Source organism: Janthinobacterium kumbetense (genome assembly GCF_023703445.1).
GTDB classification, from domain to species: domain Bacteria; phylum Pseudomonadota; class Gammaproteobacteria; order Burkholderiales; family Burkholderiaceae_D; genus Janthinobacterium; species Janthinobacterium kumbetense.
Map to the genome: position 1 here is coordinate 1 of NZ_JAMQGR010000011.1, position 56,299 is coordinate 56,299.

Genomic DNA, 56,299 nt, shown 5'->3' on the forward strand with positions numbered 1-56,299 from the left:
TTCGAGTCCAGGTCGGGGAGCCAGAACACGCAGTAGCAGAAAGCCCAGCCTTCACCGGTTGGGCTTTTTGCATTTCAGGGCCGGCGCAGACGCCCGTGTCGCCTGCTCTTGATCCACCGCATGGACCACCAGGCATCTGGCGCTATGCTGGAGGAGACAAGGCGTTGGCGGCTCTGTCATCGCTTGCAATTTCCGGGAGGGGCTGACATGGATGACATCGCACGCGCCGGACCGGCGACGATCGTGCTCGTGCATGGTGGTTTTGTCGACGGGTCCGGCTGGGAAGGTGTTTACCGGGTACTGCGTGACGAAGGCTGTCACGTTGCCATTGTGCAAAACCCAACGCTATCGCTGGCGGACGACGTGGCCGCGACGGGCCGGGTCATCGCCGCAGTGCCGGGTCCCGTGGTCCTGGTCGGTCATTCGTACGGGGGCGCCGTGGTCACGCAAGCGGGGAACGATCCCAGGGTCAAGGCATTGGTCTACATCGCGGCGTTTGTGCCGGATCAAGGGGAGTCTGTCGATTCCTTGCTGAAGAATGCCCCGCCCGGCGCGCCGGTGCCGCCGATCTTGCCGCCGCACGATGGCTTCCTGTTGCTCGACCAGAAAAAGTTTGCGGCCGCCTTCGCCGCCGATGTCCCCAGGCACAAGGCCAACTTCATGGCGGCATCGCAAGTGCCCTGGGGGATGGCTGCCTTGACGGGCGTGGTCAGCGCGCCAGCGTGGAGGAGCAAGCCCAGCTGGTACCTGGTCGCGACCGGGGACCAGATGATTGCACCGGCGATGCAGCGCCAGATGGCGGAACGGGCGGGCTCGACGGTGGTCGAAGTTGCCGGCAGCCATGCCATTTACATTTCGCAAGCCCAGGCGGTGGCGTCGCTGATCCGCAAGGCTGCGGCGAGCATTGCCGGCGACTAGGCCGGCAGTGTGCCGGCCAGCCTGTCGGCCCCCGAAAAGGGCGTCATGTCATGGGGCGTCGGATCAGGGCTTGGCAGTCGCATCCAAGGTCTTGATGATGGCTTCTTGAAATTGCACCGGTTCATCCTGGTGTATCTGATGGCCGGAATGCTCGAAGAAGAACAAGCCCTTCCTTGGCGCCTTCAAGGTGTCGAAATACGCTTGCGTGATCCTGGTCGAGGTCTGGATATCGTTTTTGCCGACGAAGAAATACACGGGGCAGTCGACGCTCTTCAAGGTCTTGGGCAAATCAATGTTCATGACCTCGTTCCAGACGGGCGACCAGGTCTTTGACCATTGCAGAAAGCCCGTCTTGAAACCTTCGCTCGTCGCAAATGCCTTGCCATCCTTGTAAAAAAGCCATTTCCTTAGATAGAACATGCTTTCGTCACTTGCAAACGGAAAACTGATGCTGTTCAGCTCCTGGCTGGCGACGGCATTGTCCTTGAAATGCACTTTCAAGGCTTGCAGCAATTCTTTCTCGCTTTCCAGCTGGCTCACGACAGGATTCGACGCGAAATAGGCATGCAGCAATTCCGGGTGACGCTTGACGATATCAAAGCCCAGGACGTTGCCCCAGGAACTGCCCAGCAAGTATATTTTGTCCTGCTTTAACTCCTTGCGCAGAAATTGGATGACTTGATACGTGTCCTGCTCCATCTGCCCGACGGACGGCTGCGTGGGGGAGGGATTCAGTTTCAAGGTTTTTCCGGCATCCCGCTGGTCCCATTGCACAATCGTAAATCTGCTTTTCAGGAGATTCGTAAAGGCATCCGCCCCCTTGATCATGGAGCTTCCCGGGCCGCCGGATAAAAACAGCAGCACGGGCTTGTTTGCGTCGTCCGTCTTGATTTCCACCACTTGCTTGATGCCGCCAATATCGGGTGTCAGGGTGGTGGTGACTTCCGCGGAAGCGGGTGTCGCTGCCGCCGTGGTTTGCGCCTTGCATGCGTAGAAGGGAATCAGGGCGGTCAAGAGCACTGCCAATGTCATTTTTTTTATCATGGTGTCAGGGTCGGTTTCAGGTTGCTTGCACCGGCGCATTCTGCGCCGCAGTTGAACAGCTAATTTATCGCATGGTTTCCAGCGGGTACGTCGACATGTCTCCTCGTTAAAAAGTTGTTTTTATAAAAATTATTAACTTTGCCCGGCATGCAGCCGCAACGCTTCCAGCGCCAGATAAGCGGCTTGCAATTGCGCGGCGATGGCGGCCAGGCCGCTTGCCGCGGGCGCGGGCGGATCGCCGTGGTAAGCCGTGCCGTACTTCGCATGCACGCCGCCTTGCGCGCGCATCGCTTGCAACTGCGCCGCTGTGGCGGCGATGCCGAAGCGGGGCAATACATCGCTGAAGAGGATGTCGGGCAATTGCTTATAGTTAATTAACTGCAGCTGGCCTGCCGCCGCATGGGACCGGGCGGCGTCGAACAGGCTGGCCAGCACGAGGCCCGTATAGCCATCGAGATCGCCCGGCGCCAGCTGGTGCGGGGGCAGCGGCAGCTGTGCCGGGTGCAGCATGCCGGGCACCATCTGCGGGCCGCGCTGGCGCTGGTGCGAGGCCAGCACGGCCAGCGGTTCGCGGTAGACGAACAGGCAGGGCGTGCCGGGAAACGCTTGCCGCAGCAAGTCCAGGCTGTGGATGTGCCAGCAGTCGAACTTGATGAAGAAGTGCGTCTGTGCGCCGGAACGGCGCTGGCCCAGGGCCAGGATGGCCTGGCGCAGCAGGGCCACGCTGGCCGCCGGGTCGGCGCTGTCGTGATGCAGGCGCAGCAGCGAGTCGATGACGGGCGGCTCGGACATCACTATGCATTGCGGCAAGGATGCCAACAGCTGGCTCAGCAGGGTCGAGCCGCAGCGCGAGACGTGGAAGATGAAGGCGTCGGGCGCCAGGCCATCGCCGAGCGTCGCCAGCGCCGCCAGCGCCGCCAGCGGCGTGCGGCAGACGCGGCGCTCCCCGTGCGGCTGGCGCGCCAGGGTATTGACAAAGAAGGCGTCGCTGAAGGGTGTTTTTCCCAGCTCGCGCCAGCACATGGCGGCGTCCGCCCATGTTTCGCCCCGCTCCACGTACAGCGGATACCAGCCGCGCAGGTCCATGCCCTCGTGCCACGGCACCGTCTCGCCCTTGGCCAGCAAGCGTTCCTGCTGGGCCAGGCCCGGCGCGGCGCTCACGGCGCGTTACCGTCGGCCAGGGCAGCCAGCGCGCTGGCCAGCGCCAGGCTGGCGGGCGAGGGCGATAGCCGCAACTGGGCGATGACGGCCCGCACATTGCCATCGTTGATGCTGGGGTCGCCATACCTGTGGGGCGCTTTCGGCACGAAGCCGGCCGAGGCGAACAGCGCTTCGAGCCAGGCATTGCTGATGCAGTCGAGCACGAGGTGGATGCGCGGCGTCGTGCCCCGGTTGTGCACTGCGTGCAGGCAGCTGGCATCCATGTACCAGGCGTGCCCGGCCGTGAAGTGGACGGTTGCGCCATCGATGGTGAACAGCACCTGCGGCGAGGTGTGGATGGGGATATGGATGCGGACGAGGCCATCGGCCAGCGACATGCCGGCGTCGCGGTGCTCGCGGATGAGGGTGCCCGGCGCCAGCGCCATCAGGCGCGCGGCGTGAAGCTCGCATGCGAAGCTGGCAAGCACCTCGCGCAGGCAGGGGCAGCACGCCAGTTGCGGCGTGGCGGCATAGGCGGGGCCGTTGACGGGCATGATGTGCTCGGACTGGCCGCCAGGCGAGCGCAGCGGTATGCAGCTCCAGCCCGTGTCGTAGGCGCCCGTGTTGAAATGGCTGATCCATTCGCCGGCGGCGAACTGGTCGCTGTCGCTCTGCATGCGCGCCACGTCGAAGCGCAGCGGCAGTTGCAGCCAGGTGCTGGGGGTATGTTGCGCCGGCACTATGGCGCGCTCCATTCCAGTTGCTCCTGCACCTCGTTTTCCCCGCGCAGGCGAAAGCCCAGCCGCTGGTACAGTGCGCGCGCGGCGGCGTTGCCCTTGTTGACGGCAAGGTGGATCCGGCATTGCTCCGCAGCAGCTTGCGCCTGCAGGCCGCGCAGCACGGCGCTGCCGGCACCCTGGCCTTGCGCGGCGGGCAGGATGGCGATGTCGACCAGGTGCAGCACCTGATTCCGGCGCTCCAGGATCAGGCGGCCGATGGGCGTGTCGCCGTGCTGCAGCACCAGGTACACGGCGTGCGGATACGTCTGGCGATAGCCGTGGCTTTGCATGCGCTGCTGCATGGCGATCAGCTGTTCGATGACGGCGGGCGCGGCCGGCATCTGGCGCAAGTCGTCGCGCGTGGAGCCGTACAGCGCGGCGGCAAAGCCTTCGTCGTCGTCGCGCTGGACGCGCAACTGGTAGGGGGCGGGCAGGCTGGCGAGGGCGGAAAGCGGCAAGGCGTGCATCGGTGCTCCGGTAGGTGGTTGCGATGGCGGCAAATGAGCAGGCATGTATTTATTTGCTATGCTGCCAATTTTTCCGCGTACTTGCAATCATTTCAAGGAGGTCGCCTTGCATTCTGTCTTTATCCCGCCTTGCCCGTGGAGTCGCGCGTGAATCCGGCGCGCGCGGAACTGGCCGCCATTGCGGCCGCGCTGTGCGATCCGCAGCGCTCCCTGGCCAGCCTGGTCGGTGAAACGGTGCAGCTGCGCCAGCTCGTCGAGCGCCATTCGCGCCTGGCCATGGACCGGCAGGACGGCTTGCGCGATGGCGAAAGTTTTCTGCCCAGCGGCTGGGCCATCTCGCCCGTGCAGGCGGGACTGTGCGCGCGCGAGCCATACCGCAGTGCCGCCTTCATCCAGGGCCTGGCGCAGGCCGTGCGCGAGCGCCTGGACGTGAGCGGCGGGCGGCCCGTGCGGGTGCTGTATGCGGGTTGCGGCCCGTTCGCCCTGCTGGCCTTGCCGGTGATGGCCGTGCTGGATGCGCAGTTGGTGCAGTTTTCCATCCTCGACGTGCATGCCGAGACCCTGGCGTATGCGCGCGACCTGATCGCAGTCCTGGGCCTGGACAGCCACGTCGCCGAGTACCTTTGCGCCGACGCGGCCGCCTGCCGCATTCCTGCCGGCGCCATGCCGGACGTGATCGTCAGCGAAACCATGAATACGGCGCTGGGCAAGGAGCCGCAGGTGGCCATCCTGCGCAATCTGCACGCGCAAGCGCCTGCGGCGACGCTGCTGCCGGCGGCCGTCACCGTGCACCTGGGCCTGGACCGGCGCGCGCCGGATGCGCCGTGTACCGACTGGGGCCGCGTGTTTACCCTCGATGCGGACGCCTTGCGCGCCTGGCAGGACGAAGGGGGCGACAGCTTGCCGGCCGCCACCATCCGCCTGCCCGACGTGCTGGAGCAGGCGCCGCGATTGCTGACGCGCATCCGCGTGCATGGCGATATCGTCCTGGGCGACCATGAGTGCAGCCTGAACCTGCCCCTGGCCTTGCCCGGCAAGCCCAGCCTGGCCGGCGGCAGCGTGCTCGACTTCCATTACCGCCTGGGCAACCAGCCGGGACTGGCGTTTTGCCTGCGCAGAATGCCTGAATCCATACCGGAATTGCCCAGGGCCGTGTCTCAGTAGTAGTACTACATTGGCAGACTATTTACTTCTGTAGGATAATATGGAACCGGTTCCATCTATGCGCAAATGCAATGTAGCGCAATCATCGAAGTCAATAAAATAACAAGTCTTGCGGGAGTCTCATGAACCATCCAGGCACTGAACCATCTGCAACATCCGTTTCATCCCTTCCTCGCATCAGCCGCCGCCATGCCCTGATCGGCCTGGCTGCCCTGCTGGCGCAGGCCGGTTTCTGGAGCAATCCCCTGTCCGCGGCCATGTCGGCGCCGGCCAGCGCTCCGGCCACCGGCCTGGCGCCCGCCACCATGCTGTTCTACACCTTGTCGCAAACGATCACGGGCCACCGCGACCTGTCCGCCGAGACGGCGGCGCGCATCGAGCAAGCCATGCGCACCAACGTGCCGGGCTTCGCCGACCGCTTGCCGCAGCTGGGTGCGCTGCTCGTCACGGGCCAGGAAGCCAAGGCCCTGCTGGCGGCCGCCAGCGCCGCCGATGCGGGTCTGCGCGAGCTGGCCCTGGCCATCGTTGCCGCCTGGTACACGGGCACCGTCGCCGGAAATGCGGCGCAGGGCACGAAGTCCATCGTCGTCGCGTATGCGGAAGCGTTGATGTACCGCACGGTGGCCGATGGCCAGGTCGTGCCGACTTACTGCAATTACGGCCCCCTGTGGTGGCTGAAGGCGCCGCCCGCCGTGGGCGTGTCCGCGCCCGTGGCGCCAAAACCCGTACCGGCCCCGGCCACCACCGGCACTCCCGAAACCAAAGGCAAGCAAGCAAAATGAAATCACCCCAATTCAAGAGTAATGGCGACGTCGTCGCCGATGTCGTCATCGTCGGAACCGGCGTCGTCGGCGCCATGATGGCCGACCAGCTGGCCGCCCAAGGCCATTCCGTGATCATGCTGGAAGCGGGCTTGCGCATCGAGCGGGGACAAGCCGTGGAAAACTGGCGCAACATGCCGTTCGAGAACCGCGTCGGTTCCGATTTCCAGGGCCTGTATCCGCAGGCGGACAACGCGCCCGCGCCGCTGTATTTTCCAAAAAACAACTATGTGGAATTGTCTGGTCCCAGCGGCAGCAGTTTCCAGCAGGGTTATCTGCGCACGGTGGGCGGCACGACCTGGCACTGGGCCGCGTCGTGCTGGCGCCATTTGCCGTCCGACATGCGCATGAAAAGCGATTACGGGGTAGGGCGCGACTGGGCCATCTCCTACGATGAGCTGGAACCGTACTATTGCCGCGCCGAGCAGGAAATGGGCGTGGCCGGCCCCAACGATCCCGCGCTGCAGTCGCCCAGCGAGCGCAGCGCGCCGTATCCGATGGACATGGTGCCCTGGGGCTATGGCGACAAGCGCTTCGCCGAAGTGGTCAACCCGCACGGCTACCGTTCCGTGCCGATTCCGCAAGGCCGCTCGACGCGCCCATGGCAGGGACGCCCGACTTGTTGCGGCAATAACAATTGCCAGCCGATCTGCCCCATCGGCGCCATGTACAACGGCATCCACCACGTGGAGCGGGCCGAGCTGAAGGGCGCGGGCGTGCTGGCCGAGGCCGTCGTTTACCGCATCGACACGGACCAGAACAACCGCGTGACGGCCGTGCACTGGTATGACGCGAAGAAACAGTCGCACATGGCGACCGGCAAGGCCTTCGTGATTGCCTGCAATGGCATTGAAACGCCCCGTTTGCTGCTGCTGGCGGCGAACCAGAACAATCCGAACGGCATCGCCAACAGTTCCGACCAGGTGGGCCGCAACATGATGGACCACTCGGGTTTCCACTGTACCTTCCTCGCCAATGAACCGATCTGGACGGGCCGCGGCCCGGCGCAGAGCAGCTGCCTGGTGGGGCCGCGCGACGGCGCCTTCCGCGCGCAGTATTCGGCCAACAAGATGATCTTGAACAATATCACCCGCGTTGGACCTGCTACCCAGCAATCCTTGAAGCTGGGCCTGGTGGGCAAGGACCTCGACGATGAAATCCGCCGCCGCGCCGCGTTCGGCGTGGACCTGTCGATCAGTCTGGAACCCTTGCCGGAAGCGCATAACCGCTTGACTTTGAGCAAGACGCGCAAGGACCCGCTGGGCCTGGCCTGCCCCGACATCTACTATGACGTGGGCGACTATGTGCGCGATGGCGCGAAGGCCGCGCATGCGCAGCTGGAGCACATCGGCAAGCTGTTCGGCGCCGTGGAATTCCATATCACCGACAGCCTGAACGCGAATAACCACATCATGGGCGGCGTCATCATGGGTTCCAATCGCGCCGATTCCGTGGTCGACGGCAATTGCCGCGCCCACGATCACGCCAACCTGTGGCTGCCGGGCGGCGGCGCCATGCCGTCGGCCAGCGTCGTCAACACCACCCTCAGCATGGCCGCGCTCGGTTTGCGCGCGGCGGACGACATCACCCGCACCCTGGCAAGGGAGGCAGCATGATGCGCCGCCTGTCCTTCGCTCTCGGCCTGGCCTTGCTGGCCGGCGGCGCCATCGCTGCCGTGCCTGCCTCGGCGCCGCCCGTCACCCTGACGCCGGACCGTCCCGCCGCGCCGGCGGCCGCCAAGCCCGATGCGCGCCTCGAGCGGGGCCGCTACCTGGCCATCGCCTCCGACTGCATGGCTTGCCATACGGCAGCGGGCGGCAAGCCGTACGCGGGCGGCTACGCCATCGATTCGCCCCTGGGCACGATTTACGCGACGAATATCACGCCTTCGAAACAAGGCGGCATCGGCCGCTACACGGAAGCCGACTTTGCGCGCGCGCTGCGCGAAGGCATGCGCGCCGACGGCAGCCATCTGTATCCGGCCATGCCCTACACCAGCTATGCGCAGCTGACGGATGCGGACGTGGGCGACCTGTATTACTACTTCATGCAGGCCGTTCAACCCGTCGACGCGCCGGCGCGCCAGACGGCCTTGCCATTCCCGTTCAATGTGCGCTTGTCGATGCTGGGATGGAATACTTTGTTCCTGGACAATAAACGCTTCGTGCCGGACCCCACGAAAAGCGCGCAGATCAACCGCGGCGCCTACCTGGCCGAAGGCCTGGCGCACTGCAGCGCCTGCCATACGCCGCGCAACGCGCTGATGGCGGAAATCGGCAGCCAGACCCTGGCGGGCGCGTCGCTCGGTTCCTGGCATGCGCCGAATATCACGTCCGACAAGGTCAGCGGCATCGGCGCGTGGACGGATGCGGAACTCACGGCTTACCTGAAGACGGGCCACGTGGAAGGCAAGGGGCAGGCGGCGGGCGGCATGGCCGAAGCCATCCAGAACAGCCTGCAGTTTTTGCGCGACGACGACGTGGCCGCCATCGTGGCCTGGCTGCGCACGGTGCCGCCCGTGCGCGCGCCGGGGCAGACGCAAGCTGCCTTCAGCCATGGCAGCGCCGCCAGCGAAGAGCCGCTGCTGCGCGGCATGGCCAGTTCCACCGAGCGCCATTCGCTCAACAGCGGCGCGATCCTGTTTTCCGGCTACTGCGCCAGCTGCCATTCGGCCAGCGGTGCCGGCAGCACGGGCCAGGCGTATCCCGCCCTGTTCAACAACACGGCGACGGGCGGCAGCACGCCGGCCAACCTGGTCTCGGCCATCTTGTTTGGCGTCGAGCGCAAGATCGAAGGGGAAGAGCATGAAGCGTTCATGCCCCGTTTCGACCAGCGTTCGTATGTGCAACCCTTGACGGACGAGCAGATCGCCGCTATCGCCAATTACGTGCTGAAGCAGTATGGCAACCCGGATGTGTCCGTTACGCCCGCGTATGTGGCGCAGGCGCGCAGCGGCGGCGAGAAACCCGTGCTGGCGCGCGCACAACCGTTCATGCTGCCGGGCGGCATCGTGGGAATCTTGCTGTTGATCGCATTGTTTGTGTGGCTGCGCAGGCGCCGCCAGCGCAAGGAATAAGTGTCGAAACGGCGGCGAATATGAACGTTGGGCGCAACTTGCAGTAAAATGCAGGCTGAAAAATGGTTACGAGCAATCGTAGCCATTTTTTATTCTGGCCCGATCCCGGCAATTGTTTTCGTCTTATTTGAAAATTGACAATGTCCCATTCCCTGCATCACCAATTTTTGCGTTTCGCCGCCGTCGGCGCTTCCGGCACGGCCGTGCAATACAGCGTGCTATGGGGTGGCGTGGAATGGGCCGGCATCAGCGCCGCCGCCGCGTCCGGCATCGGCTACATCCTCGGTTCCGTCGTCAACTACCTCCTCAATTACTTTTTCACGTTCAAGAGCGACAAGGGCCATGGCGAGGCGGCCAGCAAGTATTTCACCCTGCTGGGCATCGGCTGGTGCATCAATACGGGCCTGATGTGGCTGCTGGTACACCAGCTGGGCTGGTATTACTGGCTGGCGCAGGTGCTGGCGACGGGAATCGGGCTGGTCTGGAATTTCGCGGGCAGCCGCTGGTGGGCCTTCAAGCCGGCCGGCGCAGCGGGAAAGTAGTCATTTCGTCATAAAAAGAGGCGCACTGGCCACACGCAGGCGCCCGGTTTTACCAAAACAAGGGGTTAATCATGCAGTTCCTGGAACGCTATTTCAAACTGAAGGACAACGGCACCAATGTGCGCACGGAGCTGCTGGCCGGCCTGACCACGTTCCTGACGATGGCCTACATCATCTTCGTCAACCCGTCCATCCTCGGCGACGCGGGCATGCCGAAAGACTCCGTTTTTGTTGCCACCTGCCTGGCGGCCGCCATCGGCACCCTGATCATGGGTCTGTACGCGAACTATCCGATCGCGCTGGCGCCGGGCATGGGCTTGAATGCGTATTTCTCGTACACGGTGGTCAAGGGCATGGGCATGAGCTGGGAAGTGGCGCTGGGCGCCGTCTTCATTTCCGGCTGCCTGTTCATCCTGGTCAGCCTGTTCAAGGTGCGCGAGATGATCATCAACAGCATTCCGCCCGCGCTGCGCACGGCCATCACCGTCGGTATCGGCTTGTTCCTGGCGATTATTTCCCTGAAAAGCGCCGGCGTGGTGGTATCGAACCCGGCCACCATCATCGCGCTGGGCGACTTGCACCAGGCGGCGCCCATCCTGGCCATCCTCGGCTTTTTCATCATCGTCGCGCTGGATCGCCTGGAAGTGCCGGGCGCGATCCTGATCGGCATCCTCACCATCACCGTCGCCAGCTTCTTCTTTGGCGGCAACCAGTTCAACGGCATCGTTTCGACGCCGCCCGCCATCGAGCCGACCTTGTTCAAGCTCGACATCATGGGCGCGTTGTCGATCGGCATCGTTAACGTGGTGCTGGTATTTTTCCTGGTGGAATTATTCGATGCGACGGGCACCCTGATGGGCGTGGCCAACCGTGCCGGCTTGTTAAAAGACGGCAAGATGGAACGCATGAACAAGGCCTTGCTGGCCGACAGCACGGCGATTGCCGCCGGCGCCTGCCTGGGGACGTCGAGCACCACGGCCTTCGTGGAAAGCGCTGCCGGCGTGCAAGCGGGCGGCCGCACGGGCTTGACGGCCGTGGCCGTTGCATTGTTGTTCCTGGGCAGCCTGTTCTTCGCCCCGCTGGCGCACACGGTGCCGCCGTATGCGACGGCGCCCGCGCTGCTGTACGTGGCGTGCCTGATGCTGCGCGAACTGACTTTCATCGACTGGGATGACAGCACGGAAAGCATTCCTGCCGCCATCACGGCCTTGATGATGCCATTTACGTATTCCGTGGCCAGCGGCGTCGCCTTCGGCTTCATCACCTATGCGGTATTGAAACTGCTGACGGGCAAGGGCAAGCAAGTGTCCGTGGTGGCTTACATCATCGCCGCCATCTTCCTGTTCAAGTTCATCTACCTGGGCGAATAGCGGGGAGGGCAGGGCCGGAGCCGCGCGTTAGGTACTGCTATCGAAAAAGCGGCAATCGCAAAAAGGCCGCCCGTGCATCCGCAGGGGCGGCCTTTTTTGATGACGGGGCCTACATCAGCAGCGCGGCCACCAGGTCTTTCCTGTCGTCGCTGGCGCTGCCGTCGAAGCGCAAGGCCGCTTCCACGTGCGACAGGTGCTCGACCATCAGGCGCGCCGCCAGGTCCGCGTCGCCGTTGCGCGCCGCCTCGAGAAAGCGGCCGTGTTCGTCGTACGAGCAGGCGGCGGCATGGCCGGACTGGTACAGCATGGTGATGAGCGAGCTGCGGCCCACCAGTTCGCGCACGATGTCGCGCAGGACGGCGTTGCCGGCGATATCGGCCAGCAAGACGTGGAAGTCGCCCAGCAGTTGCGAACGCAGCGGCGTCGCTTGCGCCAGCGCCAGGCGTTCCGCCTTCAGGTGGCGCTCCAGCATCCGGTAGTCGGCAGGCTTGGCCCGCGCGACGAATTCGCGCGCCAGGGCCGCTTCGATGACGCGTCGCGCGGCAAAGATGTCGCGCGCCTCCGCCTCGGTCGGCTGGCTGACGAAGGCGCCCTTGTCGGGCACCATGCGGATCAATTTATCTTTTGAAAGAATGAGCAGGGCGGCGCGGATCTTGGTGCGGCTGACGCCATACAGCCGGCACAGCGCTTCTTCGCGCAGCCGGGTACCGGGCGGCAATTGGCGCGCCACGATGGCGGCCGCCATATGCTCGGCAATTTCCGCCGAGCTGTCGCCGCTGCCGGGTTTGTCCACCAGGGTTGCGCTTGATTCTGTCATGTCGGGTGAGAGCAGTAAGCCAGGGGCAAGGTGAGCTTGCAAGCGCATGTCCGCGCGGCGGCGTGGTTGACGCCCCGTTGCCGGCATGCCGTTGTGCGCCTTCCATATCGGCAAGGCCTGGCTATTCTACTATCTTGCGTGGCACCGCGCAGACGGGCGCAGCCATCCGGCGAGGCTGGCTCGCCGGCGGCCTGTTTTGCTGCTCATGCAGCAACCATGTCGTAACGACTGGACATGGGAAATTTTGACGTATATAATTCGGCCTCCTTTCCCTGATAGCTCAGTTGGTAGAGCGACGGACTGTTAATCCGCAGGTCCCTGGTTCGAGTCCAGGTCGGGGAGCCAGAACAAGCAGTAGCAAAGGGCCACGTGGCAACACGTGGCCCTTTTGTCATGCGCGCACGGTTTTCCGTTCACGCTGGCCATGCCGTGTTAGCGGCGTGCGCGACGCCGGCCCGCTGATGGCAGGGGGCGCGCAGCGTTTCCCGGATCAGGGATCGACAAACACGTCGAAACGCACCTTGAGCGGGCTGCCCCACGAGATTTCCACCCAGGCCCGGAAGCCGCCATTGTATGGCGCAATGTTGTACACGGCCATGCGGGCGGCGCCAATGAAACGGTCCTGGGCAGTGGCGCCGTATTCGCTGATGTTGAGGAAGACGCGCGAATTGGCTTTCACGTTGGCATTGGCGAAGTTGACCGAAGGATGCACGCCGTTGGCCGTCCACGTGTAGTAGGTGGTGAAGGCGGCGGGGCTCAGGTTCAAGTCCTGCGCGGCCGCGCCTTTGGCGCTTTGGCCTTCCTGTTCCATCGGCAGCTCGGTTTCTTCCAGTGCCAGGTTGCTGCCGGTGCGATGTTCTACTTTCATTTCCATGATGTACTCCTGATCGATAGTTTGGACGCCGCGCCTGTCGTCGTGCGGCAAGACGCCCTATCTGTTGCCGTGACGGCCAGTGTCACGTCCTGGCTGATAAGGTAGCCGCCTGCTCCATGCTGTGGGAGTAAGCTATTCTAGGCAAACGCGCGGGCAAAAAGGGGGTGGCGCCACCGGAAAAACGGCGCTCGCTTGTGCTGGCGCAAACACCTTGCAGGCAGGCGGCAAGATCTTTTCCCGTAGGCTATTTTTACGGGGCGCCACGCATGTCGCGCAGGACAATGGCACAATAGGCTCAGCCGACCTGCCGATGCGGAAACCGTTGCGAGCCTAGCCCATGCCGATACTGAACCTGAGTGCCGAAACCGATATCTATTACGAATTGATCGACGGCGACCCCGCCAAGCCCTGCCTGGTGTTTCTGCACGAGGGACTCGGTTGCTGTGCGATGTGGAAAGATTTTCCCGCGCAGCTATGTCAGGCGACGGGGTGCCGCGGCTTGCTGTACGACCGCCACGGCTATGGCCAGTCGTCGCCGCTGGCGGCGCGCCGGCAGCTCCATTATTTGCACGATTACGCACTGTGCGAGCTGCCGCAAGTGCTGGCGGCACTGCTGCCGGGACAGGATCATTTTCTCGTCGGCCACTCCGATGGCGGCAGCATCGCCCTGATCTATGCGGCGCAGCAGCCGCCCCGCTTGCGCGGCATCATCACCGAAGCGGCGCACGTGTTTGTCGAGGGCATCACGCTCGAGGGCATCCGCGTGGCGGACGCGGCGTTTGGCGCGGGCAAGCTGCGTGCGCTGGCGAAATACCATGGCGACAAGACGGAGACCATCTTCAAGGCCTGGTCGGATACTTGGCTCAGCTATGGTTTCCAGTTCTGGAACATCGAGTACCTGCTGCCTTCCGTCGAATGCCCGGCGCTGGTGGTGCAGGGCAGCGAGGACCAGTACGGCAGCGCGGCCCAGGTCGACACGATCGTGGCGCAGGCGCTCAACGCCGTGCCCGCCATGGTCGAGCAGTGCGGCCATACGCCGCACCAGGAGCAGCCGCAGGCATTGCTGGCGCTGATGGAAGGCTTTTTGCAAGGCCGCATGGACGCGGCCACGCATCCGAGACACACATGAGTTCCTCAATGGCAGGCGGGATCGCTGTCCCAGCGGCCCGAGCAGATGCGCGAGCGGCACAGCATGCCTTCGATCAAGCCCAGCTGCTTGCAGCGCCGTAACAGTTCCGCCGTTTCCTGTTCCTGTTCCTGCTCCTGTTCCTGCCTGCGCAGCACCACGTCGCGCACGGGCGCCGCCGTGCCTTCTTGCCGGTGCGCGTGGGCCACCATCGCCGTCAGCAAGGCGACGTCGCTGTCGCCGGGCGCGCCAGCCGGCCGCGTCCCCTGTGGCCGCGCGGCCGCCTGGCGCACGGGCGGCGGCGTCTTGCGCGGCGCGCTCGCGGCCGCCGCCTCGGGCAAGGGCGATGCCGCCATATTGACGATGGTGGCCGCCTGCGCCGCCTGTGGCGGCACCGTTGGCGCCGGCACTGCGGGTGCCGCCATGGCCGTGGCGGGCGCTGCCGGCCGGGGCCGGGGCAAGACCTCCGTGTCGTAGGCGAACACGGCCGTGATCAGCACCGCCAGGCACAGCGCGCCTGCGGCCCCGTGCCGCCAGCCGGGGCGCCAGCGCAGGGCCGGCATGGCAGCGGGCGCGGCGACGCCGTGTTCGAGCTGCGACAGGATGCCCTTGCCTTCGATGCGCGCGCCAGCCGCGCCGGCCTTGCCCAGCAGGTCGGGACCGCGCGCCTGGCCATCCCCGGTTTTCAGTAAAGACAAAATATCACCTCCGCAGTGGATCAAATTCGACTGACCTTGATGTAAACCGCGCTCATGCGGGCCGCGGACGCCTACGATCTAGCGATACCGCCGAGCACGCTGCCCGGCCCCGGCTATTCCCCTTACGGAGCGCCCCATGTTCGTCGCCCTCGTCCTGATGTATTTCTTGCTCGCCTGTTTTGCCTGCTGGCTGCTGCTGTTTCCCGGCGGCCGCGCCATCGTGCTGCACACGCTCGTCAACCTGGGCTGGCGCATGCAGCGGCGCGCGCAGCACTTGAAGGGCGGCAGCGGCGCGCAGTGGCAGCGCGTGCAACGCTACACGGGCTCGGGCATGGCGCGCGCCTGGCAACTGCTGTGGCGGCACCGCTGGCTGAGCCTGGCGGGCAGCGTGCTGGTCATCGTGCCGCCGCTGCTGGCCTGGCTGTCCAGCGACCGCATCGCCCTGCGCGGCTATGCCGACCAGCAACACGTCATCAATGACCAGGTCAGCGACTTGCTGAAAGGCGAGCAGCTGGTGCCGCCGCCGGCCTTGCCGCCGCTGCTGTTTTCCACGGCGGAAGTGACGCAGCTGCGCCCGCTGCTGGGCGGCGCCAGCCGCAACTGGCAATTGCTCGACCACGATTACGCGCAGCGTTTGCTGCTGGTCTTCAAGATCATGAAGGACGTGCATGGTTACGACATGGTCTTGCTGGAAGGCTATCGCAGTCCCGCGCGCCAGGATCAGCTGGCGGCGGCCGGCCCGAACGTGACGAACGCGAGGGCGTTTCAAAGCTATCACCAGTATGGCCTGGCGGCCGATTGCGCATTCATGCATGAAGGAAAGCTCATCATTTCTGAAAAAAATGCCTGGGCCATGCGCGGCTACCGTTTATATGGCGTGACGGCCGAATCGGTGGGTCTGCGCTGGGGCGGGCGCTGGACCATGATGGACTTCGGCCACACGGAATTGCCGCAACCGCGCGTGCTGGGCAAGTAAGCCGCGCCAGCCATTCTAGCGCCGGGCGGCGGTCGGATTTTCACAGCTGCAAACTTGCTTGCGCAGCGTCAAGAGCACAGCGGCGCCTGCCGCGCGCTGGCGCCTGGTACTTGTCATATGTCAACAAAGGCGCGCCGCATTGCTGTCAGCATGGGCCGACTCCGCCTCGCTGCGCGGCGGCGTTCCTCCTGCTTTGCGACCTCACCCTGGGCTCATCATGCTGCGACGAATCTGGCATTTCCTCACCGACAGCCGCAATCTGACCATCCTTGGCTTCGTGGCGCTGGCCGTGTTCCTGTACCTGGGCGCCGAAGTGCTGGAAGTGGCGCTGATCTGGGCGCTGGCCTTGCTGTTGCTGGCTTTTGTCATCTGGCTGGGCCTGTGGCTGTGGCGCCGGCGCCGCGCGCGTCGCGATGCGCAGGCGCTGGGCCAGGCCATCCTCAACGAGGCCGAGATCGCCGCCGCGCAGGCGGCCTCGGCGTCGACGGCCAGCAGCACGCAGCAGGGCGAACTGGGCGCCGTGCGCACGGGCATGCTGGCCGCCATCGAAACCATCAAGACATCCAAGCTGGGCATCAAGTCGGGCGCCGCCGCCCTGTATGAATTGCCGTGGTACATGATCATCGGCAATCCGGCCGCCGGCAAGAGCAGCGCCATCCTGCATTCGGGACTGCAATTTCCCTTCGCCGACGGCAAGATCGTGCAAGGCGTGGGCGGCACGCGCAACTGCGACTGGTTTTTCACCACGGACGGCATCGTGCTCGACACGGCGGGACGCTATTCCGTCGTCGACGAGCACCGCGGCGAGTGGTTCGGCTTTCTCGACCTGCTGAAAAAATACCGGCGCAAGGCGCCCATCAACGGCATCCTCATCGCCGTCAGCATCGCCGAACTGCGCGGCGACCCCGATGTCGGCATGCAACTGGCGCGCAGCCTGCGCAAGCGCGTGCAGGACGTCATCGAACGCTTGGAAGTATTCGCGCCCCTGTACATCGTGTTTACCAAGGCGGACTTGATCGCCGGCTTCACGGAGTTTTTCGCGGATGCCGAACGCAGCGAGCGCGAACGCGTCTGGGGCGCCACCATGCCCTACCAGCGCAAGCTGCCGACGGCCGACCTGCTGGCGTTCTTCGACCAGGGTTTCGATGAATTGCACGATGGCTTGACGGAGCTGAGCCTGGCCAACATGGCGCACCGGCAACGCAAGACGATGGCGCCCGGCGTCTTCACCTTTCCGCTCGAATTCGCCGCCATCAAGCCGGCCCTGCGCGCCTTCATCGCCACCCTGTTCGAGGAAAACCCGTTCCAGTTCCAGCCCGTGTTCCGCGGCTTTTACTTTACCAGCGCGCTGCAGGAGGGCGAGCCCGTCAGTGCTTCCTCGCAGCAGGTGGCGCGCCGCTTCGACCTGGCTTTCGCGCCAGCCCCGGCCACGGTGCCATCGGGTGCGCGCCAGCATGGCTATTTCCTGCTGGAGCTGTTCCGCAAGGTCATTTTTGCCGACAAGCACCTGGTGGCCAACTATGCCAACCGCGCCAGGCTGCGCTTCAAATATGCCGTGTTCTTTGCCGCCACCGTGTCGCTGGGCGCCTGCCTGGGCGGCTGGAGCTGGTCCTACCTGGGCAACCGGCAACTGGTGGCCAACGTCGAGGCCGATCTGAACAAAGTGGTGAAGCTGCAGGAGCGGCGCCTGGACTTGCAGTCGCGCCTGGAAGCGCTGGAGATCTTGCAGGACCGCATCGAGCAGCTGGAAGCGTACCGCACGCAACGGCCCTGGTCCTTGCGCCTGGGCATGTACCAGGGCGACTTGCTCGAACGCAAGCTGCGCGAAGAGTACTTTTCCGGCGCGCGCCAGGTCATGCTCACCCCCGTGGCGGGCGCGCTGGAAGCCCTGCTGTTTGAAATGAACGCCAGCGCGGACCAGTTGCAGCCCACGGCGCGCACGCCGCAAACGCCGGCCGCCGCTTCCGTCACGCCTTCCGCCGCGCCGCGCAGCGTGCAGTACCAGGCGGCCAGCGCGACGAACGTGGAAGATGCCTACAATGCGCTGAAAACCTATCTGATGCTGGCCGATAAGTCGCATGCGGAAAGCAGCCACCTGAACGACCAGCTGACGCGCTTCTGGCGCGGCTGGCTGGAGGGCAACCGTGGCGCCATGCCGCGCGAACAGATGATACGCAGCGCCGAACGGCTGCTGACGTTTTACCTGGCGCAGGTCGGCGACCCGTCCTGGCCGCGCATCGAGCAGAAGCTGGCGCTGGTCGACCAGGCGCGCGAAAACCTGCGCCGCGTGGTGCGCGGCATGCCGGCGCGCGAGCGCGTGTATGCGGACGTGAAGGCGCGCGCCTCGACGCGCTTTCCCGGCATGACGGTGGCGCGCATCGTCGGCGAACAGGATCAGTCGCTGCTGGCGGGCAGTTACGCCGTCTCCGGCGCCTTTACGCGCCAGGCGTGGGAAAAGTTCGTCGAGGGCGCGTTTCGCGACGCCGCCAACCGCGAGCTGCAAAGCGCCGACTGGGTGCTGAAAAGCGCCTCCACTGACGACCTGACCCTGGAAGGCAGTCCGGAACAGATCGAGAAAAACCTGGTGGCCATGTACAAGGCCGATTACGCGCGCGAGTGGCAAAAATTCGTGCAGGGCGTCGCCGTCGCCGACCTGAAAGGCTTTGACGGCGCCGTGCAGGCGATGAACCGCCTGGGCGACCCGCAGTCGTCGCCGGTCGCCAGACTGCTGACGACCATTTACGAGGAAACCTCGTGGGACAACCCGGCGCTGCAAAATGCCCAGTTGCGCAAGGCCGAGCGAGGCATCGTCGCCTGGTTCAAGGAAACCGTGCTGCGCCGCGCGCCGTCGCCGCTGACGTCCAGTCCCGGTCTCAATGCGCAGCTCGACCCGGCCCGCCTGGACAAGCCCATGGGCCCCGTGGGCCGCGAATTTGCCGGCGTGGGCAAGCTGGTGGCGGCCAGGGACAACAATGCGTCCCTGATGCGCGCCTACCTGGAAGCGCTGTCGAAACTGCGCAGCCGCTTGAACCAGCTGAAGAACCAGGGCGATCCGGGGCCGGGCGCGCGCCAGTTCATGCAGCAAACCCTGGAAGGCAGCGGTTCCGAACTGGCCGACGCCCTGAAACTGGTCGACGAGCAGCTGCTCACGGGGATGAGCGACGCGCAAAAGCAGGCGATCCGCCCCATCCTCGTGCGCCCGCTGATGCAGACCTTTGCCGTCATCGTCGCGCCGGCCGAACTCGATATCAACAAGACCTGGGCGGCGCAAGTGTATGAGCCGTTCCAGAAATCGCTGGCGAACAAATATCCGTTCGCGCCCACGGCGCGCATCGAGGCGAGCAACCTGGAGATCGGCCAGTTCTTCGGCCCGGAAGGGCTGGTGGCGAAATTCGTCACGACGTCCATGGGACCGCTGGTGGTGCGGCGCGGCGACGTGCTGGCGCCGCGCACCTGGGCCGACATGGGCATCAGCCTGTCGCCGCAGGTGGTGGCGCGCTTTCCCGGCTGGATCGCGCCGCTGGGCGCGGGCGGCGTGGCGGCCACGTCGACGGCGGCGCAAACCGTGTTCCAGATCCAGCCGTCGCCCGCGCCGGGCACGCTGGAATACACGGTGGAGATCGACGGCCAGCAGCTACGCTACCGCAACACCCCGGCGCAGTGGACCAACATGGTGCATCCGGGCCCGCAGGGCGCGGCGGGCGGGCAGGGGGCGCGCATCACGGCCGTCACCTTCGACGGGCGCACGGTGGAATTGTTCAACGAGCCGGGCCAGTTCGGCTTGAAGCGCATGATCGATGCGGCGACCAAGAAGCGCAAGGATGGCGGCGTGTTCGAACTGCGCTGGGCGCGCGGCGAGGTGGCCGTGGCGGTCGACCTGAAGATCACCAGCAGCGCCGAGACGGCGGGCGCCGGCGCGGGCGGGACTGCGGCGCTGCAGGAGCAGGGCTTTCGCGGCATGCAGCTGCCCGAGACCATCGTCGGCACGCCCGGCGCTTCTGCCGCGCCCGCGCCGGCGATGGCCGCCGCTCCGGCCGTTGCTGCAGTGGCAGCGGGAGTGGCGCCATGATGCGCGCGCAACAGCAGGTGCGCCTCGGCTATTTTGGCAAGATCCCCGCGCGCGGCGATTTCATCAAGGCTTGCGACAATCACGCGCTGGTGCAGCTGCTCGACGACTGGCTGGCGCAGGTGATGACCGCCCTGACGGTGGAGCCGCGCTGGAAGCTCAATTACGACGCCTTGCCGCCGCTGCGCTTTGCCTTCGTCGGCACGCGCAGCCGGCGCGCCATCGCCGGGCGCCTGGAAGCGAGCAGCGACCAGTCGCTGCGGCGCTTTCCCTTCATGGCCATGGGCGCGCTGGAAGTCGATGACGCGGAAGCCTTTGTCGCCTGCAGCCCGCTGGTGCTGGCGCCCCTGTGGCAGCGCGTGGAGCAGCTGTCGCAAGGCATCGTGGCCAGCGCCGAACCGTTGCCGGCCCTGCTGGCGCTGGCCGGCAACGTGGTCGACATCGAACCGGCCGCGCCACGCCACGCGGCGCGCCTGGCCGCCTTTTTGCAGGCGCAGACGCTGCATGGCCTGCAGGCCATGCTGGCTTCGCCCGCGTTTCCCGTGACGGTGCGCGAATTGCTGCTGGGCCTGGGTCTGCTGCTGCGGCCCGTGCGCCAGAGCGGCTTGCCGCGCCTGGAGAAAAGCCTGGTGCTGCCGCTGCCGCAGGACGCGCAGCTGCGCGAACTGGTGGCCAGCTTCTGGCTGCATCTGATCGCGCCCTTCCTGCGCCAGGCCGATTTCGAACTGGCGCTGTTCTTTTCCCACCTCGACGAGGCGCCCGTGCTGGTGATCGGCTTTTGCGGCGCCGACCCGCACGGCTTGCGCGCGCTGATCGATCCGCAGGCCGGCTGCGAACGGCTGATCGTCTTCGACCAGCTCGACTGGGTCGAGGAGCAGCTGGGACACGATGCGGCGCTGCGCCGGTTTTCCGCCTGCCTGCAGCAGGAACAGCTGTCGCTGCGCTCGGCCTGCGCCATGTTTGCCGATACCTTTGCCTGAAGGATTGCGATGAAATCTCCCCTCATTTTCCTGCTGCCGCTGCTGCTTGCCGCCCCCCCTTGCCACACCCAGGCGCAGGCGCCCCAGACGCCGATGCCGGGGCAGATCCTCGTCACGGGCACCCTGGCCGACGAGGCGGGCAAGGCGGCCGTGCTGGCCCGCCTGCGCGAACTGTATGGCGCCGAGCGCGTGGTCGACCAGATCGCCATCGGCAACGTGGCCGTGCCGGCCAACTGGAACGGCTACGTGCAAAAGCTGATCGCGCCGAACCTGAAGCTCATTTCACGGGGACAGATCAGTATCGACGGCAACAACGTCAGCGTGCGCGGCGAAGTGGCGAACGAGGCGCAGCGCCAGCAGATCGCCAGCGACATCGCCACCAGCCTCAATCCCACCTACATCGTCAACAATGGCTTGCGGGTCAAGGCGGCCGAGGCCGAACAAGGCTTGCTCGATGCGGCGCTGGACAAGCGCATCATCGAATTCGACAGCGGCAAGGCGTCCATCACGCCGGCCGGCCTGGCCATCCTCGACGAGATGGCGGCCGCCATGCTCAGGCTGCGGGGCCGCAAGGTGGAGGTGATCGGCCACACGGACGACACGGGCCTGCGCGCCAGCAATGTGGCCCTGAGCCAGGCGCGCGCCGAAGCCGTGCGCGCCTACCTGGCCGGCAAGGGCGTCGTCGCCGACTCGGTGCTGGTGTCGGGCCAGGGGCCGGACCGCCCCGTGGCCAGCAACGCCACGGCCGATGGCCGGGCGAGAAACCGGCGCATCGAGTTCCGTATTGCGCAATAGATTGGCTTGACACCTCACAGAACCGTAGCGAGCGGATGAGAGTTGTGGCCGAGAAGCGCAGGTGTGCGAATGCACGGGGACGCCGAGTCATTGAGCATCGCAGGCCGCAAATCTCGACGCGCAGTAGGTTCTGTGAGGTGTTCAGGGCAGGGTGATTGTCAGGTGCGCGGGGCGCGGCGCCAGCTTGACCAGGTCCGCATACGCGGCCAGGGTCGTTTGCGTGCCGCGCGTCAGATGCGTTTTCAGGCCCAGGTAGGCGCAGATGGCCAGCAGGGCGAAAAAGCTCGACAGCGCCCACAGCGGCACGTCGCTGCCGCGTTTGTTGATCACCTGGTCGGGGCGTTCCGCGCGCGGCGCGAAGCCGCGGCTCTTGCCCTTGATGTGGGCGATTTCATCGCCCAGGCGCGCCGTCAGGTAGCTGAGTTTTTCGCCGCCGTCGATCGCATACTTGCCCTGGAATCCCAGCAACAGGCACATATGGAAGACCTGCAGCGCCTGCACGCGCATGGCGCCCTTGCCGCGCAGGGCGTCGAGGCGGTCGAAAAAATGTTCGCCGGCCAGCTGGTCGCCGAAGATCAGCAGCTGCAGCGGGCGCCGCTCCCACTGCTTGCGCAGCGTGAAGGGCGAGGCCAGGATGATTTCATCGACGGCCGCGCAGAACGCATATTTGGCCGCCTCGATGTCGTCGCCGTCGGCGCGGATCTTTTTCGCCTCGCGTTCGAAGTCGTCGAGGAAGGCCGTGATGCGCTCCATGAAGCCTTGCTCGTCACCGGGCGCCGAACCGTGCTTCAGCATGAACAGCATGTAAAAGCCTTCATGCATCAGGTCCAGCAGGGCGCTGCCGGCATGGCGGGCGCCGGCAGGGACGGGGCCGCGTGGTCCCAGCAGGGAAGGCGCCGCGCGCCGTTCGATGAGCTGGCTCATGCCGTCACCGCGATCAGTTCCAGCTGCAGGTCGCGTATGCCGGCCGGCACGTACACGGAAATCGACTGCGCCTTGAGCATCTGCTCGTACAGCGCGCCGCGGTTTTCAATCGCAAAATAATAGGTGTCGGGCCGTACGGGAATGGCCGCCGGCACTTGCGGCGCATGCGACAATTTCAGGCCGGGCATAGCCGTGAGCACGCATTTTTCCACGTCGTCGGGCGCGCCCACCTTCACGCGCAGCGGCACCACGTCCACCAGTTCGATGGCCGGCATGGCGGCGCGGATCGCCAGGTACAAGGTGGTGTGCTGGTCGATCTTGCCCGAATCGAGCTTGCCCAGGTAGTACGACGGCTGTTCTTCCAGCAGGGCGATGGAAAAATACTTCGACGAGATGACGGTGTCGAGCAGTTCGCGGATGATGCCGTCGATGGCGTCGAAGCAGGCGCCCGGCTGCGCGTGGTCGTAGGCGGGCAGGCTGGCCAGCGTGTAATGCTTGGAGTAGCTGAGCAGGCCGCCCGCCAGGCCCAGCAGCGCCTCGTACAGGCGCTCCGGATGCAGGGCCGGATGGCGCACGTAATGCATCAGCGCGGCGGCGGCCGTGCTGACCGTGTGCAGCAGCCAGAACGAGGACACGTCGCCGGAGCGGAACTCGATCACGTTGCGGCTCGGTTCCCGGTGGTGGCCGTGCAGCGCGCTCACTTTCGCCTGCAAGGCGTCGAGCAGGTGTTCCAGCACGCCCCGCAGGCGCGGCGCGCCGGCGATCGCCAGGCTGGGCGCCATGAACGAGGGCACGGGCTCGAAGCCGCCCGACACCGTGCGCCGCAGGGCGATCAGCGGCAGGCAGTCGTAGGAGCCGCGCGCCTCGCTGTCGGGAATCAGGCGCACGCTCTTCTTCAGGTAGGCCACGTCGGCCACGGCGGACTCCGTGAACAGGTCGGGCGTGGCGCGCAGCGCGTGCGCAAAGCGCGTGGCCGCCGGCGTGCCCGCCGTTGACGCCTGCGCCGTGTAATTCATGCCTTCGCCGTTCAGGATGGGCAGCGCCGCGTAATACGTCACTTCCTGCACCGCCGGCGGCAGCGCTTCCAGGTCCACGGGCGGGGGCAGGGTATCGCTGCCCGGTGCGCCGTCGCCCAGCGCCTCGAACACTTCGCCGTCGCGGAAGATCGCCGACAGCGCTTGCAGGCGCAAGGTGCCCGTCTTCAGCGCCGCCAGGTCCCATTCCATGTGCGCCACGCCCCACAGGTAGGGATGCAGCGCGCTGGCCGTGTGATGCAGGCGCGCTTCGTGATATTGATCCTGGCGCTGGAAATGCTGCGGCCGCAGGAACAGGCCCTCTCCCCACAAGATTTTCGCTGCCATGCCCATTGCGTTTCTCCTTGAATGTGTGGTGTGCCGCTGCCGCCGCTGTCGCCGTTACTGCGTTAGCGGCAGCGCAGGGTGGACAGCGGCGCCATGCCGCCGTCTATGCCGGCCACGCTGAGCGCGCAGGCGTGCAGGCCGACGGTGATGCCGCCGCGTTCCGCGTCGGCGGCGGCAAAGGTGGCGCGCCAGCGCTGCGCCGCAGGCGCGCGGAACAGGGCCACGACGCCGATGAAATACGCTTCCTTGCTGACTTTTTCCTGCACCTCGTAGCGCTGGCCCGGCACCAGCAGCACTTCCTTCACTTCCATCAGGTCGGCGCCCAGCGCCGTCTTTTCGCGCTGCGTGTCGAGGAAGCTGTCGTACGGCGCCTGCTCGAAGGCGGCGCTCTGGCGCAGCTTGTAGATGCGCGCCACCAGCGCCAGCGGCCGGCCGTCGGCATCCGTGTTGAGGCGCTGCGCCGCATGCAGGCGGATGCTGACGTTGCGCGGCGGCTTTTGCGCGTCGGGCAGTTCGGGCGGCGGCTTGGCCGCGCCGGCCATCTGCAGCGCCGCGTTGGCCAGGGTGCCGATGGCGCCGCCCGCACAGCCGGCCAGCGGCAACGCCAGCAGCAGTAGCGCGGCGGTGCGGGCCAGGCGGCGGAGCGGGGCGTCAAATGGCATGGCTGCTCTTTGCAAAGTGAAGAATGGAAATAAATGTGCTGCAGTCATTTAAACGCATGCAGGGGCGACCTACTTGCGTTGGCGCAAAATCAGTCAGCGATCAAGACAATTACTGCGCCAGATCAGGTTTCATGTCGCTGTACGCGGCTGTGATGTGGAACTTCTTCTTTGCTGATTAATCTCAATCTGGCAAAAAAATTGGCGATCAATAATGGCCTCCACCAAGGCGCCGCCCATCTTTCCCAGCGGTAGCGTCCTCCACGTGAAGGAATGCCCCGATGAAGCCAGCCACCGTGTTGCCCCGTATTGCCTGCCTCGCCAGTGCCTTGCTGCTGGCCGCCTGCGCCTCGCCGGACCAGCCGGCGCCCAAGAAACCTGCCGCGCCGACCCTGGCGCAAGTGATGAGCGACGCCGATGCGGCGGCGCGCGCCGGCCAGTACGAGCGGGCCATGACCCTGCTCAAGGGCGGCGGCAGCAGCTACCCCGCCGACAAGGCGCCGTGGCTGCAAATGGCGCAGATGAAGTTCGACCGCGGCCAGTACGGCGACGCCATCGGCCATGCGCTCGAAGCGCTGGAGCGCGACCCGGACGACAAGGTCGCCAACAGCATCGTCGCCGTCAGCGGCTTGCGCCTGTCCGGCAAGGCGCTGGCCGACCTGTCGCGGCAAAACAATCTGAACGGCTCGCTGCGCTCGGAAGCGCAGGACCTGGCCAAGCTGCTGCGCGCGAGCATCGGCGAAGACGTGCTGGTGCCGCCGGCCAAGCGTCCGCCGGCGGCCGGCAAGCGCGCCGCCGGTTCCGGCACGCCGGCGGCGAAGGGCGCGGCGCAAGGCAGCGCGGCCGACCCGTTCAGCGGCCTGAAATAAGCCGGCATCCCCACCATCTCCTTGCAAAGGAAGCGACATGCCCAAGTCCGACAGCGTGCAAAAACGCCTGAAGCAGATACGCGCGCCGCGCGTGCAAATGACCTACGACGTCGAAATCGGCGACGCGATTGAAAACAAGGAGCTGCCCTTCGTGGTCGGCGTGCTGGGCGACTTTGGCGGCAATCCGGACAGCGAAAAAAAGCGCCTGAAGGACCGCAAGTTCGTCGCCCTCGACCGCGACAACTTCGACGAAGTGCTGGCCGGCGTGGAGCCGGTGGCCCGTTTCGCCGTGCCGAACCGCCTCGGCGAGGCGGGCGGCACGTTTGCCGTCGACCTGCACTTCCGCTCGATGGACGACTTCCGCCCGGAATCGGTGGTGCGCCAGGTCGACCCCTTGCGCAAGCTGCTCGAGGCGCGCACCAAGCTGGCCGACCTGCGCAACAAGCTGGCCGGCAACGACAAGCTGGAAGACTTGCTGACGGAAGTGCTGAACAACACGGACAGCCTGGCCACCCTGAAACCGCAGTTCCCAGCGCAGGAGGATTGAGATGAGCGCCCAGGCAGAAGCCCCAGAATCCCTCGCTGTATCCGCACCCGATGCGCCGGCCGCCACCGACTTGCTGGACCAGATCGTCGAGCAAAGCCGCGTCGCCAAGTCCGGCGCCGAACATGCGCGCGCGCGCGACCTGATCTCGGAACTGGTGGCGCAGGTGCTCGACGGCACGGTGCTGATGTCCAGCAGCCTGTCGGCCACGCTGGATGCGCGCGTGGCGGAAATCGACCGCCTGATTTCCGCCCAGCTCAGCGAAATCATGCACGCGGCGCCGTTCCAGCAGCTCGAACAAAGCTGGACGGGACTGCGCTACCTGGTCGGCAATTCCGATACGGGCACGCGCCTGCAGATCCGCATGTTCAACGCCACCAAGCGCGAACTGGTGAAGGATTTCCAGGCCGCGCTGGAGTTCGACCAGAGCAGCATGTTCAAGAAGGTCTACGAAGAGGAATTCGGCACCTTCGGCGGCGCGCCGTTCGCCGCGCTGCTGGGCGACTTCGCCATCTCGCGCCAGCCGGAAGACATGTATTTCGTCGAACAGATGTCGCACATCGCCGCCGCCGCGCATGCGCCATTCATCGCCTCGGCCGCGCCGGAACTGTTTGGCCTGGAAAGCTACGGCGACCTGGGCAAGCCGCGCGACCTGGCCAAGGTGTTCGACACCATCGAGTACGCGAAATGGAAAGCCTTCCGCGAATCCGAGGATGCGCGCTATGTGGGCCTGACCTTGCCCCGCTTCCTGGGCCGGTTGCCGTTCAATCCCGTCGACGGCACCACGGTGGAAGGTTTCAATTTTGTCGAGGAAGTCGACGGCAGCGACCATCACAAATACCTGTGGTGTAACGCCGCGTATGCGTTCGGCTGCAAGCTGACGCGCGCCTTTGCCGACTACGGCTGGTGCGCCGCCATCCGCGGCGTGGAGGGCGGCGGCCTGGTGGACGACCTGCCGACCCACACCTTCAAGACGGACGAGGGCGACGTGGCCCTGAAATGCCCGGCCGAAGTGGCGATCACCGACCGCCGCGAAAAGGAATTGAGCGACCTGGGCTTCATCTCGCTGGTGCACTGCAAGAACACGGCGTATGCGGCGTTCTTCGGCGCGCAGTCGGCGCAGAAAAGCCGCAAGTACAACAGCGACGCGGCCAACGCGAATGCGGTGCTGTCGTCGCAGCTGCAGTACATCTTTGCCGTCTCGCGCATCGCCCATTACATGAAGGCCATGATGCGCGACAAGATCGGCAGCTTTGCCGCCGCCTCCAACGTGGAGGATTTTTTGAACCGCTGGCTGATGCAGTACGTGCTGCTCGACGATAACGCCAGCCAGGAACAGAAGGCGCAGTTCCCCCTGCGCGAAGCGTCCGTGCAGGTGCATGAAGTGCCGGGCCGGCCCGGCGTGTACCGCGCCGTGTCCTTCCTGCGGCCGCACTTCCAGCTCGATGAATTATCCGTTTCGCTCCGACTGGTCGCGGAGTTGCCGAAGTCGACCAATTCCTGATCCACCTCTCTTTCAACCACAGGAGCACACCATGGCAATCGATGTATATCTGCAGATAGACGGCATCAAGGGCGAGTCCACCGATGACAAGCACAAGGACTGGATCGAGTGCAAATCGGTCAGCTGGAGCGTCGAGCAGCCGAAGTCCGCCACCGCGTCGACGGGCGGCGGCCACACGGCCGAACGCTGCGAGCACAAGGACATCGTCATTTCCAAGCTGGCCGACCTGGCCTCGCCGGTGCTGCTGCAGACCTGCTCGGCCGGCAAGACCATCCCCAAGGCGCGCTTCGAATTCATGCGCGCCGACGGCCAGGGCGAGCGCGTCAAATACTTTGAAATCGAAATCGAGAATGTGCTGATCGGCGCCGTCACGCCGAACGTGGAAGAGGGCGACATCCTCGGTGAACACGTCGGCTTCAAGTTCTCGAAGGTGAAGTGGAAATACACGCAGCAAAAAGTGACGGGCGGCGCCGGCGGCAATACCTCGGGCGGCTGGGACCTGGCCGCGAACCGCGTGGCTTGATCCATCCTCGCGCGGCGCGCGGCGGCTACCTGCGCCTGCGCCGCGCCGACTTTTCAGGAGAGCGCATGGACAGTTATGTACCTGGCCTGTTCGACCGCCTGATGGGCGATGGCGGTGCGGCGGCGGGCGGCGTGGCGCCGCGCCTGTCGCTGGAACAATTGAAGGATGCGGTGGCGCGCGACCTGGAAGAGCTGCTCAATACGCGCGTGGCCCTGCCGCCCGGCGCGCTCGACGCCTATCCGGAATGCGCGGCGTCCATCGTCAACTATGGCTTGATCGATTTCGCCGGCATGTGTTTGTCCAGCAGCGACGACCGCGCCCGCATCTGCGCCGCGCTGAAGGCCGCCATCGAACGCCACGAGCCGCGCCTGCGCAATGTGCGCGCCCGCCTGGAACGGGAAGCGGGCGCCATCAACCGGGTCGGCTTCGTCATCAGCGGCACCCTGGCCGTGAGGTCCGGTGGCGAGACGGTCAATTTCGACGCCGTGCTGCAGCCGTCGTCGCTGCGTTACTCGATCAACCGCAAGGGAGCCGCCGCATGAGCAACAACTTGAAAACCCTGATCGCCAAGCTGAATGACACGGCGCGCACGGCCGCCACCCGCGCCGCCGCCATCTGCGTGGGACTGGGCCAGTATGAAGTCGATATCGAACACCTGTTCCTGGCGCTGCTGGAGCAGGAGCGCAGCGATTTCGTCACCATCGCGCGGCGCAGCGAAATCAGCCTGACGGCGCTGGAGGCTGACCTGCGCCGCGAGATCGGCGGCTTCCGCACGGGCAGCGCGCGCACGCCCGTGTTTTCGCCCCATTTGCCGCTGCTGTTCGAACACGCCTGGCTGATCGCCTCGCTGGACACGGCGCAGCCAGGCCCCATCCGCAGCCGCCATCTGCTGTTGGCGCTGCTGACGGAGCCGGAACTGTCGCAGCTCGCGTACCGCGGCTCGAAGCTGTTCGCCCGCTTCAGCGTGGAGCAATTGAAGCACCATCCGGACAAGCTCACGGCCGGCTCAGGCGAGGAGGAAAGCGCTGGCGTGCCGCGGCTTTCCGCCACCGGCGACGATCCTGTTGTTAGTCTGGCCAGCAAAACCCCGGCGCTGGACCAGTTCACCACCGACCTGACGCAGCTGGCGCGCGACGGCAAGCTCGATCCCGTGATCGGCCGCGAGGCGGAGATACGCCAGGCCGTCGACATCCTGCTGCGCCGGCGCCAGAACAATCCTATTTTGACGGGCGAGGCGGGCGTGGGCAAGACGGCCGTGGTGGAAGGCCTGGCCTTGCGCATCGCCGCCGGCGACGTGCCCGAGGTGCTGCAGGGCGCGCGCATCCACGCGCTCGACATGGGCTTGCTGCAGGCCGGCGCCAGCGTGAAGGGAGAATTCGAAAGCCGTTTAAAAAATGTCATCGACGAGGTGACGAAAAGCCCGCACCCGGTCATCCTCTTCATCGACGAGGCGCATACGATGATCGGCGCCGGCGCCCAGGCGGGGCAGAACGATGCGGCCAATCTGCTCAAACCGGCGCTGGCGCGCGGCGCCCTGCGCACCATCGCCGCCACCACCTGGAGCGAATACAAGAAGTATTTTGAAAAGGATGCGGCGCTGGCGCGGCGCTTCCAGGTGGTGAAGGTGGAAGAGCCCAGCGAAGACATCGCCTGCGCCATGCTGCGCGCCATGGCGCCGCTGATGGAGCGCCATTTCGGCATCCGCGTGCGCGACGCGGCCATCGTCGAGGCGGTGCGCCTGTCGCACCGCTACATCAGCGGGCGCCAGTTGCCCGACAAGGCCATCGGCGTGCTCGATACGGCGTGCGCCAAGGTGGCGCTGGGCCAGCGCGCCACGCCGGCGCAGCTGGAAAACGCGCACCGGCGCCAGGAGCGCGTCGGCGCGGAAATCGCCGCCCTGGCCCGCGAGGCGGCCGATGGCGAAGTGCCCGATAAAGCCGGCGCCGCGCGCCTGGCGCAGTTGCGGCGCGAGCATGACGAAGGGCAGGCGGCGGTCGCGGCGCTGGCGCAGCGCTGGGAGCGCGAAAAGGCGCTGGTGGCGCAGATCGGCGAGCTGCGCGCGCAGCTGCGCGGCGAGCGGCCGGGCGAGATCGGCGCGGCGCGCCTGCTGGCGCTGAAGGAAGAGCTGGCGGTTCTGCAGGGCGACGCGCCGCTGTCTCCGCTGGAAGTCGATGCGCAGGTGGTGGCCGGCATCGTCGCCGGCTGGACCGGCATCCCGCTGGGGAAAATGCTCAAGGACGACATCCGCACGGTGCTGACCCTGGACGGCGCGCTGCGCGAACGGGTGCTGGGACAGGACCACGTCATCGAGGCCGTGGCGCAGCGCGTGCGCACGGCGCGCGCCAGCCTGGACGACCCGGACAAGCCGCAAGCCGTGTTCCTGTTCACGGGGCCGTCCGGCACGGGCAAGACGGAAACGGCGCTGGCGCTGGCCGACTTGCTGTATGGCGGCGAGCGCAAGCTCATCAGCATCAACATGAGCGAGTACCAGGAAGCGCACAGCGTGGCCGGCCTGAAAGGCTCGCCGCCCGGCTATGTCGGCTATGGCGAAGGCGGCGTGCTGACGGAAGCCGTGCGGCGCCAGCCCTACAGCGTGGTGCTGCTCGACGAGGCGGAAAAGGCCCATCCCGACGTGCTGGAATTGTTCTTCCAGGTGTTCGACAAGGGCGTGCTCGATGATGCGGAAGGGCGCGAAGTCGATTTTCGCAACACCATCATCATCGCCACCTCGAACCTGGGTTCTGGCGCGATGATGGCCGCCTGCCTGAACCGGGCGTCACAGGACTTGCCCACGCCGGCCGCGCTGGAAGAACTGGTGCGACCGCAGCTGGTGGCGCACTTCAAGCCGGCCTTGCTGGGGCGCCTGAAGGTGCTGCCCTTCTATCCCCTGAATGACGCGGTGCTGGCCGAGATCATCGCCCTGAAGCTGGCGCGCATCGGCGCGCGTATCGCGCGCAACCACCAGGCGCAGTTCAGCCATGACGCGGGCCTGGTCGACGCCGTGCTGGCGCGCTGCACCGAGGTCGATTCGGGCGCGCGCAACGTCGACCAGATACTCAATGGCAGCCTGCTGCCGGCGATCGCCGAAGCGGTGCTGGCGCGCATGGCCGCGGGCGAGCCGGTCGCGTCGATACGCGTCAGCGCGAACAAGCAGGGGCAGTTCAAATACACCATCAAGTAACGTCGTCAAATAACCCCGCGGAGAGCGCCATGTTCAATCTGGAGCAGTTGCTGCACCCCGTCAGCGCCGTCAGCCCCTGCGGCGACGACCTCACCTTCAGCCAGGAGCTCGACGCCATCGCGCGCGCGCGCCAGCACGACGACCCGAGCCTGGACCAGGGCGAGTGGGTGACGGCGCTGAAGGAAGCCGACTGGCCCTTCGTGGCGACGCGCTGCGAACAGCTGATCGCGGCGCGCAGCAAGGATTTGCGCATGGCCGTGTGGCTGGCCGAGGCGCACGCGAAGACGCGCCATTTCCGTGGCCTGGGCGATGGCTACGCGCTGCTGGCCGGCCTGTGCGAACGTTACTGGGATGGCCTGTATCCGCCGGCGGAAGAGGGCGACCAGGAACAGCGCATCGGCAATGTCTTCTGGCTGCTGTCGCGCACGCCGCAACTGCTGCGCGAGATCCCGCTGACCGAAGGCGCCGACGGCCTGTATTCGCTGCAGGATTTCGATGCGGCGCGCCAGCGCGCGGCCGCCGGCGTAGCGCAGGGCGCGGCCGATCAGGGCTGGGGCGACGGGCGCCACGACGAAGGGGCAACCCTGGCGCAGATGGAGGCGGCGCGGCAAAGGAACACGCGGGCCTTTTCCGACGGCTTGCTGGCCGATGCGCAGTACTGCATGCAGTCGCTGCTGGCGTTCGAGCGCAGCGTCGATGCGCGTTTCGGCGCCGACGGTCCGAGTTTCCGCGCCGCGCGCGAAGCGCTGGAAAACGCCATTCATTTCATCGCGCCGCTGTCGCCTGGCGCGGATTTTATCGGTGCGCCGCCCGCCGCCGGCCAGGCCGCCGGCGAGGGCGGCGGCGCCATCGTGCAGCGCCAGCAGGCGCTGGCCCAGCTGCGCCAGGTGGCCGATTTCTTCCGCCGCACGGAGCCGCACAGCCCTGTCGCCTACCTGGCCGAGAAGGCCGCCAGCTGGGGCGATCTGCCGCTGCACCTGTGGCTGCGCGCCGTCGTGAAGGATGCCAATACCCTGGCGCAGCTCGATGACATGCTGGGCACGAACAGTGCAAACGGGTGATGGCGCTGGCCCCTTCCATGCTACTCTTCGGGCATGTCCAGAATGCTCATCTTGCCTGCCGCGCTATGCCTGTTCATCGCCGCCGGCGCGCGGGCCGGCACTGCGGTGCCGCTGGTGATTTACGGCGACGACGACTATCCGCCGTACTCCTACGTTGAAAACGGCCAGCTGAAAGGCATTTATACGGAGATCGTGCGCGAAGCGGCGCAATCGATGCCGCAGTATGCGGTGCAGCTGCGCCCCGTGCCCTGGAAGCGGGGCTTGCTGATGCTGCAGACGGGCGAGGCCTTCGCCCTGTATCCGCCGTATTCCTGGCGCAGCGAGCGGCCGTATGTGCGCTATTCCGTGCCGCTGCTGATGGAACAGCTGGTGGTGCTGTGCAACCAGGACGTGCTGGCCAGGCGCAAGCTGCGGCAATGGCCCGCCGATTACGGCGGCCTGCACATCGGCGTGAACGCCGGTTTCCTGCCGGGCGACGCGGGGTTGATGGCGTCCCTGCGCGCTGAAAAAATCGTGCTCGGTCCTGCCAAGGGCACGCGCACGAATTTGCTCAAGCTGATGCGCGGACGCATCGATTGCTATGTCAGCGACCGCCTGTCGGCGCAGTGGGAATTGCAGCGCATCCGGCGCGAGGGGCCGCCGGGCACGCCGATGCAGGCAATCGAGGAAACGGCGCAGCTGGCCAGCCAGCAAGGCCACCTGGGTTTTACGGCGCAACGGCCTGTCGCCTATCCTTATCGCGATGACTTTATCGCACAATTCAATGCGGCCATCGTGCGCATGCAAAATAGCGGCGCGATCCGCCGCATCGTCGACCGGGCATTGCAACCCTGACGTTGCCACCCTGATTCACCCGATGGAGAAGACCATGAAAAAATTGCTGTTTCTGAGTGTGCTCGTGCTGGCCGGCTGCGTGGGCCGCCCCGACAATATTGTGCCTGTCAGTCACTTCGACACGACCCGCTATCTGGGCAAATGGTATGAGATCGCGCGCCTCGACCACTCGTTCGAGCGGGGCCTGAGCCAGGTGACGGCCGATTACAGCCTGCGCCAGGATGGCGGCCTGAAAGTGCTCAACCGCGGCTACAAGGATGCGGATGCGAAGTGGAAGGAAGCGGAAGGCAAGGCGTATTTCGTGGACAAGAAAGACGTGGGCTACCTGAAAGTGTCGTTTTTCGGCCCCTTCTATGGTTCCTACATCGTCTTCGACCTCGACCAGCAAAATTACAGCTATTCCATGATCAGCGGCCCCGACAAGTCGTACTTCTGGCTGTTGTCGCGCACGCCCACCATGGACCCTGCCTTGCAGCAACGCCTGATCGAGAAAGCCGGCGGCCTGGGTTTTGACACGTCAAAATTGATCTATGTGAAGCAAAACTGACCTTGCTTGCCTGCCGCCCGTTCGTGGCGGCATAGCGCCTTCTGGTTGTTGCTTTTCTGCATGTTATTTCTTGCAATACCACTCTGATTCACTCACAATCTGCTCCAAAGTAGTGCGCTGCGGCGCGCTGCCATTCCGGTGGCGACGTTCGCGTTGCGCCACCGCTCGTGATTGCCGCACGGCAGATGCCTGCTATATTGGTACGTAGCAGTAGGTCGGTTTCGTGGCGTCTGTGCATCGTTTTCTTCAGATAGGAATCACGCAATGAAAAACCTCAAAATCGGCGTACGTCTCGGTGGCGGTTTTGCCGCCGTCCTGTTCCTGTTGACCAGCCTGACCGTGGTGGGCATCGTGCAGATGCAAAGCGCCAGCAAGGAAACCGATGCGCTCGTCAACGTCAAGGTGCGCAATGAGCGCCTGATCGCCGAGTGGACCAAGGTCATCGAGGTCAACGCGGCGCGCACGGCGGCCGCCTGGAAAGTCAGCGATCCCGAACACCAGAAGCAGTTTGAACAGGAAATGGCGGTCTCGTCTGCACGCGCCACGGAAATCCAGAACGATATCGGCAAGAGCGAGCTGAACACGGACGAGCAGGCGCTGTACCAGGAAGTATTGAGCACGCGCAAGGCCTACACGGAAGTGCGCAAGAATGTGTTCAAGGCCAAGAATGCGGGCGACCTGGAACTGGGCAAGCGCCTGTACGAAGGCGACATGGCCGTCAAGCGCGACATCTACCTGGCGTCGCTGAAGAAGCTGGAATTGCTGGAAGCCAAATTGCTCGATGAAACGGCCGCGCAAATCCGTTCGCGCTACGAAAATGGCCGCATGCTGCTGATCTCGCTGGGCGTGGTGGCCATCTTGCTGGGCATCGCCTGCGCCTACTGGATCACGCGCTCGATCACGCGTCCCATCACGCGTGCCGTCGAGGTGGCGGAAGCCGTTTCCGCTGGCGACCTGACCAGCCATATCGTCGTGGAAAGCCGCGATGAGACGGGGCAATTGATGCATGCGCTGAAAAACATGAACGATAAACTGGTGAGTATCGTGGGCCAGGTGCGCGCCGGCACCGAATCGATCAGCACGGCGTCGAGCGAAATTGCCGCCGGCAACCTGGACTTGTCGTCACGCACGGAAGAGCAGGCCAGCTCGCTGGAAGAGACGGCGTCGTCCATGGAAGAGCTGACCTCCACCGTGAAACTCAATGCGGACAATGCGCGCAGCGCCAACCAGCTGGCCATCGACGCCTCGCAGATCGCCAGCAAGGGCGGCGTGGTGGTGTCGGAAGTGGTCAGCACCATGGGCTCGATCAACGATTCCTCGCGCAAGATTGTCGACATCATCAGCGTCATCGACGCCATCGCCTTCCAGACGAATATCCTGGCCCTGAACGCGGCCGTGGAAGCGGCCAGGGCCGGTGAACAGGGCCGCGGCTTTGCCGTCGTGGCCTCCGAAGTGCGCAACCTGGCGCAGCGTTCCAGCGCGGCAGCCAAGGAAATCAAGGGCTTGATCGACGATTCCGTGCAAAAGGTCGAGGCCGGTTCGCAACTGGTGGACAAGGCGGGCCGCACCATGGACGAGATCGTGCAAAGCATCAGCCACGTGACGCAGATCATGAACCAGATCACCGACGCCAGCGATGAACAGCGCGCAGGCATCGAACAAGTCAACCAGGCCATCGGCCAGATGGACCAGGTGACGCAGCAAAACGCAGCCCTGGTGGAAGAAGCGGCCGCGGCGGCCGAATCCATGCAGGAACAGGCGGCCAGGCTGGCCGAGGTCGTGGGCGTGTTCAAGCTCGATGCGACGCAGCAATATGCTGCCGCCCATAGCAGCCCGTCCGTGACGGCGCCTGCGCCAGTAGCGGCTGCCACGCGAGCTGCCATGCGGCCCGCCACGCAGCCCGCCATGCGACGCGCGCCAGCATCCCGCGCGCCAGCACCCGCCGTGACTGCGACCTCGCCGGACAAGGCGGCGCAAGCGGACGCGGTGCGCGCACGCACGCCGAAGGCGCCGGTGGCCTCGGGCGCCGACGAATGGGAAGAGTTTTAAGCACGGATTCTTAAGCGCAGTTTCCCCCTTGGCATGGCGCGGGCGCTACAATCGCGGCTTGAAGACAGCCGCGAACGCGCTCCGCCATGACCACCCGCCGTACCTCCAGCCTTAGCTCAAGCCATCCCGCCAGCCCTGCAGCTGCATCGTCTTCCCTGGCTGAACCAGCCAAACGCGCGCGCTGCCCAGCCTGCCTGCGCGCCGTCTCCAGCTGCATCTGCCGCTGGATCGCCCCCGTTTCCCACGCGGTGGAAGTGCTGATCCTGCAGCATCCGCTGGAAGTGCACAATGCCAAGGGCAGTGCCCGCCTGCTGCACTTGAGCCTGCCGAACAGCCGCATGCTGACGGGCGAGCAGTTTGCCCCCGATACGCTCGCCGAATTGCTGGCCGACAAGCATAACGTGTTGCTGTACCCGGATACGCCCGGGGACCGTTCGCTGGGCATCGCCCCGCCGCCAGCGCTCGACCCAGTCAGCTTGCTCGATCTTGCCCGCGTGCGGCTGGTGGTGCTGGACGCCACCTGGCGCAAGAGCCGCAAGATGTTGTATCTGAATCCGCCGTTGCAACAGCTGCCGCGCCTGCCCCTGCGCGATACGCCCGCATCCCATTACCTGATCCGCAAGGCGCACGCGCCAGACCAGTTATCGACCCTGGAAGCGACGTGCTATGCCCTGATGCAGTTGGAGCAGGACGCGGCCCGCTTCGTTCCCCTGATCGCGGCATTTGACGGCTTTGTCGCACAGCAGTTGAGCTATGTCATGCCGCACGGTGAAAAAGCTTGAAACGGCATCACGCCAGCCCTTGATCTTGCCCGCGCAGCGGCATAGTATACTGTACGTATATACAGTTGATGGGGCCGTTCATGAAAGCAATCATTCCAGAGCACGATGACAGCTTCGCCGGGCAAGCCATGTTGCCGCCGCAATCGCTGAAAGCCCACAAGGGCCGCGGCGCCGTGTCGAACCTGCAAGGGCGCTACGAGACGCACGCGCGCGGCGGTTTCGATGATGGCTGGGGCGTGGGCGGCCTGGATGAGGCGGCCGGGGAGGCGGTGCCTCCCACCTGGAAGACGCAGGTCAGCGACGAGCAGGCGCGCACCATTCTCACGCGCAACGCTTCGCCCGACTTGCCGTTCAATGTTTCCTTGAATCCGTACCGGGGTTGCGAACACGGCTGCATTTATTGCTTTGCCCGCCCCACGCACAGCTATCTTGGCCTGTCGCCGGGGCTGGACTTCGAAAGCCGCATCTACGCCAAGGTGAACGCCCCGGAACTCTTGCGCCGCGAACTGGCCAAGCCCTCGTATGTGCCCGAACCGATCGCCCTGGGCGTGAACACGGATGCGTATCAGCCGTGCGAGCGCGAACGGCAACTGACGCGGCGCGTGCTGGAAGTGCTGCACGAGTGCGACCACCCCGTGGCGCTGATCACGAAATCGTCGCTGATTGAGCGCGATATCGACATTCTGGCGCCGATGGCGGCCAGGCGCCTGGCCGCCGTGGCCGTCACTGTCACCACGCTCGACCCGGCCATCGCGCGCACCCTGGAGCCGCGCGCGGCCGCTCCGGCGCGGCGGCTGCGCACCATCCGCACCCTGACGGAGGCGGGCATCCCCGTGGGCGTGAGCATCGCGCCCATCATCCCGTTCGTGACGGAACCGGAAATCGAGCAGCTGCTCGAAGCCGTGCGCGACGCGGGCGCCATCCACGCCCATTACGTGGTGCTGCGCCTGCCGTGGGAAGTGAGCCCGCTGTTCCAGCAATGGCTGGAAGCGCACTTCCCGGAACGGGCCCAGCGCGTGATGAACCGGGTGCGCGAAATGCGTGGCGGCAAGGATTACGACAGCGCGTTCGGTACGCGCATGCGGGGCGAGGGCGTGTGGGCTGATCTCATCCGCCAGCGCTTTGAAAAGGCCGTGCACCGGCTGGGCTTGCACGGCAGGGGCGGCCGCTTCAAGCAGCTCGATTGCACGCAGTTCCGCCGGCCGCTGGTGGTGCCGCCGCTGGGCGCAAAAGTAAAAAAGGGTAATGCGGGGCAGCTGGATTTGTTTTAGCGCAAGCAGTGCGGGGCGCGGGCTTGTGCGTTGACACGGGCACGCGCAAGGGCATGCGCGCTGCGCGAAACAGGCGGGTTCGGTGGCGAGTCGCATCGCCGTCCTGCGTCCGTCGGGGGGGATGCCGGCAGGGGGAGCGGGCGACGAGAAGCTCATCGCCCGCAGGCATGCCGGGCTTAGCCGGAACGGCTCGATCTTGCTGGCTTGATCAGCAAACGGTGGCGTTGCAAGCCATCAGGCAGAGTTGCTGTGCGGTGCCGCTCAAGGCGCCGCAAGCCGCTTTGCACAGGGTGCAGGGAATGCTGGAAGGGGCGACACCCTGGCTGATGGCGGAGATGCTGGGGCTGCGTTGTACGGCTTTGGCTTGCAATGGCAGATTGTTCATTTTAAAACTCCTTGTGGTGGCGCCGCCGCGGGCAACGGCAATGGGTGTGCGTACCGAAGTACGGTGCTGATCGTTTCCCGCCAACGACCGTATGCTGAAGCGCGTGCACGCATCGCTGCGCCCACGAGCCCCGACAATTCAAATGCTGTTGACGTCAGCGTTGCGACCAGTAGCGCACTGCGCCGACGCTGACCGGTATCACATCGCTGACGTCGACGGCGAAGCGGGCGACCGTGTTGGCTACCTGCAGGTTTTCCGGGTTGAAGAAGGTCATGATGATGTCGTAGCACTCGGAGCCCGGGCGGCACACGGGACTCTGTTGCACGACGATGGTATCGAGCTGCATGCCCGTGGTCTTGGCCAGCATTTCCGCCGCTTGCATGGCATTCGTGGCCGAGAAGTTGAGCGCGCGGTCCATGCCCGTGACGCCCAGGTTGCGGAAGTCGTAATAGATGCGGTTCAGGAAGTTTTCCAGGCGCGCCCCCGTGTTGCTGCTGTTGATGTCCAGGCTGTCCTGCACCGCCATGAGGCTGTCGATCAGCTGCGGCACATTCCAGCTGAACATGCCCCGGATGGCCGGCTGGATCACGGGAACGACCTGGCCGGACATCAGCCTGGCGGCGCCCGAGATTACGCCGGGAAACGAATTCATGACGACCAGGCCATCGATGGTGCCGACATAGGCCTCGAACAGCAGTTCATAGGTCATGTCGGCATACGGACCGACGGGGACGACCGCGTAAATCGGCGTGGCGTCCAGGTTGACGGTCCAGGTCAGCGATTGGCGGAAATATGGCTTCGCGCGCAGAAATTCGATCAATTGCTGCGGATCGCTCGGATTGTTCCTGTCCGATGGCATGGCCTGGACGAAGGAATCGCGGCGCGCTTCGCTGCCGAAGTCGACGCCCAGGTTGCCCAGCGCATACACCAGGGTCGGGCCCTTGGCGCTGCCGCCGCAGCCGCAATCGGAGGCATCGATGCCGGAAGCGGCGATGCCTTGCCGCGTCGCGCCGGAAGGGGCCGCAAGGTTGGCCAGGGAGGGGGTTTCCAGCATGGGAATGCTGAGCGGATGCGCCTGCGCGGAAGTGTCGGCATTGGCTGGGCTCGCTTCAATCACAGTATCGTCTGACATTTCAATTTTCCCTTTTAATAATAGTTGAGTGGCGCCCGGCACATTCAATGTCCCAGTCAGGAGGCGGCGACAGTCTAGCTCGCCATTGGTGTTGCAACGCGTTGCGCTTTGCAGCAATGCGCTGCAAACTCCACGAGGGTCAGGACGATCCCCATGTTGGTGTTGCCGGCATAGCAGCAAGGCTGCGATGGCCGAGACGATCGGGGTGGCAAAGCTGGTGCCGCTGCTGAGCCGCACGCGCCCTGCGGGCGCGGCGCCGAGGATGTCGGTGCCGGGCGCCATGATGCCGCGCGCGCGATAGGCTTCGCCCCAGTTGCTGTTGGGCATGGGCGCGCCTTGCCGGTCCAGTGCGCCGACGACCAGCGTGTATTTGATGGAGGCGGGGATGTGCAGGCAATCGCAGCCGTCGTTGCCCGCCGCCGCGACCAGCAGGACGTTGCGTTCATGGCACAGCTGTATGGCTTTTTGCAGCAGGCCATCGGCGGCGCCGCTGTCGGACAGTTCGCCGCCGCTGACATTGATGATGTGCGCGCCGTGCTCGACGGCCTGGGTGATGGCGCGGGCCAGGTCGAGCTGCGTGCATTGCGTCAGTGCGCCGTCGGCGCGGTCGGCAAAGATGGGCAGGATCAAGCCCCGACAATGGGGAGCCAGGCCCGTGACGGGACTGCCCGGCTGGCCAAAGATGATGCTGGCGACATGGGTGCCGTGTTGCGATGCCCGGCCGCTGCCGCTGGCACCCGTGGCGAGCGTGTCGAGCAGTTGCAGCCTGGCGCCGGCAAAGCAAGGGTGGCTGGTATCGACGGGACCGTCGAGCACGGCGATGCAGATGTCGGCACAGCCGGTGTTGCCATCTTGCAAGGCAGCCAGGCCGGGCAGCAAGCCATGATTGGCCAGGCTGTCGTGGGTGGTGGATACTTCCATGGTCGTCGGCACGAGGTGCTCCTTGCTGGGTCCTGGAGGGCGGGTGGCACACCGCTTGAGGTGCTCCGCCCGCCTGCTGCGGCGCCTGCTGCTCCAGCGCCGATAGCATGATCTTTAGCAAGGGGCGTGCCAGAAGGCCAAGTGCTTGATTTTCAAGGGATGGGGCGGATTGGCATTGTCGTGCTGCAATAATGTTGGCGGATATCGTCCACCCTTGTTGAGCGGGATGGACGAAAACGGCAGGCGGCAAGGACGGGGAGGGGGCGCCCGGGACACGGCATGGCGTGACGCGGGCGCGTGCGGCGGTTCAGCTATCCTTGCTGTAGCAGGCGCGGCTGGGCCGCAGGCGCATGCGCACGAGGGACACCAGGAAGCTGAAGCCTGCCTGGTTCGGATCGATGACCGGCACATAGGTCTGCAGCGCGTCTTCCAGCAGCGCGCTGACGCGCGCGGCGACGCCGACAAAGCCTGTGCAGCCAAGCAGGATGGACTGGGCGCCGTCTTCCTGTACGGCCAGCATGGCGGCCTTGAAGGTTTTTTCGACCACCGTGTCCAGCTTGCCGAGGTCGGCGACGGGACAGTCGATGGAGCGGATGGAGGCGAAGCTGTCCTGCAAGCCGTAGGCCTGCATGTGACCCTGCTGCATGGCGAGCGTGCTGGGCAATATCGTCATGATCGACAGGCGCTGGCTGAGGGCCAGCGCGGTAAAGGCGGCGGGCGGGAAGCCGCCGAGGATGGGGATGTCGATCACTTCGCGCGCTGCTTCCACGCCGCACATGTCGAAGTCGCTGAGCCAGATGCCGTCATAGCCTTCGCGTTCGATTTCCCTGGCCAGCTGCACCACCGGATAGCCGTTTTGCAGCCAGTCGACGCGGTATTCGATGCAGTCGTTCCCAGTAGAAATATTGCGCACGGACACTTCGACATCGGGCGGCATCACGGGCTCGATGGCGTCGAGCAGGCGCTGGTTGTAGATGGACGTGGCCACCGGCGCCACGATGCAGATGCGCAGCGGCTTCATGCGGCGCTCCCTGCCGCGGCGCCGGCGTTGCCCGTGAGCGGCACGTAGGGTCCCAGGTAGCCGATGGCGTTGATCAATTGCATGAAGCTGTCGAGTATCAGGCCGTCCCGTTCCCGCAATACCGGATGGGCTTGCAGGCCCAGCAGCGTCACCTTGCGCTGCATCAAGGCCGGGTTGAGCGTGCCGTCCGGCAGCAGCAAGTCGCCATTCGAATACACGGCCTGGCCATCGCCCTCGACAAAGTAACTGATGGTGTCGGGCGCCATGCAGAGGGGCGTGCTGCGGCTGCTGTCCCAGGCCAGCAGCGATTCGTTCTGGTACAGGACCGTGCAGAGCCGTTCACCCGCGCGGATGGTGATCTTGCCCAGGTCGAAGCCATTGCGTGAGTCGACTTCGGCGGCGACGAACGTGCCCTGTGGAAACAATAGCCAGGCGCGCATGTCGCATTGCCGCGCAAGATAATCGACCAGTTCCTCCGGGCTGCGCAAGCGTCCTGCCTGCAGTTCGCGGCCCAGGCGCAGGGCGCGTCCCAGAGTGCCGCGCACGGGCAGCGCCCGGGCCAGCTCCGCCGGCGCCATGATCCACATGGCCAGGCCGCCGAACTGCTTGAAATCGGCCTGCGAAACGATGGGGCGCATCATCTGGTCGATGATCGTTGCTACGTCTTGCTGGTGGGTATGGGCGCCGTTCACGCCCTGGCTGGGCTGGACGTCGAGTTCCACGCGCAGCCCCGTCTGGCTGACGAGGAAGGCGGGGCGCGGATTGATGTGCGCGGCCGCATACGTCAGCTGGGGCAGCGAGGGGACGGCGCGGCCGGCCCCGTCGGCGTCGATCACGGCCAGGCCCAGGCGGGCGGCGACCAGGCAGGCGACGAGAAACCCCAGCGCGCCGCTCTCGGGCGGCGCCAGGTAGGCCAAGGTGCGATTTTCCAGCGCCAGGCGCTCCCTGACGGCGAGCACGGCGTCGACGGGGCCCTGCGGAAAATGGGCGCCATTGATCGCCACGGGCGAACCCAGGTAAGCCACCATGACCGTTTCGCCAGCGGTGGCTTCGTCGACGCTGACCACGCGCACCTGGGCGTCCGGATAATAATCGCCGGCGTGGAACTGGGCCAGCAGGCTGCGCGCGGAAGCGAGCGTGCCGCCGCCGCCGCTGCCGAAGAAGCAGGCGCCCAGCAACAGCGATTCAAGGTCATCGTGGTTCAGCACATAGCTCATGTTGCGGGTCCTCAGGTTGGCATGGCATGGAAATGGTTTGCGCCAGGACGGCCTGCAACTGCAGCGCCTGGGCAAACCGGGGAAAAGCCGTGTCGCGTTCCACGCCGCGCAAGGCGCGCGTGAGGTGATCGAGTGCTTCGTGCCGGCGGCCGCGCTGCAGCAGCAGTTGCGCCAGGCGGGTCGCCACCAGCAGGCTGCCGGCCGCGGCGCCCAGCGCCTTGGCGGTCGACAGCGCACTGCCCAGTTCGCGTTCCGCGTTGTCCAGGTCGCCCACCGCGATCCACGTCCGGGCATGCATGTCGAGCAGTTCGACCAGGTAGGCCCGTTCGCCATGTTCCAGCGCCAGTTCGATGGCGCCGTGCAGCAATTGCCGGGCTTGCGATGGCTGGCCTGCCGACAGCAGCAGTTCGCCCCGCTTCCAGGCCTGGAATGAATGGAAGAGCATGCCGCCTTCGCACAGCATGTATTGCTGGTAGCCGTCGGCGATGCGCTGTTCGGTCTGCGTATGGATGTTGCCTGTTGCCAATGCGCAGGCATGGAATATCTGCCCCACCCCCAGGTAGAATTGATAGCCGTATTCGCTGGCGACGGTTTGCAGGTCCGCCGCCAGGCTTGCCAGCCGGACCCAGTCCTCGAACATGCAGGCCAGCCATGCGGCGCCTTGCAGCGCGATGGCGCGATGGAAGGGGTGCGGGTTGTCGGCGCCGCCGCGCAACGCCAGGTGTTCCATCACCGCGCGCGCGCGGCGGAAGGCGCCGCTCTGGAAGCAGGACAGGCCTTCGAAAGTGCTCGACAGCGCGGCGATGTCCAGGCCCTGTCCGCCCGTGTCGGCCGCTGCCGCGCCGCACAGCAGGTGTCCGCGTGCCAGGCAGGCCAGCGTCTCGCGGTAGTCGCCGAGCCAGAACAGCGTGTTGGCCAGGGCCAGGTGGGCCTGCGACAGCAAATCCGTGTCGCCTATCGCTTGCGCCCGCTGCAGCATGTCTTGCGCCGTTGCCCGCGCCGCCACCAGGTCCAGCGCCATCAGTTGCGAACTCCAGATGCCGAAACGCAGGGCGGTGATTTCCACCTCGTCGCCCAGCGCCGCCGCTTCCTGCAATGCCTGCTGGTAGCAGGCGAGCGCTTCGGCGCTTTGCCAGCCGCTGATGCCGCGGTGTGAAATCGCCAGCCAGCGGTGCAGGTCGCAGCTCAGGCGGCGCGCGGTGCAGGGATGCGCATCGGCGGCCAGCAAGGTGAGGCCGCGGCGCAACACTTCGATGGCCTCCTTGAAGCGGGCCGCCTCGATCAGCGCGCGTCCTTCCAGCAGGCAGACGCGGGCGAAATTGCTGCGCTCCTCGTCGCCATGCACGCGGCGTTCGATGACCTTGCGGTTGATGCCCAGGTGGCGGGCCGCGGTCGTCTTGTTGCCATCGGCAAGGCGCATCGCATAGTCGATCAGCAATTGTTCGGCGGCCGCCAGCTTGTCGTCTCCGTCCAGCCGCATGAGGGCTTCCGCCAGCAGCGTGTGATCGGCGTCCTGCGGCTTGCCCGCCGACAGGAAGGCTTCCAGGCTGTGGGCATCGATCAGCGCCGATTCGGCCAGTATCGACAGCCGCTCCACCAGGTTGCGCAGTTCGCGGATATGCCCGGGCCAGGCATGCCGGCCCAGGCGTTCCATGGCGGTGGCGGTAAAGCGGATGGGGCGCTTTTGCTGCCCGGCAAAGTGCGCGGCGAGGGCGGCGACGTCGCCGCGGCGCTGGTCCAGGCCCGGCACGTCGAGTTTCAATACCGCCAGCCGGTAATACAAGTCTTCGCGGAAACGGCCCGCCTGCACCATCGCGGCCAGGTCGCAATGGGTGGCGGCCACGATGCGGCCGTTGAACGGCTGCGTATCGCCACCGCCCAGCGGCCGGAAACAGCGCGATTCGAGCACGCGCAGCAGCTTGCTCTGTACCGCCAGCGGCAATTCGCCGATTTCATCGAGAAACAGCGTGCCTTGTCCCGCCTGGGCGAAAAAACCGGCGCGGCTGCTCAGCGCTCCCGTAAACGCCCCCTTGGTATGGCCGAAGAGTTCGGCGTCGATCAGGTGTTCCGGCAGGGCGCCGCAGTTGAGATCGACAAAGGGCGCGCCGGGATCGCCGCTTTGCCGGTGCACGAGCTGGGCGATGATTTCCTTGCCGGAACCGGTGGGACCGCTGATGAGCACCGTGCAGCGGGTCGGCGCCACGGCGTCGACCATGCGCAGCAGGCGCTGGAAGATGGGGGAGCTGCCAATGACGTTCAGCCCACCCCCGAGGCTGGCGCGGTGCAGGGGGGCTTGCACAGGAGCAATGGTGCCCGTCCCGGGCAGAACGTAATGCGGCTGCCTGCCATGCTGTTGCAGCATAGACCTGTCGGACATGGTCGTCTCGCTCCGATGAATTCGCTCCGATCGTGCAGGGCCATCATTTTTGTTTTGCCCTGCTGCCTCCTGACGCGTGCCATTGCCCTACTCGGGCATAAAGGAATCGCGCGTTCCGATTATGGGCGTTAATGAAACGGCGATAGTCGCCAATTGTCACAATAAAAAGATTTTCATCGCTTGCATCATGCAAGCCGGCGGCCCGCTGCAGCTCACTGCGCGGCAGGCGGCACATCCTTCAATTGCGCCAGATGTTGCTCGATGGCAAAGACGTGGGGATCGCTCTTGCCCAGCTCGCGCAGGGCGCTGGCCAGGTGCAGCAGGTAGTCGCTGTTCGGGCCGCTGGGGCCGCTTGATCGGGCGATCTGGCGCGCGATGTCCAGTTCCGGCGCGGCACCGAGGAAGGCGGCGTTTTCCTCGTTGGCGATGTACACCAGGCCTTCGGCCTTGCTGCCATCGTCGAAGGTGATCTCGGTGGCCAGGCGCAGGTAGCCGTTCTTTTCGCGGTGGTCGAGGTGGGCGAAGACTTCGGGCGTGATCAGGTAGGCCATGCCGTCGCACACGGCGCCCGCCTGCGGCACGATGGTGGCGACGCGGCCCGGCGCCATCGGCGTGCCCCGGTGGTCGTGCGAGCCTTGCCAGAAGCGCCGCGTCCAGCCGGCGATGCTGGCGGGGCGCCGTTCGATATACGGAAAATCGGCCTTGTAGATCAGCGAGCCATAGCCGAACAGCCAGACCTGCGCATGGCCGTCGAATGTGGTCATGCGCTGGTTGATGGCGATGGTGGCGGCGTCGATGGCGGACAGGTCGGGCTGGGTCATGGTGCGGGCGGAGAATGGGGCGATGCGCGATTATAAAGCGGCGCCAGCCGGGCCGCCCGCTCCCACGTTCCACTCGTGCGTCTCGACAAAGCGGAACAGGAAGGCCATGAAGCTTTCGGCCGCCGGCGACAGCGAACGGCCCGTCTTCGTGTAGACGAAAAAGCGCCGCGTCAGTTCCGGTTCGTGCAGGGCGCGCATGTGCAAATTGTATAGTTTGACCATCGGTTCCGCGTACGGCAGGCACACCGTGATGCCCAGGTTGGCGCTGACCATGGCCAGCGCCGTCGTCATGAAGGTCACTTCATTGTAGGGATTGAGCGACAGCTCGCGAAACGCGCCGTGCATGTCGCGCAGCAGGCGCTCCGTGAACTGGCCCTGCAGCGAAATGAACGGGTAGTCGCCCACGTCGGCCCAGGTGACGCGCTCTTTCTGCCGCAGCGGATGCTGCTCGGGGTAGACCAGCACGAAGGGCATTTCGAACAGCACCTGCGCGGCGATTTCCGCCGTCGGATCGCGCTCGGGGCCGATGCCGAAATCGACTTCGCCGCTGAACACGCGCGCCGAGACATTCTCCACGGGGCAGTCGACCAGGCGCAGCTGCACGTCCGGGTGTGCCTGGCGGTAGGCGGCGATCACTTCCGGCAGCAGGGTGCATGCCATCATCTGCGGCGCGGCGATGCGCACCATGCCCGTTTTCAGGGCCTTGCGCTGGGCGATGCCGGCCATGGCGCCGTCGAGGTCCTCGATCATCTTCTCGAACAGCGGATACAGTTCGCGGCCGATTTCCGACAGCTGCGTCTTGCGCGTGCTGCGCTCGACCACGCGCACGCCCAGCACGCTTTCCAGTTCCTTGATCAAGCCGCTCAAGGCGGACTGCGTCACGTGCAGGTATTCGGCGGCCAGGGTAAAACTGCCGGTCTTGGCCAGCGCCACGAAGGCGCGCATCTGTCGCAGGCTGGGACTCATAAGATAATCCGATAAATCGATGGTTAAAAATTGTTTGTATGATAGCTGTAACTGGATTCTAATGGTGAAAAGCTGAAAAACATCGCGCCCAGGGCGCCATCCATCGGAGACAGACCGCATGAAAATCAAGCAGATCCACCACGTCGCCTACCGCTGCATCGACGCGAAGAAAACCGTCGAGTGGTACGTCAAGCATTTGAACATGAATTTCGTCCTCGCCATCGCCGAAGACCTGGTGCCGTCGACCAAGGCGCCGGACCCGTACATGCATGTGTTCCTCGACGCGGGCCAGGGCAATGTGCTGGCCTTCTTCGAGCTGCCGACGCAGCCGCCGATGGACCGCGACCGCAATACCCCGGCCTGGGTGCAGCACCTGGCGCTGGAAGTGGGCAGCATGGAAGAACTGCTGGCCGCCAAGGAGCGCCTGGTGGCGGGCGGCATCGAGGTGCTGGGCCCCGTCAACCACGCCATCTTCCAGTCGATCTATTTCTTCGACCCGAACGGCCACCGCCTGGAACTGGCGGCCAACGTGGGCACGCCGGAAATGATGGCCAAACTGGACGCCGTCAAATGGGAAATGCTGGAAGAATGGTCGCAGACGCGCCGCGCGCCGAAGCACGCCGCCTGGATGCACGCGCCGGCCGACGCCTGAGCGCAGCAGATTGACTGCTGCAGACCGACACTCTCTGACCAATACACCGAACCAGGAATACCATGAAACTCGCAACCCTGAAAAACGGCAGCCGCGACGGCGCCTTGATCCTCGTCAGCCGCGACCTGCGCCAGTACCAGCGCGTGGCCGCCATCGCCCCCACCCTGCAGGCGGCGCTCGACAACTGGGACGCCGTCGCGCCCAAGCTGGAACAGGCGTACGCCAACCTGAACGCGGGCCAGGCGCCGGACGCGCAGCCGTTTGATGCCAATCAGTGCCACTCGCCGCTGCCGCGCGCCTACCAGTGGGCCGACGGTTCCGCCTACATCAACCACGTGGAGCTGGTGCGCAAGGCGCGCAACGCGGAAGTGCCGGCCTCGTTCTACACGGACCCGCTGATGTACCAGGGCGGCTCGGACAGCTTCATCGGCCCGCGCGACCCCGTCTTCGCTCTGTCCGAAGAGTGGGGCATCGACCTGGAAGCGGAAGTGTCGGTGATCACGGGCGACGTGGCCATGGGCGCCGGCGCGGATGACGCGGCGAAGGCGATTCGCCTGGTCATGCTGGTCAACGACGTCTCGCTGCGCAACCTGATCCCGGGCGAACTGGCGAAAGGCTTCGGTTTCTTCCAGTCGAAGGCGGCCAGCGCGTTCTCTCCCGTCGCCGTCACGCCCGATGAACTGGGCGCGGCCTGGGCGGACAGCAAGCTGCATTTGCCGCTGCTGGTGGACCTCAACGACAAGCCGTTCGGCAAGCCGAATGCGGGCGAAGACATGACCTTCAATTTTGCGCAACTGGTCGCCCATGCGGCGAAGACGCGCGAACTGGGCGCCGGCACTATCGTTGGCTCGGGCACCGTGTCGAACAAGCAGGGCAACCTGTTCGGCTCCAGCATCGAGAACGGCGGCGTCGGTTACTGCTGCCTGGCCGAAGTGCGCATGTATGAAACCATCGAACACGGCGCGCCAAAGACGGCGTACCTGAAGTTCGGCGACACGGTGCGCATCGAGATGCGCGACGCGGCCGGCGCCAGCATCTTCGGCAGCATCGAGCAGACCGTGGCCCTGTACGCTGGCGCCACGCGCGCCTGAGGAGGCCGCCCGTGAAGCTGTACACCTACTTTCGCAGTTCGGCCGCCTACCGCGTGCGCATCGCCTTGAATCTCAAGGGCATCGCTTACGACAGCATTCCCGTGCATCTGCTGCAGGATGGCGGCCAGCAGTTGCTGCCAGCCTACCGCGCCGTCAACCCGTCGGCGCTGGTGCCGGCCCTCGACGATGACGGCGCCATCCTGACGCAGTCGCTGGCCATGCTCGAGTATCTGGAAGAGACGCGTCCTGGCGTGCCCTTGCTGCCGGCGGACCCGCTGGAACGGGCGCGCGTGCGCGCGCTGGCGCTGGCCATCGCTTGCGACGCCCATCCGCTGACGAACCTGCGCGTCCTGAAATACCTGAAAACCACCCTTGGGCTGTCGGACGAGGTCAAGCAGGAGTGGTACCGCCACTGGATGGCCGAGGGGTTGGCGGCCGTGGAAGCGCTGCTGGCGCAGGGCGATCTTGCCGGCACGGGGCTGTTCTGCCACGGCGACAGCCCGACGATGGCCGATTGCTGCCTGGTGCCGCAAGTGTTCAATGCGCTGCGCTTTGCCATCGACCTGGCGCCGTATCCGCGCGTGGCGCGCATCCATGCGCATTGCGCCGGCTTGCCAGCCTTTATTGCGGCGCACCCGTCGCAGCAGCCTGACGCCGAATAGCAACACACGGCGCGGTGCGGGAAGCCCCGTCTGGCAACAGGCGGGGTTTTTTTATGCGTGCTTGATTTTGATCAGTCAATGCCATCTTGCCGGTGCGCTACAATTTGCGTTTGCCCAAATACTTCACGTCCCCATGACCGCAACAACCGTTCCTGCCAGCATCACCGATGCCCTGTCCCTGGCGCACGCTTCCTGGCGTCCCATCCTGCTGCGCGGCTTGCAGGCCGTGATGGCGGCCGATCCCGCCTACCTGCCGGCGCTGGCCGCCGACGATTACCTGCCCACGCAGGGCCGGCTGTTCGCCGCCTTTGCCCTGCCGCTGGCGCAGGTGCGCTACGTGCTGGTGGGCGAGGGGCCGTATCCGCGCGCCGACAGCGCCACGGGCGTGTGCTTCATGGATGGCGCCGTCGGCAGCCTGTGGTCGGCCACGGGCCTGTCGAAACCCGTCAACCGCGCCACGTCCTTGCGCAACTTCATGAAGATGCTGCTGGTGGCCGATGGCCAGCTGCAGGGCGGCGATACGTCCGGCGCGGCCATGGCGCCCGTGGCGGCGGCCGCGCTGCAAGCGGACAGCGGCGTGATCCAGACCTTGCCCGACTTGCAGCGCAAGATGACGGAGCAGGGCTTTTTGCTGCTGAACGCGGCGCTGGTGTTCCGTTCCCACGTGCCGCCCGTGCAGGATGCGCGCGGCTGGCTGCCTTTCCTGCAAGTGGTGCTGGAAGCGCTGGCGCAGCCGGGCGGGGCGGTGCAGCCGCAACTGGTGCTGTGGGGCAAGATCGCCGAGCTGATCAAACGTCTGCCGGTGGCGACATCCTTGCCGCAGGTGACGGCGGAACATCCGTATAATCTGTCCTTTATCGGCAATCGTGACATGCAGGCCTTGTTTGGCCCGATGCAACTATTGCGTGCTTGAGCTTGAATCATCGCCTGTCTGGCGGAAGTGCGGGGAATATGCAAATCAGTAACGTGGAAGAATTGAAGGCGTGGATCGCGGCGGGCGGCGTGCCCGACTATCTGTATTTCTGGGGACACACGCCGGCGCAGCCGCAGGTGCCCGACAAAAGCTGCTTCAGCCAGTGGTTTCCGTCGCCGTTCAGCCTGGCCGGCGTGACGTATGCGACGGCCGAGCATTACATGATGGCGCAAAAGGCGGCCCTGTTTGGCGACACGGCCGTGCAGGCGCGCATCGTGGCGGCCGAGCGGCCGTCGGAAGTGAAGAAGCTGGGACGCGAAGTGGCGAACTTCGACGCCAGGGTGTGGGAAGCGGCGCGCGCTGGCATCGTTTTCGATGGCAACTTTGCCAAGTTCTCGCAAAAGGCGGCGCTGCGCAAGTTTTTGCTGGGCACGGGCGAGCGCGTCATCGTCGAAGCCAGTCCCGTCGACCGGATATGGGGCGTGGGCCTGGCGTCGGACAATCCGCGCATCCTGGACCCCGCCCGCTGGGACGGCTTGAACCTGCTGGGGTTTGAACTGATGAAAGTGCGGACCGCTTTACGGGGCTGAAAATTGACGCTGCACCCGCCCGCGACTTCCCGACTGTTGTTTTCCTGAAGCCGCCGCGCCTGGCGCGGCCGGCCATGCCCCTTCCAGCCCTGTGGTCATCGAGGGGCGCTCTGACAAACCCCGCCGAATTTGTTATACTTGACTAAATCATTCAACTACTCGGGGTTTGAGGAGTTGAAAAGCCGCAATATTTTAAACCAGTTGACCAGAGGATGTATGCGTCTGACTACAAAAGGCCGTTTTGCCGTGACAGCGATGATCGATCTTGCCCTGCGCCAGGGCAAGGGACCGGTCACCTTGTCCGGTATCAGCCAGCGCCAGTCGATTTCCCTGTCCTACCTGGAGCAGCTGTTCGGCAAGCTGCGCCGGCATGAGATCGTCGAATCGATCCGCGGCCCAGGCGGCGGTTACAGCCTGGCGCGCCGCGCCGACAAGGTGACGGTGGCCGACATCATCATCGCCGTCGACGAACCGCTGGACGCCACGCAGTGCGGCGGCAAGGAACATTGCCACGGCGCCGACGCGGCCACGGGCGCGCGCTGCATGACGCATGAATTGTGGTCCACACTCAACGAAAAAATGGTCGATTATCTGGATTCTGTGTCCTTGCAGGACCTGGTCGACCAGCAGAGACAAAAGAATGCCGAGCAAAGCGTGATGGTGATGCACCGTAACCACGCCGCCCTCGGTTGATAATGACAAAAATACCAGTTGCTGATTGCAGGAGTTATTGATGAACGCCCCAGAAAAAAACGTAGGCCAAGTGCACTTTGAAACCGCACCGCATTTCCCGATCTACATGGATTACTCGGCCACGACGCCGATCGATCCACGCGTCGCCGACAAGATGATTCCTTACCTGCGCGAGCAGTTCGGCAATCCGGCATCGCGCAGCCACATGTACGGCTGGACGGCGGAAAAAGCCGTGGAAGAGGCACGCGGCCACGTGGCGGCCCTGGTGAACGCGGATCCGCGCGAAATCATCTGGACCTCCGGCGCAACGGAAAGCAACAACCTGGCCATCAAGGGCGCGGCGCAGTTCTACAAGACCAAGGGCAAGCACATCATCACCGTCAAGACCGAGCACAAATCGGTGCTCGACACGGTACGCGAGCTGGAACGCATCGGCTTTGAAGCGACCTACCTGGAACCGCAGGATAACGGCCTGATCACCGTCGAGCAGCTGGCCGCGGCCGTGCGCCCGGACACCATCCTCGTGTCGGTGATGCTGGTGAACAACGAAATCGGCGTGATCCAGCCGATCGACGAGATCGGCGTATTCTGCCGCTCGAAAGGCATCATCTTCCATTGCGACGCCGCGCAAGCGACGGGCAAGGTCGTCATCGACCTGCAAAAGACCAAGGTCGACCTGATGACCTTCACGGCGCACAAAACCTACGGCCCGAAAGGCGTGGGCGCCCTGTACGTGTGCCGCAAGCCGCGCGTGCGCCTGGAAGCGCAGATGCACGGCGGCGGCCATGAGCGCGGCCTGCGTTCGGGCACCTTGCCGACGCACCAGATCGTCGGCATGGGCGAAGCGTTCCGCATCGCCAAGGAAGAGATGGACAGCGAAATCGGCCGCATCCAGGCCTTGCGCGACCGCCTGGCCAAGGGCTTGCAGGAGATCGAAGAAGTCTACATCAACGGCGACATGGAGCACCGCGTGCCGCACAACCTGAACGTCAGCTTCAACTACGTCGAAGGCGAGTCGCTGATCATGGCGATCAAGGATATCGCCGTATCGTCCGGTTCGGCCTGCACCTCGGCCAGCCTGGAGCCATCGTACGTGCTGCGCGCCCTGGGCCGCAGCGACGAACTGGCGCACAGCTCGATCCGCTTCACCATCGGCCGCTTCTCGACCGAGGAAGACATCGACTTCGCCGTGAACCTGCTGAAATCGAAAGTACACAAGCTGCGCGACCTGTCGCCGCTGTGGGACATGTTTAAAGATGGCATCGATATCAATTCGATCCAATGGGCTGCCCACTAACCAATACCCTGGCCCTGTTGGACAGGGCCGGCAAGAATATTTAAGGAGCATCAAAATGGCTTACTCGGACAAAGTACTCGATCACTACGAAAACCCGCGCAACGTGGGCGCTTTCGACAAGGGTGATGAAACCATCGGCACCGGCATGGTAGGCGCGCCTGCCTGCGGCGACGTGATGAAACTGCAGATCAAGGTTGGCGCCGACGGCCTGATCGAAGATGCGAAATTCAAGACGTATGGCTGCGGTTCGGCCATCGCCTCGAGCTCGCTGGTGACCGAATGGGTGAAAGGTAAAACTCTGGATCAGGCGCTGGCCATCAAGAACACGCAGATCGCCGAAGAACTGGCCCTGCCGCCAGTGAAGATCCACTGCTCCATCCTGGCGGAAGACGCCATCAAGGCGGCAGTGCTGGACTATCAGACCCGCCATCCGGCCGCGTAGAGCACCTGAGAAAACGCCCATGGCTGCGTTGCATTGCCTTGTCGTACTAGTCGTACTGCCTGCGGCAATGCGCCTTGCCCTGAACGTTTTTCAGGCACTCTAGAATTTGTTGGATTTTGATACCTGTTCCCATGTGGGAACAGGAGCGGAGAAATACATGATCACACTGACCGAAAAAGCGGCGAAACACATCAACCGTTATATCGAACGGCGCGGCAAGGGCATGGGCTTGCGCTTTGGCGTGCGCACCACGGGCTGCTCGGGCCTGGCCTACAAGCTCGAATATGTCGATGAAGTGGCGGCCGAAGACAGCGTTTTTGAGTCGCACGGCGTGAAAGTCTTCGTCGACCCGAAAAGCTTGCCTTACATCGACGGCACGGAACTCGATTTCGCGCGCGAAGGCTTGAACGAAGGCTTCAAGTTCCACAATCCGAACGAAAAAGACGCCTGCGGCTGCGGCGAGTCCTTCAGGATTTAAACAGCTGGCAAGACCCCGGTCGGTGCGCTGTACCCATCGATTGCGGTACAGCGACCACCGACCATTATGCAAAACCACTTCGAATTATTCCAGTTGCCGGCGCAGTTCTCGCTCGACATGAGCGCGCTCGACGCGGCCTATCGCGACGTGCAGGGCAAGGTTCATCCGGACCGCTTCATCAATGCCAGCAGTGCTGAAAAGCGCGTGGCGATGCAATGGGCCACGCGCGCCAATGAAGCCTATCAAACCCTGAAAAGCCCGCAAAAACGCGCGCAATACCTGTGCGAACTCAATGGCGTCGACCTGCAGACGGAGTCGAACACGGCCATGCCCGTCAGTTTCCTGATGCAGCAGATGGAATGGCGCGAAGAGCTGGGCGAGGCCCGTGCCGGCAAGGATGCCGACGCGCTCGACGCCCTGGACCGCCAGCTGCGCGGCGAACGCAAGGCCTTGCTGGCCCAGGTGGCGGCCCAGCTGGATGCTGCCGACTACGCGAATGCCGCGCAAAGCGTGCGCGCCCTGATGTTCCTCGACAAATTCGGCGAGGAAGTCCGTTTTGCCTATGAGGCCATCGAGGCTTGACCAGGCGATCGCTTGACCGGCGTGCCAAGCGCCAGTCTGGCCCGCGACTTATAATGCGCGTCAGGCATCAACTGCATCACGCAAAAAATTAATCGAGGCACGAATACAATGGCACTTCTGCAAATTTCCGAACCAGGCATGTCGACCGCGCCGCACCAGCACCGCCTGGCCGTCGGCATCGACCTTGGCACCACCAATTCCCTGGTCGCCACCGTCCGCAACAGCATTCCCGAGGTGCTCAACGACGAAGACGGGCGCTCCCTGCTGCCCTCCGTCGTGCGCTACCTGCCGAACGGCCACGCGAACATCGGCTACAAGGCCCTGGCTGCGCAAACCACCGACCCGAAGAACACCATCGTTTCCGTGAAGCGTTTCATGGGCCGCGGCCTGGCCGACATCGCCTACGCGGAAAACCTGCCCTACGACTTCCAGGACACGCCTGGCATGGTGCAGCTGAAAACCGTGGCCGGCGTGAAAAGCCCCGTCGAAGTGTCGGCACAGATCCTCGCCACCCTGCGCCAGCGCGCGGAAGATTCGCTCGGCGACGACCTGGTGGGCGCCGTGATTACTGTACCAGCGTATTTCGACGATGCACAGCGGCAAGCCACGAAAGATGCGGCGCAATTGGCCGGCATCAATGTCTTGCGCCTGTTGAGCGAGCCGACGGCCGCCGCCATCGCGTATGGCCTCGATAACGCGTCCGAAGGCGTGTACGCCGTGTACGACCTGGGCGGCGGCACCTTCGACATCTCGATCTTGAAATTGAGCAAGGGCGTATTCGAAGTGCTGTCCACGGGCGGCGACTCGGCCCTGGGCGGCGACGATTTCGACCGTCGCCTGTTCTGCTGGATCAGCGAGCACGCCAAGTTGGCGCCGCTGTCGGACGAAGACACGGCCATCCTGATGGTGAAGGCGCGCGAGATCAAGGAATTGCTGTCGACCAAGTCGGAAACGACGATCGACGCCAAGCTGAACTCGGGCGAAGAAATCCATCTGCGCATCACGGCCGAAGAATTCGCCGCCATGACTTCGCACCTGGTCGTGAAAACCATGAACGCCATCAAGAAAGCCTTGCGCGACGCGAACGTGGATGCGGACGACGTCGATGGCGTGGTGATGGTGGGCGGCGCCACGCGCATGCCGCACGTGCAGCGCGCCGTGAGCGAGTTCTTCCACACGACGCCGCACGCGAACATCGACCCCGACAAAGTGGTGGCGCTGGGCGCCGCCATCCAGGCGAACTTGCTGGCAGGCAACCGCGCCGCCGGCGACGACTGGCTGCTGCTGGACGTGATCCCGCTGTCGCTGGGCATCGAAACCATGGGCGGCCTGGTGGAAAAGATCATCCCCCGCAATTCGACGATACCGTGTGCGCGCGCCCAGGAATTCACGACCTTCAAGGATGGCCAGACGGCCCTGGCCGTGCACGTGCTGCAGGGCGAGCGCGAACTGGTCAGCGATTGCCGTTCGCTGGCGCGCTTCGAGCTGCGCGGCATTCCGCCGATGGTGGCGGGCGCCGCGCGCATCCGCATCACGTATCAGGTCGATGCGGACGGCTTGCTGTCCGTCTCGGCGCGCGAACTGCGCTCGGGCGTGGAAGCGTCGATCAGCGTCAAGCCGGCCTACGGTCTGGGCGACGACGATATCGCCCGCATGCTGCAGGATTCGTACACCTCGGCCGACGTCGACATGGTGGCGCGCGCGCTGCGCGAAGAGCAGGTGGAAGCGGAACGCATCCTGCTGGCCACGCAGTCGGCGCTCGATGAAGACGGCGGCTTGCTGGATGCAGACGAACGCGCAGCCGTCGACGGCTTGATGAGCAAGGTGCGTGACGCTATTGCGCAATCGCAAAGCGGCGCCATCGACCACCAGGCCTTGAAGCTGGCGATCGAGGCGCTGGCCGACGGCACCGAGGATTTCGCCTCGCGCCGCATGGACCGCAGCGTGCGCACGGCCTTGACGGGTAAATCCCTGGATCAAGTCGTATAAAACTAATTGAACAGCGCGCCGCAGGCACTCGCCGCGGCCGCGCTCCGAATGACAGACTGAAAGAAGACACCATGCCACAAATCGTTATCCTGCCGCACGCCAAGCTTTGCCCGGACGGCGCCGTCATCGAAGCACCTGCCGGCAAGTCCATCTGCGACATCCTGCTGGAAAACGACATCGACATCGAGCACGCCTGCGAAAAATCGTGCGCCTGCACCACCTGCCACGTGCTGGTGCGTGAAGGCATCGAATCCCTGAACGAAGCGACGGAACTGGAAGAAGACATGCTGGACAAGGCCTGGGGCCTG

Annotated in this window: 53 protein-coding genes and 1 tRNA gene (1 of these 54 cut by a window edge); 37 read left to right on the forward strand and 17 right to left on the reverse strand. The window is 65.0% G+C overall.

Annotated features, from left to right (window positions below; genetic code table 11):
* The first annotated feature begins 207 nt into the window (after window positions 1–207).
* Window positions 208–918: an alpha/beta fold hydrolase gene (locus NCG91_RS23190; RefSeq protein WP_251351363.1), complete on the forward strand. Its 711-nt coding sequence runs from the start codon at window positions 208–210 to the stop codon at window positions 916–918.
* A 63-nt stretch (window positions 919–981) separates the two neighbouring features.
* Here NCG91_RS23190 and NCG91_RS23195 read toward each other — a convergent pair whose 3' ends face one another.
* From NCG91_RS23195 to NCG91_RS23210, 4 genes are all read right to left on the reverse strand, one after another.
* On the reverse strand, window positions 982–1,950 hold the full coding sequence (locus NCG91_RS23195; protein ID WP_099667104.1) for an alpha/beta fold hydrolase: 969 nt from the start codon (window positions 1,948–1,950) through the stop codon (window positions 982–984).
* A gap of 144 nt (window positions 1,951–2,094) precedes the next feature.
* Window positions 2,095–3,123, reverse strand: coding sequence for a sulfotransferase (locus tag NCG91_RS23200; protein ID WP_251351364.1), 1,029 nt, complete (start codon window positions 3,121–3,123; stop codon window positions 2,095–2,097).
* Window positions 3,120–3,857 (reverse strand): aspartyl/asparaginyl beta-hydroxylase domain-containing protein, encoded by a 738-nt coding sequence (locus NCG91_RS23205; protein ID WP_251351365.1) that lies wholly within the window; start codon window positions 3,855–3,857, stop codon window positions 3,120–3,122. Before NCG91_RS23205 ends, NCG91_RS23200 begins: the two co-directional genes overlap by 4 nt.
* The gene (locus NCG91_RS23210) at window positions 3,842–4,348 is read right to left on the reverse strand and encodes a GNAT family N-acetyltransferase (RefSeq protein ID WP_251351366.1); all 507 of its coding nucleotides are present in this window, start codon (window positions 4,346–4,348) and stop codon (window positions 3,842–3,844) included. The genes NCG91_RS23205 and NCG91_RS23210 overlap by 16 nt, the downstream gene beginning before the upstream one ends.
* A gap of 147 nt (window positions 4,349–4,495) precedes the next feature.
* Between NCG91_RS23210 and NCG91_RS23215 the strand changes: the two genes are divergently transcribed.
* The 6 genes from NCG91_RS23215 to NCG91_RS23240 all read left to right on the forward strand — a co-directional run bounded on the left by NCG91_RS23215 (window position 4,496) and on the right by NCG91_RS23240 (window position 11,321).
* Window positions 4,496–5,512 (forward strand): SAM-dependent methyltransferase, encoded by a 1,017-nt coding sequence (locus NCG91_RS23215; RefSeq protein ID WP_251351367.1) that lies wholly within the window; start codon window positions 4,496–4,498, stop codon window positions 5,510–5,512.
* Between the two features lie 122 nt (window positions 5,513–5,634).
* Window positions 5,635–6,294 carry a sorbitol dehydrogenase family protein gene (locus tag NCG91_RS23220; RefSeq protein ID WP_251351368.1) on the forward strand — a complete coding sequence of 220 codons (660 nt, stop codon included), beginning with the start codon at window positions 5,635–5,637 and terminating at the stop codon, window positions 6,292–6,294.
* A complete protein-coding gene (locus tag NCG91_RS23225) occupies window positions 6,291–7,949 on the forward strand; it encodes a GMC family oxidoreductase (RefSeq protein ID WP_251351369.1) in 1,659 nt (552 codons plus the stop codon). The genes NCG91_RS23220 and NCG91_RS23225 overlap by 4 nt, the downstream gene beginning before the upstream one ends.
* Window positions 7,946–9,409, forward strand: coding sequence for a c-type cytochrome (locus NCG91_RS23230; RefSeq protein ID WP_251351370.1), 1,464 nt, complete (start codon window positions 7,946–7,948; stop codon window positions 9,407–9,409). The genes NCG91_RS23225 and NCG91_RS23230 overlap by 4 nt, the downstream gene beginning before the upstream one ends.
* Before the next feature lie 140 nt (window positions 9,410–9,549).
* Window positions 9,550–9,951 (forward strand): GtrA family protein, encoded by a 402-nt coding sequence (locus tag NCG91_RS23235; protein ID WP_034788967.1) that lies wholly within the window; start codon window positions 9,550–9,552, stop codon window positions 9,949–9,951.
* Window positions 9,952–10,022: 71 nt separating this feature from the next.
* Window positions 10,023–11,321: an NCS2 family permease gene (locus tag NCG91_RS23240; protein ID WP_251351371.1), complete on the forward strand. Its 1,299-nt coding sequence runs from the start codon at window positions 10,023–10,025 to the stop codon at window positions 11,319–11,321.
* A 109-nt stretch (window positions 11,322–11,430) separates the two neighbouring features.
* Here NCG91_RS23240 and NCG91_RS23245 read toward each other — a convergent pair whose 3' ends face one another.
* A complete protein-coding gene (locus tag NCG91_RS23245; RefSeq protein WP_099667112.1) occupies window positions 11,431–12,138 on the reverse strand; it encodes a GntR family transcriptional regulator in 708 nt (235 codons plus the stop codon).
* Window positions 12,139–12,407: 269 nt separating this feature from the next.
* Between NCG91_RS23245 and NCG91_RS23250 the strand changes: the two genes are divergently transcribed.
* Window positions 12,408–12,483, forward strand: a tRNA-Asn gene (locus NCG91_RS23250).
* Window positions 12,484–12,628: 145 nt separating this feature from the next.
* Here the strand turns inward: NCG91_RS23250 and NCG91_RS23255 are convergent.
* Window positions 12,629–13,012, reverse strand: coding sequence for a hypothetical protein (locus tag NCG91_RS23255; RefSeq protein ID WP_251351372.1), 384 nt, complete (start codon window positions 13,010–13,012; stop codon window positions 12,629–12,631).
* 337 nt (window positions 13,013–13,349) lie between these two features.
* Here NCG91_RS23255 and NCG91_RS23260 point away from each other — a divergent pair, with 337 nt between their 5' ends.
* Window positions 13,350–14,141 carry an alpha/beta fold hydrolase gene (locus NCG91_RS23260; RefSeq protein ID WP_251351373.1) on the forward strand — a complete coding sequence of 264 codons (792 nt, stop codon included), beginning with the start codon at window positions 13,350–13,352 and terminating at the stop codon, window positions 14,139–14,141.
* Between the two features lie 5 nt (window positions 14,142–14,146).
* Here NCG91_RS23260 and NCG91_RS23265 read toward each other — a convergent pair whose 3' ends face one another.
* The gene (locus NCG91_RS23265; protein WP_251351374.1) at window positions 14,147–14,836 is read right to left on the reverse strand and encodes a hypothetical protein; all 690 of its coding nucleotides are present in this window, start codon (window positions 14,834–14,836) and stop codon (window positions 14,147–14,149) included.
* 136 nt (window positions 14,837–14,972) lie between these two features.
* Here NCG91_RS23265 and NCG91_RS23270 point away from each other — a divergent pair, with 136 nt between their 5' ends.
* The 4 genes from NCG91_RS23270 to NCG91_RS23285 all read left to right on the forward strand — a co-directional run bounded on the left by NCG91_RS23270 (window position 14,973) and on the right by NCG91_RS23285 (window position 21,653).
* A complete protein-coding gene (locus tag NCG91_RS23270; RefSeq protein WP_251351375.1) occupies window positions 14,973–15,812 on the forward strand; it encodes a M15 family metallopeptidase in 840 nt (279 codons plus the stop codon).
* A 217-nt stretch (window positions 15,813–16,029) separates the two neighbouring features.
* On the forward strand, window positions 16,030–19,881 hold the full coding sequence (tssM, locus tag NCG91_RS23275; RefSeq protein WP_251351376.1) for a type VI secretion system membrane subunit TssM: 3,852 nt from the start codon (window positions 16,030–16,032) through the stop codon (window positions 19,879–19,881).
* Entirely contained in the window at window positions 19,878–20,858 is a 981-nt protein-coding gene (gene tagF, locus NCG91_RS23280) for a type VI secretion system-associated protein TagF (RefSeq protein WP_251351377.1), read from the forward strand. The genes tssM and tagF overlap by 4 nt, the downstream gene beginning before the upstream one ends.
* 9 nt (window positions 20,859–20,867) lie before the next feature.
* The gene (locus tag NCG91_RS23285; RefSeq protein ID WP_251351378.1) at window positions 20,868–21,653 is read left to right on the forward strand and encodes an OmpA family protein; all 786 of its coding nucleotides are present in this window, start codon (window positions 20,868–20,870) and stop codon (window positions 21,651–21,653) included.
* Window positions 21,654–21,794: 141 nt separating this feature from the next.
* On the opposite strand, the gene icmH is transcribed toward NCG91_RS23285, so the two are convergent.
* From icmH to tssJ, 3 genes are read right to left on the reverse strand one after another with little or no spacing between them, the layout of a single operon-like run.
* Entirely contained in the window at window positions 21,795–22,577 is a 783-nt protein-coding gene (gene icmH / locus NCG91_RS23290) for a type IVB secretion system protein IcmH/DotU (protein WP_251351379.1), read from the reverse strand.
* On the reverse strand, window positions 22,574–23,944 hold the full coding sequence (gene tssK, locus NCG91_RS23295; protein ID WP_251351381.1) for a type VI secretion system baseplate subunit TssK: 1,371 nt from the start codon (window positions 23,942–23,944) through the stop codon (window positions 22,574–22,576). Before tssK ends, icmH begins: the two co-directional genes overlap by 4 nt.
* A 56-nt stretch (window positions 23,945–24,000) precedes the next feature.
* Entirely contained in the window at window positions 24,001–24,600 is a 600-nt protein-coding gene (gene tssJ, locus NCG91_RS23300; protein WP_251351383.1) for a type VI secretion system lipoprotein TssJ, read from the reverse strand.
* Between the two features lie 278 nt (window positions 24,601–24,878).
* On the opposite strand from tssJ, the gene NCG91_RS23305 reads away from it, so the two are divergent.
* From NCG91_RS23305 to NCG91_RS23360, 12 genes are all read left to right on the forward strand, one after another.
* On the forward strand, window positions 24,879–25,466 hold the full coding sequence (locus NCG91_RS23305; RefSeq protein WP_251351384.1) for a tetratricopeptide repeat protein: 588 nt from the start codon (window positions 24,879–24,881) through the stop codon (window positions 25,464–25,466).
* 37 nt (window positions 25,467–25,503) lie between these two features.
* Window positions 25,504–26,013, forward strand: coding sequence for a type VI secretion system contractile sheath small subunit (tssB, locus tag NCG91_RS23310; RefSeq protein WP_099667123.1), 510 nt, complete (start codon window positions 25,504–25,506; stop codon window positions 26,011–26,013).
* 1 nt (window position 26,014) lies between these two features.
* Window positions 26,015–27,514 carry a type VI secretion system contractile sheath large subunit gene (gene tssC / locus NCG91_RS23315; protein WP_077407195.1) on the forward strand — a complete coding sequence of 500 codons (1,500 nt, stop codon included), beginning with the start codon at window positions 26,015–26,017 and terminating at the stop codon, window positions 27,512–27,514.
* A 31-nt stretch (window positions 27,515–27,545) separates the two neighbouring features.
* Entirely contained in the window at window positions 27,546–28,037 is a 492-nt protein-coding gene (locus tag NCG91_RS23320; RefSeq protein WP_034750126.1) for an Hcp family type VI secretion system effector, read from the forward strand.
* 65 nt (window positions 28,038–28,102) lie between these two features.
* On the forward strand, window positions 28,103–28,579 hold the full coding sequence (tssE, locus tag NCG91_RS23325; protein WP_099667124.1) for a type VI secretion system baseplate subunit TssE: 477 nt from the start codon (window positions 28,103–28,105) through the stop codon (window positions 28,577–28,579).
* On the forward strand, window positions 28,576–31,218 hold the full coding sequence (gene tssH, locus NCG91_RS23330) for a type VI secretion system ATPase TssH (RefSeq protein ID WP_251351385.1): 2,643 nt from the start codon (window positions 28,576–28,578) through the stop codon (window positions 31,216–31,218). The genes tssE and tssH overlap by 4 nt, the downstream gene beginning before the upstream one ends.
* Window positions 31,219–31,247: 29 nt before the next feature.
* Entirely contained in the window at window positions 31,248–32,279 is a 1,032-nt protein-coding gene (gene tssA, locus NCG91_RS23335; RefSeq protein ID WP_251351386.1) for a type VI secretion system protein TssA, read from the forward strand.
* Window positions 32,280–32,312: 33 nt separating this feature from the next.
* Window positions 32,313–33,113, forward strand: coding sequence for a substrate-binding periplasmic protein (locus NCG91_RS23340; RefSeq protein ID WP_251351388.1), 801 nt, complete (start codon window positions 32,313–32,315; stop codon window positions 33,111–33,113).
* A gap of 34 nt (window positions 33,114–33,147) precedes the next feature.
* A complete protein-coding gene (locus tag NCG91_RS23345; RefSeq protein WP_251351389.1) occupies window positions 33,148–33,660 on the forward strand; it encodes a lipocalin family protein in 513 nt (170 codons plus the stop codon).
* A 264-nt stretch (window positions 33,661–33,924) separates the two neighbouring features.
* Window positions 33,925–35,709 (forward strand): methyl-accepting chemotaxis protein, encoded by a 1,785-nt coding sequence (locus tag NCG91_RS23350; protein ID WP_099667128.1) that lies wholly within the window; start codon window positions 33,925–33,927, stop codon window positions 35,707–35,709.
* 86 nt (window positions 35,710–35,795) lie between these two features.
* Window positions 35,796–36,491, forward strand: coding sequence for a tRNA-uridine aminocarboxypropyltransferase (locus tag NCG91_RS23355; protein ID WP_251351390.1), 696 nt, complete (start codon window positions 35,796–35,798; stop codon window positions 36,489–36,491).
* 128 nt (window positions 36,492–36,619) lie between these two features.
* Window positions 36,620–37,762 (forward strand): PA0069 family radical SAM protein, encoded by a 1,143-nt coding sequence (locus tag NCG91_RS23360; RefSeq protein ID WP_251351477.1) that lies wholly within the window; start codon window positions 36,620–36,622, stop codon window positions 37,760–37,762.
* Between the two features lie 208 nt (window positions 37,763–37,970).
* Here NCG91_RS23360 and NCG91_RS23365 read toward each other — a convergent pair whose 3' ends face one another.
* From NCG91_RS23365 to NCG91_RS23395, 7 genes are all read right to left on the reverse strand, one after another.
* On the reverse strand, window positions 37,971–38,147 hold the full coding sequence (locus NCG91_RS23365; protein ID WP_251351391.1) for a hypothetical protein: 177 nt from the start codon (window positions 38,145–38,147) through the stop codon (window positions 37,971–37,973).
* 154 nt (window positions 38,148–38,301) lie between these two features.
* Entirely contained in the window at window positions 38,302–40,212 is a 1,911-nt protein-coding gene (locus NCG91_RS23370) for a cyanobactin maturation protease PatG family protein (protein WP_251351392.1), read from the reverse strand.
* A gap of 295 nt (window positions 40,213–40,507) precedes the next feature.
* Window positions 40,508–41,221: an aspartate/glutamate racemase family protein gene (locus NCG91_RS23375; RefSeq protein ID WP_251351394.1), complete on the reverse strand. Its 714-nt coding sequence runs from the start codon at window positions 41,219–41,221 to the stop codon at window positions 40,508–40,510.
* The gene (locus NCG91_RS23380; RefSeq protein WP_251351395.1) at window positions 41,218–42,438 is read right to left on the reverse strand and encodes an S-methyl thiohydantoin desulfurase family protein; all 1,221 of its coding nucleotides are present in this window, start codon (window positions 42,436–42,438) and stop codon (window positions 41,218–41,220) included. The genes NCG91_RS23375 and NCG91_RS23380 overlap by 4 nt, the downstream gene beginning before the upstream one ends.
* On the reverse strand, window positions 42,413–44,815 hold the full coding sequence (locus NCG91_RS23385) for a sigma 54-interacting transcriptional regulator (RefSeq protein ID WP_251351397.1): 2,403 nt from the start codon (window positions 44,813–44,815) through the stop codon (window positions 42,413–42,415). The genes NCG91_RS23380 and NCG91_RS23385 overlap by 26 nt, the downstream gene beginning before the upstream one ends.
* 212 nt (window positions 44,816–45,027) lie before the next feature.
* Window positions 45,028–45,612 carry a gamma-glutamylcyclotransferase gene (locus NCG91_RS23390; protein ID WP_251351479.1) on the reverse strand — a complete coding sequence of 195 codons (585 nt, stop codon included), beginning with the start codon at window positions 45,610–45,612 and terminating at the stop codon, window positions 45,028–45,030.
* A 54-nt stretch (window positions 45,613–45,666) separates the two neighbouring features.
* The gene (locus tag NCG91_RS23395; RefSeq protein WP_251351398.1) at window positions 45,667–46,602 is read right to left on the reverse strand and encodes a LysR family transcriptional regulator; all 936 of its coding nucleotides are present in this window, start codon (window positions 46,600–46,602) and stop codon (window positions 45,667–45,669) included.
* 118 nt (window positions 46,603–46,720) lie between these two features.
* Between NCG91_RS23395 and NCG91_RS23400 the strand changes: the two genes are divergently transcribed.
* The 12 genes from NCG91_RS23400 to fdx all read left to right on the forward strand — a co-directional run.
* Window positions 46,721–47,254 (forward strand): VOC family protein, encoded by a 534-nt coding sequence (locus NCG91_RS23400; RefSeq protein ID WP_092710160.1) that lies wholly within the window; start codon window positions 46,721–46,723, stop codon window positions 47,252–47,254.
* A gap of 62 nt (window positions 47,255–47,316) precedes the next feature.
* Window positions 47,317–48,345 carry a fumarylacetoacetate hydrolase family protein gene (locus tag NCG91_RS23405; RefSeq protein ID WP_251351399.1) on the forward strand — a complete coding sequence of 343 codons (1,029 nt, stop codon included), beginning with the start codon at window positions 47,317–47,319 and terminating at the stop codon, window positions 48,343–48,345.
* 11 nt (window positions 48,346–48,356) lie between these two features.
* Complete coding sequence (maiA, locus tag NCG91_RS23410) at window positions 48,357–49,007, forward strand: maleylacetoacetate isomerase (protein ID WP_251351401.1); 651 nt, start codon at window positions 48,357–48,359, stop codon at window positions 49,005–49,007.
* A 133-nt stretch (window positions 49,008–49,140) separates the two neighbouring features.
* The gene (locus NCG91_RS23415) at window positions 49,141–49,920 is read left to right on the forward strand and encodes a uracil-DNA glycosylase family protein (protein WP_251351402.1); all 780 of its coding nucleotides are present in this window, start codon (window positions 49,141–49,143) and stop codon (window positions 49,918–49,920) included.
* 38 nt (window positions 49,921–49,958) lie between these two features.
* Window positions 49,959–50,510, forward strand: coding sequence for a riboflavin biosynthesis intermediates N-glycosidase (gene ybiA, locus NCG91_RS23420; protein WP_251351403.1), 552 nt, complete (start codon window positions 49,959–49,961; stop codon window positions 50,508–50,510).
* Between the two features lie 216 nt (window positions 50,511–50,726).
* The gene (gene iscR / locus NCG91_RS23425; RefSeq protein WP_065310626.1) at window positions 50,727–51,203 is read left to right on the forward strand and encodes a Fe-S cluster assembly transcriptional regulator IscR; all 477 of its coding nucleotides are present in this window, start codon (window positions 50,727–50,729) and stop codon (window positions 51,201–51,203) included.
* Between the two features lie 40 nt (window positions 51,204–51,243).
* Window positions 51,244–52,500, forward strand: coding sequence for an IscS subfamily cysteine desulfurase (locus NCG91_RS23430; protein ID WP_099667139.1), 1,257 nt, complete (start codon window positions 51,244–51,246; stop codon window positions 52,498–52,500).
* A 55-nt stretch (window positions 52,501–52,555) separates the two neighbouring features.
* A complete protein-coding gene (gene iscU, locus NCG91_RS23435) occupies window positions 52,556–52,942 on the forward strand; it encodes a Fe-S cluster assembly scaffold IscU (RefSeq protein ID WP_034750082.1) in 387 nt (128 codons plus the stop codon).
* Window positions 52,943–53,099: 157 nt separating this feature from the next.
* On the forward strand, window positions 53,100–53,420 hold the full coding sequence (gene iscA / locus NCG91_RS23440; protein ID WP_010399774.1) for an iron-sulfur cluster assembly protein IscA: 321 nt from the start codon (window positions 53,100–53,102) through the stop codon (window positions 53,418–53,420).
* Window positions 53,421–53,486: 66 nt separating this feature from the next.
* Window positions 53,487–54,002, forward strand: a complete 516-nt coding sequence (hscB, locus tag NCG91_RS23445) for a Fe-S protein assembly co-chaperone HscB (RefSeq protein ID WP_251351405.1) — start codon at window positions 53,487–53,489, stop codon at window positions 54,000–54,002.
* A gap of 108 nt (window positions 54,003–54,110) precedes the next feature.
* Window positions 54,111–55,991: a Fe-S protein assembly chaperone HscA gene (gene hscA / locus NCG91_RS23450; protein WP_099667141.1), complete on the forward strand. Its 1,881-nt coding sequence runs from the start codon at window positions 54,111–54,113 to the stop codon at window positions 55,989–55,991.
* Window positions 55,992–56,062: 71 nt separating this feature from the next.
* Window positions 56,063–56,299, forward strand: the 5' portion of a protein-coding gene (gene fdx / locus NCG91_RS23455) for an ISC system 2Fe-2S type ferredoxin (RefSeq protein WP_034750070.1). 105 nt of this gene lie beyond the right edge of the window; the window shows 237 of its 342 coding nt (coding positions 1–237); it begins with the start codon at window positions 56,063–56,065; the stop codon falls past the right edge of the window.

Bases quoted from the DNA above. Each gene is read 5' to 3' on its own strand.
- NCG91_RS23340 (WP_251351388.1), top strand. From the start codon at position 32,313: ATGTCCAGAATGCTCATCTTGCCTGCCGCGCTATGCCTGTTCATCGCC.
- NCG91_RS23350 (WP_099667128.1), top strand. From the start codon at position 33,925: ATGAAAAACCTCAAAATCGGCGTACGTCTCGGTGGCGGTTTTGCCGCC.
- NCG91_RS23205 (WP_251351365.1), bottom strand. From the start codon at position 3,857: ATGGAGCGCGCCATAGTGCCGGCGCAACATACCCCCAGCACCTGGCTG.
- NCG91_RS23190 (WP_251351363.1), top strand. From the start codon at position 208: ATGGATGACATCGCACGCGCCGGACCGGCGACGATCGTGCTCGTGCAT.
- hscA (WP_099667141.1), top strand. From the start codon at position 54,111: ATGGCACTTCTGCAAATTTCCGAACCAGGCATGTCGACCGCGCCGCAC.
- NCG91_RS23260 (WP_251351373.1), top strand. From the start codon at position 13,350: ATGCCGATACTGAACCTGAGTGCCGAAACCGATATCTATTACGAATTG.
- icmH (WP_251351379.1), bottom strand. From the start codon at position 22,577: ATGAGCCAGCTCATCGAACGGCGCGCGGCGCCTTCCCTGCTGGGACCA.
- NCG91_RS23430 (WP_099667139.1), top strand. From the start codon at position 51,244: ATGAACGCCCCAGAAAAAAACGTAGGCCAAGTGCACTTTGAAACCGCA.
- NCG91_RS23220 (WP_251351368.1), top strand. From the start codon at position 5,635: ATGAACCATCCAGGCACTGAACCATCTGCAACATCCGTTTCATCCCTT.
- NCG91_RS23395 (WP_251351398.1), bottom strand. From the start codon at position 46,602: ATGAGTCCCAGCCTGCGACAGATGCGCGCCTTCGTGGCGCTGGCCAAG.
- tagF (WP_251351377.1), top strand. From the start codon at position 19,878: ATGATGCGCGCGCAACAGCAGGTGCGCCTCGGCTATTTTGGCAAGATC.
- NCG91_RS23225 (WP_251351369.1), top strand. From the start codon at position 6,291: ATGAAATCACCCCAATTCAAGAGTAATGGCGACGTCGTCGCCGATGTC.
- tssM (WP_251351376.1), top strand. From the start codon at position 16,030: ATGCTGCGACGAATCTGGCATTTCCTCACCGACAGCCGCAATCTGACC.
- iscA (WP_010399774.1), top strand. From the start codon at position 53,100: ATGATCACACTGACCGAAAAAGCGGCGAAACACATCAACCGTTATATC.
- NCG91_RS23240 (WP_251351371.1), top strand. From the start codon at position 10,023: ATGCAGTTCCTGGAACGCTATTTCAAACTGAAGGACAACGGCACCAAT.
- NCG91_RS23385 (WP_251351397.1), bottom strand. From the start codon at position 44,815: ATGTCCGACAGGTCTATGCTGCAACAGCATGGCAGGCAGCCGCATTAC.
- NCG91_RS23210 (WP_251351366.1), bottom strand. From the start codon at position 4,348: ATGCACGCCTTGCCGCTTTCCGCCCTCGCCAGCCTGCCCGCCCCCTAC.
- iscR (WP_065310626.1), top strand. From the start codon at position 50,727: ATGCGTCTGACTACAAAAGGCCGTTTTGCCGTGACAGCGATGATCGAT.
- NCG91_RS23380 (WP_251351395.1), bottom strand. From the start codon at position 42,438: ATGAGCTATGTGCTGAACCACGATGACCTTGAATCGCTGTTGCTGGGC.
- NCG91_RS23405 (WP_251351399.1), top strand. From the start codon at position 47,317: ATGAAACTCGCAACCCTGAAAAACGGCAGCCGCGACGGCGCCTTGATC.
- NCG91_RS23245 (WP_099667112.1), bottom strand. From the start codon at position 12,138: ATGACAGAATCAAGCGCAACCCTGGTGGACAAACCCGGCAGCGGCGAC.
- tssK (WP_251351381.1), bottom strand. From the start codon at position 23,944: ATGGGCATGGCAGCGAAAATCTTGTGGGGAGAGGGCCTGTTCCTGCGG.
- NCG91_RS23345 (WP_251351389.1), top strand. From the start codon at position 33,148: ATGAAAAAATTGCTGTTTCTGAGTGTGCTCGTGCTGGCCGGCTGCGTG.
- NCG91_RS23400 (WP_092710160.1), top strand. From the start codon at position 46,721: ATGAAAATCAAGCAGATCCACCACGTCGCCTACCGCTGCATCGACGCG.
- NCG91_RS23230 (WP_251351370.1), top strand. From the start codon at position 7,946: ATGATGCGCCGCCTGTCCTTCGCTCTCGGCCTGGCCTTGCTGGCCGGC.
- NCG91_RS23365 (WP_251351391.1), bottom strand. From the start codon at position 38,147: ATGAACAATCTGCCATTGCAAGCCAAAGCCGTACAACGCAGCCCCAGC.
- NCG91_RS23355 (WP_251351390.1), top strand. From the start codon at position 35,796: ATGACCACCCGCCGTACCTCCAGCCTTAGCTCAAGCCATCCCGCCAGC.
- NCG91_RS23285 (WP_251351378.1), top strand. From the start codon at position 20,868: ATGAAATCTCCCCTCATTTTCCTGCTGCCGCTGCTGCTTGCCGCCCCC.
- NCG91_RS23305 (WP_251351384.1), top strand. From the start codon at position 24,879: ATGAAGCCAGCCACCGTGTTGCCCCGTATTGCCTGCCTCGCCAGTGCC.
- NCG91_RS23270 (WP_251351375.1), top strand. From the start codon at position 14,973: ATGTTCGTCGCCCTCGTCCTGATGTATTTCTTGCTCGCCTGTTTTGCC.
- tssB (WP_099667123.1), top strand. From the start codon at position 25,504: ATGCCCAAGTCCGACAGCGTGCAAAAACGCCTGAAGCAGATACGCGCG.
- NCG91_RS23360 (WP_251351477.1), top strand. From the start codon at position 36,620: ATGTTGCCGCCGCAATCGCTGAAAGCCCACAAGGGCCGCGGCGCCGTG.
- tssH (WP_251351385.1), top strand. From the start codon at position 28,576: ATGAGCAACAACTTGAAAACCCTGATCGCCAAGCTGAATGACACGGCG.
- NCG91_RS23415 (WP_251351402.1), top strand. From the start codon at position 49,141: ATGACCGCAACAACCGTTCCTGCCAGCATCACCGATGCCCTGTCCCTG.
- iscU (WP_034750082.1), top strand. From the start codon at position 52,556: ATGGCTTACTCGGACAAAGTACTCGATCACTACGAAAACCCGCGCAAC.
- NCG91_RS23320 (WP_034750126.1), top strand. From the start codon at position 27,546: ATGGCAATCGATGTATATCTGCAGATAGACGGCATCAAGGGCGAGTCC.
- NCG91_RS23255 (WP_251351372.1), bottom strand. From the start codon at position 13,012: ATGGAAATGAAAGTAGAACATCGCACCGGCAGCAACCTGGCACTGGAA.
- NCG91_RS23195 (WP_099667104.1), bottom strand. From the start codon at position 1,950: ATGACATTGGCAGTGCTCTTGACCGCCCTGATTCCCTTCTACGCATGC.
- NCG91_RS23375 (WP_251351394.1), bottom strand. From the start codon at position 41,221: ATGAAGCCGCTGCGCATCTGCATCGTGGCGCCGGTGGCCACGTCCATC.
- tssC (WP_077407195.1), top strand. From the start codon at position 26,015: ATGAGCGCCCAGGCAGAAGCCCCAGAATCCCTCGCTGTATCCGCACCC.
- hscB (WP_251351405.1), top strand. From the start codon at position 53,487: ATGCAAAACCACTTCGAATTATTCCAGTTGCCGGCGCAGTTCTCGCTC.
- tssA (WP_251351386.1), top strand. From the start codon at position 31,248: ATGTTCAATCTGGAGCAGTTGCTGCACCCCGTCAGCGCCGTCAGCCCC.
- tssE (WP_099667124.1), top strand. From the start codon at position 28,103: ATGGACAGTTATGTACCTGGCCTGTTCGACCGCCTGATGGGCGATGGC.
- ybiA (WP_251351403.1), top strand. From the start codon at position 49,959: ATGCAAATCAGTAACGTGGAAGAATTGAAGGCGTGGATCGCGGCGGGC.
- NCG91_RS23235 (WP_034788967.1), top strand. From the start codon at position 9,550: ATGTCCCATTCCCTGCATCACCAATTTTTGCGTTTCGCCGCCGTCGGC.
- tssJ (WP_251351383.1), bottom strand. From the start codon at position 24,600: ATGCCATTTGACGCCCCGCTCCGCCGCCTGGCCCGCACCGCCGCGCTA.